The following is a 57499-nucleotide window of genomic DNA, read 5'->3' as shown; positions in this document are numbered from 1 at the left end:
AGCCCCACTGCGGGCCGTTGTCGGCCTTGGCCGCCTGTTTCTGATCCATCGAGACGAGGCCGCCCCCCTCCTCGATATAAGCCAGTTCGGCGGCATTGATGGATGGATGGTCCTTCGGGCTGTGCAGGATCTTCGCCCAGACCAGGGCGACGAGGATGCCCAGCACTCCCATCACATAGAAGACGTATCTCCAGCCGAACTCATGGGTGATCCAGCCCATCAGCGGAGCGAAAATCACCGTGGCGAAATACTGGGCGGAGTTGAAGATCGCCGAAGCGGTGCCGCGCTCCTTGGTCGGAAACCAGGCCGAAACGATCCGGCTGTTGGCCGGAAACGACGGCGATTCGGACAAACCCACCATAAAACGCAGGACGAACAGCGTCGTGATGGCGTAGCCGGCCGCAATGATGCCCACCGAGCCCTGGAGCATGGTGAAGAACGACCAGAGAAGCAGGCTGGCGATATAGACCGGCTTGGAACCGAAGCGGTCGAGCAGCCAGCCGCCCGGCAACTGACCGATCACATAGGACCAGCCGAAGGCGGAAAACACATAGCCCATGGCCACGGCATCCAGCCCCAACTCCTTGGCAGCCTGTGGCCCCGCGATGGATAACGTCGCCCGGTCGGCGTAATTGATGGCGGTCAGGACGAACAACATGAAGACGATGAGATGACGAACTCGGCTTCTTTTCGTGTCCGCCAGGTTCTTTTCTGAACTCATGGACGTGACTCCCCGATGATCGCTGTTTTTTGGATCGCCGGGCATCGCTGCCGGGCGATGAAAGCGCTTTCATTTCCACTGATAGCGCTTTCATAAAATCACTGCAAGCGCTTTCATATGCCTTTAAACCATCGTTGAGCAGGAAGCCCTTGGCATTCCGGGATCGGCCTGATTTGATCGGTATGCGTTTTGTGCGCTTCCATCGCGACGCAAAGACCACCTTCGACCACCTAAAAGGCCTTCTGGTGCCCGGATCATTGCCTCCCGACGACCCGACAGGGTCTTTGAAACAGATCGACCCCACGCCCGGTGAACCGCACCCCGCCCCTTCCGCCTCGGGAGCGATCACCCTGGGCGATGTCGCCCGACTGGCCGGCGTCTCGCCCAGCACCGTCTCCCGCGTGCTCAACCGCCCCGAACTGGTCAATGCCAAAACCACCGAGGCGGTGCGGGCGGCCATTGCCGAAACCGCCTATGTTCCCAATCTGCTGGCCGGGGGACTCGCCTCGAAACGCAGCCGGCTGGTCGCCGCCATCGTGCCGACCATTGCCAATTCCATCTTCACCGAAGCCGTCGAAGCGCTGACCGACCGCCTCGAGGAGGCGGGATATCATGTGCTCCTCGGACTGACCGGTTATCCGGCGACCCGCGAAGCCAAACTGGTCGAGGCGATCCTGAGCCGACGCCCCGAGGGCGTCTTTCTGACCGGGGTCAACCATGCCCCGGAAACCTATCGCCGTTTACGCGCCGCCGGCATCCCGGTGGTGGAGACCTGGGACATCACCGACAATCCCATCGATGTGGTCATCGGTTTTTCGCATGCCGCCGTCGGTCGGGCCGTCGCCACCTACCTGACGGACAAGGGCTACCGCCGTCTGGCCATGGTTTGGGCGGACGACGAGCGCGCCAAGATCCGTCGTCAGGGTTTTCTGGCGGCGCTCTCTGAAAAAGGCATCGGGGATGTTCGCACCAGCATGGTGCCCGCACCGGGCAACTTGCAGCGGGGACGCGAAGGCCTGGCCCGTCTTCTCGATGAGCCAGGCCCCTCGCCACAGGCCGTTTTCTGCAGTTCCGATGCGCTGGCGCAAGGCGTCCTGGCCGAAGCCCAGGCCCGCCATCTGACCATCCCCGGAGACCTGGCCGTCATCGGCTTTGGCGATCTGGATCTCGCCGCATACACTTATCCCGCCCTGACGACGGTGCGGATCGACCGCCACGCCATCGGCCTGAAGGCGGCGGAGGCGATGCTGGCCCGGATCGACGGCCGTCAGGAGGTCGAGAGGACGGTCGATATCGGCTTCCGCCTGATCGAGCGCGCCAGCACGTGATGCCGTTCCGGGCTTAACCCGGGTTAAATCTCCCTACAGGGAGGCGCCGCCACAGACGAATATGCGCTGGCCGGTAATGCTGGCCGCCAGATCGGACAGCAGAAAGGCCGTCAACGCGGCAACCTCCTCCGGTTTGACGAAGCGTCCGATGGGCGGCAGTTTCGGCTGAACGCCGGCCCGGCCTGGATCCTTGAGCATCGGCGTGTCGGTCGCGCCCGGTGCGACGACGTTCACCGTCACTCCACGCGGTGCCAATTCGATGGCCCAGGAGCGCGCCAGTCCGACCATGGCGGCCTTGCTCGCGGCATATTGGCTGCGGCCCGCCGCCCCTTCGGCGGTGCGGCTGCCGATCAGAACGATACGCCCGCCATCGGACATCCGCGCCGCGACATGCTCCACCAGTTGCGTCGCCGCCTCGACATGCAAACGCCACATCAGCCGCGCGGCATCGGGAGGCACCTCGCCGATCTTACCAACGCGCATGACGCCCGCGGCGTGCACCAAGGCCGATACCGGGGGTAATCCGGACAGAGCCTCGCTCACGGCGGCGGCGTCCAGCAAATCAACGGGCGTGACATGAAGATGCGGATGAGCGAAAGGCGGCGCCCTCCGGCTCATTCCCTCCACCCGCCATCCCTCTTGCAACAGATGCCGGGCAATGGCGGCGCCGATACCCGAACTCACCCCCGTAACGAGCGCCCGCCGGAAGATTTCCCCGTCACATGGATCAGACTGGTTGTTTGCCATCGGGGCCGCTCCCGGCAGAAGGTTAATCCGCGCTTCCAAGAATCGTCCGGCACGCCGCCGGCGGCTCCGGACGTTGAACCTTCAAGGGATCATGCGGCTTCGGTCGCGATTTCCAGTCACCGCTGATGATCCAGGACTGCAACTCCCCCCCGCATCCGTCGCCTGGCGGCAACGGGGCCCCCGGGACGCATTCGGCGTCGCCGGGCTGGCAATGCAGGCGCACATGGAAGTGATCGTCGTGTCCCCACCAGGGACGCAGGACGCGAAGCCAGGCGCGGTCATCCCCCGCCCCGTCGCACAACGCTTGCTTGATGGCGGGATTGACGAAGATCCGCTCGACCCGGGGATCCGAGGCGAAGGCGTGCAGGATGGCCGTCTGGGCGGGGCCCCATCTCCCCGGCAGGAAGGTTCCGTCTTCGGCCAGGACGCCGTCCAATGCCGGCGTCGTCCGCTCCTCCTCGGTCAGGGGGCGATCGGACAGGCGGAAGAGAATGTCGACGTCGATCCCCGTCTGATGGCTTCCATGACCCGAGGCCATGTGCCCACCCCTGGGCTGGGCGATGTCACCGACCAGCAGCCGCCAGGGCGAAGGCGTTTCCCCGGCCTTTTCCATGAGGAAGGAGATCATCGACGGATGCCCCCAGAACCGGTTGCGTTCCGGCCTCAGCGTCTCCCAGCCACGGCCCGACAAGGGCAGGGCTTCGGCTCCGCTCAAGCATCCGTTGGCGGGACTGCCGATGGAATGGCCGGAGCCGGGAAACGGGGTCTCGCGAACACGGCTGGTCAGAGCGGATGCCGCAAACCCCTCGCCCGCCGCCGGCGTTTGCACCGCGAAGGCCGCCAACCCCACCAGGAGCAGGCCGAACAGGCGGAAACGGCGGCAGCGGCGATGGATCATTCGGTTTCGGTCTGACCTCCGACACCGCCCTGGATCCGGGCGGCCAGAGACGCCGCCATGAAGGGATCCAGATCGCCGTCCAACACGCCCTGCGTATCCGAGGTCTCGACGCCGGTACGCAGATCCTTCACCATCTGATAAGGCTGCAGCACATAGGAGCGAATCTGGCGCCCCCAGCCGATCTCGGTCTTGGCATCGGCTTCTGCCTGGGCAACCGCCTCGCGCTTCTGCAATTCCGCTTCGTACATGCGGGCACGAAGCATGTCCCAGGCCATCGCGCGGTTGCGGTGCTGTGAGCGGTCGGCCTGACAACTGACCACGATACCGGTCGGGATATGGGTAATGCGGATGGCCGAATCCGTCTTGTTGATGTGCTGGCCGCCAGCGCCCGAGGCGCGGAAGGTATCGATACGGCAATCCGACTCGTTGATCTGGATGTCGATGCTGTCATCGATCACCGGATAGACCCAGACCGAGCTGAAGCTGGTGTGCCGACGCGCCGCCGAATCGAAAGGCGATATGCGCACGAGGCGGTGCACCCCGCTTTCCGTCTTCAGCCAGCCATAGGCGTTATGGCCGGTGATCTGCAGGGTCGCAGACTTGAGGCCGGCCTCCTCGCCGGCGTTTTCTTCCAGCCAGACGACCTTATAGCCATGCTGCTCGGCCCAGCGCATATACATGCGCAGCAAAATCTCCGCCCAATCCTGCGCCTCGGTGCCGCCGGCACCGGCATGAACCTCGATATAGCAGTCGTTGGAATCGGCCTCGTCGGAAAGCAGGCTTTCCAGCTCCATCTTGCCGGCCCGTTCGCGAAGGGCCCGCAAGCCCTCCTCGGCGTCGACGACGACGGTCTGGTCGTCCTCCATCTCGCCCAACTCGATCAAACCCAGGAAATCGTCGCGATCGCGTTCGATGCTCCGCACCGTGCTGACCGACTGTTCCAGGTGAGTCCGCTCGCGCATCAGCTTCTGCGCGGCGGCGGCATCATTCCACAGGTCCGGATTCTCGGAGCGGGCGTTCAACTCGTCGAGACGACGCAGAGCATTGTCCCAATCAAGATGGCGCCGCAACAATTCGAGCGACTGATTGATGTCATTGGCGATCGCCTCGATTTCGGCGCGCATATTGGATCCTATGGTCGCGGGATTTAAGTCGGAGAGGGTCGTTTTAGGCGAAACGGCCCCCCCTCGCAAGTCTCTCTAGAACGTGATGTCTTAAATCCGCATCACGCTCCAGCTAGTTTTCCAAGCCCTCACAGGGCGCGGGCTCAATGGCCGCTTTGGAGTATCCAAGCGTCAAATTTGACGCTCGGATGCTCTAATACAATCCACCGGCCTGCGGGATGGCCGGCTCGGCCGGCGCCGGCCGTACCGGCACGGCGGCGGGCGCCGCCGGAAGAACCGGTTGGGCCGGCGCCGACGCAGGCATGCCGGGCGGCAAAAGGCCCTCGCCGCCGGCCGCGTCCGCAGGAAGGTTTCCCGTCTGCGCCTGCCCGACGGGCTGATCCTCGGCGGCGCCGACGCCGGAGATCGTCCCATAGCCCAGCCCCATCACGCCGGCATCGTTGTCGAGCACCGATTCCTCCACCCCGGAAGGCACGGTATCGGGTTTGAATGCCTCGTAGATGACATTGTTATCGCCAGGCTGCGCCGGCTTGCCGGTGGCGGCGTTCACCCGCACCAGACGGATGCCCGACGGCACGCGGAAGGGGGTCGGCGGCTTGTCCTTCAACGCCTCGGTCATGAAATCGCGGAAGATCGGGGCCGGAATGGTGGCACCGAACTCATGCTGGCCGAGACTGACCGGCTCGTCGAAACCGACGAAAACACCGACCACCAGGTCCGGCGAGAACCCGATGAACCAGGTATCCTTGGAATCGTTGCTGGTCCCCGTCTTGCCGGCGATCGGCTTGCCGACGGAAGCGACGATGCGCCCCGTTCCACGGGCCACCACGCCCTCCAGGATATGAACCATCTGATAGGCGGTCATCGGATCGACCAACTGCTCGGCATTGTCCGGCACGTCGGGCATGTCCTGGTCGGTATAGAAGGTCGTCTGGCAGCTCGTGCAAATCCGGGTGTCGTGACGGTAAATGGTAAGACCGTTGCGATCCTGGATGCGGTCGATCAGGGTGGGCGTCACCTTCCGCCCGCCGTTGACGATCTGGGCATAGGCCGCGGTCAGTCGAAGCGGCGTGGTTTCGCCGGCCCCCAGCGCCATGGCCAGTTCGTGCGGCAATTTGTCGACCACGCCGAACTTCTCGGCGTAATTGGCCACCTTGGAAATACCGATGGTGGCGGCCAGACGGACGGTCATCAGATTGCGCGACTTCTCGACGCCGACCCGAAGCGTGGTCGGACCCAGATAGTCGTTATGGTCGTTCTTCGGCCGCCATTTGGGCAAGCCGGGCCCCTGCTCAAGCTCGATCGGACCGTCGAGGACCAGGGAGGACGGCGTATAGCCGCTGTCGAGCGCCGCCATATAGACGAAGGGCTTGAAGGCCGATCCGGGTTGGCGGAGCGCCTGGGTCGCGCGATTGAACTGGCTGCGCGCGTAGGAAAAACCTCCCTGCATGGCCAGCACGCGCCCGGTGTGCGGATCGATGGCCACCAGGGCCCCCTCCACTTTCGGAGGCTGCCGCAAGGTATAGGTTTCGGCGCCGTATTTCTCTTTTCCGTCCTCGCTCTTCGTCACCGCCTCGACGGCCACCACGTCGCCCGCCTGCAACACATCCGAGGCACGCCGGGGCACCGGCCCCATGTTCTGCAACGACAGCGCCGGCCGCGCCCAGCGCAGTTCGGCCAGGGGAATTCGGCCCTTGCGGCCGTCGGCGAAACCGACTTCGGCGTGATCGTCCGCCGTCGCCAGCACCACCGCCGTCAACCAGGGCGCCAATTCCGGCCGCGCCGGCAGGGCAGCCAGACGACGGTTCCAGCCGGCTCCGGCATCGATCTTGGTCAGCGGTCCCCGCCAGCCGTGGCGGCGATCATAGGATTCGAGGCCGGCCCGCAACACCTTGGTCGCCAGTTCCTGCAAGGCAGGATCAAGGGTCGAACGAACGTTCAGGCCCCCTTTGTAAAGGGAATCCTCGCCATATTGATCGGCCAGCTCGCGACGGATGTCCTCGGCGAAATATTCGCCGCCGGGGACCAGGACGGCCTCTGCCCGGGGACGGGTCGAAATCAGGTCCGCCATGGCGGCGCGGGCCTCGGCGGGACTGATATAGCCATCCTCGGCCATGCGTCCGATGACGTAATCGCGCCTCTCGCGGAACAGCTGCGGGTTGCGGCTCGGCGCCTTGGGCAGCGAGGCCAGAAAGGCCACCTCGGAGATCGACAGCTCGTCCAGGCTCTTGTCGAAATAGTTGAGCGCGGCGGCGGCAACCCCGTAGGACCCCTGGCCGAGGTAGATCTCGTTTAGATAAAGCTCGAGAATATGCTGCTTGGTGAAGGCGCGTTCGATACGGAAGGCAAGAATCGCCTCCTTGATCTTGCGCGCGAGAGAGACCTCGTTGTTGAGCAGGAAATTGCGGGCGACCTGCTGGGTGATGGTCGATGCCCCGACCGGACGCCGGTCGCTTCCCATGCCGCGGTTCTTCAGGTTGGTCACGACGGCACGGGCGATACCCGCCGGATCGATGCCGGAATGCTGGTAGAAATTCTTGTCCTCGGCGGCCAGAAAGGCGTTGATGACCCGCTGCGGCATCGCGTTGATCGGCACGAAGCTGCGCTTTTCCAACGCATATTCGGCAACGAGCCGGCCGTCCCCCGCATAGACCCGGGTCGTGATCGGCGGCTCGTAATGGGCCAACTGATGATAGTCCGGCAGATCGCGCCCATAATGCCAAAACAGCCCCAGAACGCCCCCGACGGCAACGATGGCGAAAAGAAACAGGGTACTGAACAGGAGAACCAGAAACCTCAACATGACGTCACGTCATCCTTAAGAGTGCATTCGGGCGATCGTCCCGATAACGGATGAATCGCACCTGTGGCGATGCCGGGGGTGCTCCAACTTTCGCCTGAAGCCGGCCCCGCCGTTCCCGACCCGGCGAAACCTCAAGAGCGGCGCGCTTTTTGCGTCTGCGCAAAATAGTGTTCTATCGCCCGCGCCATGGCGGTTGCCAATTTGGCGCGGTATTCCGGACGGCGCAACATCTGCTCGTCCTCCGGGTTCGAAAGATAGCCGGTTTCCACCAGCACCGAAGGAACGTCGGGTGCTTTCAACACGGCAAATCCGGCGAATCTGTGGGTGTTTTGCAAAAGCTGTCGGGTTCCGCGCGAGATTTCCTGAATCAGCCCATGGGCGAACACCGCCGAGAGATTCATCGATTCGCGTTGGACCAGATCGATCAGGATATTGGTCACCTCGGGCGATTCGTTCGACAGATCAATGCCGGCCACAATATCGGCCTTGTTTTCCTTGTCCGCAAGGGCCTGGGCTTCCGCATCCGAAGCGTTCTGCGACAAGGTGTAGACGGACAACCCGCGAATGTCCGGATCCGACACGGTATCGGCGTGCAGGGACACGAACAGGTCGGCATTGTCGGCCCGGCCGATGGACACCCGCTCACGCAAGGGTATGAAGACGTCCCGGTCGCGCGTCAGAATGCATTTGACCTTCCCCCCCTTGTCGAGTTGCGCCTTCACGTCGCGCGCCAGGGCGAGAACGATACTTTTCTCGTAGACGCCGCTCAGGCTTATGGCGCCGGGGTCGACACCACCATGGCCGGGATCGATCACGACGATCGGTTTGCCGGAATGGGCGCTTTTGCGGCCAGACGGCCGCGCCGAAAGATCTGGAGCCGGGGCGGGCGCGGCGGCGACCGGCAGGGCGGCGGGAACAGGGGCGGGAGCGCGCGGCGGCGGCGGCGGCACCGCGCCCCGTGCGACGGTGTCGCCCTCGGGGCGCTTCGCTCCCGAGGGCGCCGGCGGCGGAGTGAGGATGGGATTGGCCTGGGATACGCTTTGCGACGTCGCGGCCGGCTTGGCGGGCACCGGCGGCGGAGCGCCGGCGGTCATGTCGAGAACCAGGCGGTAATGCCCCCCGGCAGCCGGGGGGATCAGGAAAGCCTTCTGAACCGTCACCGGTTTACCAGCGTCGAGGACCAGACGGTCCGGTCCGCCGGCGGACGAATCAAAATGGTAGTTGCGCAAAACGCCGACCGGCCGACTCAACCCCTTGGCCTCGGCCGACCAGGCAAGATCGGGAAATTCGATAACAACGCGCGACGGATCGGTCTGCCCGACCACCTGGAAGGGGATCGACAGCGACAAATCCATGACGAAACGGGTCACGCCATCGTGATCCGCGACGCGAACGCCCGTTACCGCCGGCCGATCACCGGCCATGACCCAACCGGGCAACCCGAGCAGCAGAACGCAGACAATCGTCACGATGCGGAGGAGCAAACCGCGGAACCGCCCCATCGATACATTATCCCTCAACTAAAGGCGCCACTCATATAGCCGAAACGATTCTTCCGGTTCAATGCCAAACCCCTTGATTCCGATTGATCTTCTATCCATTTCGGTAAAGAAGATCTGAATTTGCACAGGTTGAACGCCCGACGCGCATCCCGGCCGCTTGGTGCAACCCGCATCGGGAGGCAAAAACCTTTTATCCAAAAGGGTTGTCCTGTCCGGCCAGCCACCTTGGAACGGGAAGAAGATCATTGCCGGAACAAGGTGCTGCGGGTATGGTGTCGGGACGAAACTCGTGGTCGGGTCCCCTCCTACGGGAGAGGTGAGTCCGGAAGCGTGCACCGCTTTACTTGGCGGTCGCCGCCAACCGGGGTCGCCGGACCAAGTCGGAGTTATCTGCCGATCGGGTTCGTTTGTACAGTTTTCAACGCCGGGCGTGCAGCCCGCCAGGATTCCTTCCTCCATGCACTTCGTCACTCACACGACCAAGACGCAGAATCAGGAAACCGCAGGCGCCGCAGGCTTTGTCGGATCCCTTTGCTGCGTGATGGCGCCCACTGCGCCCGCGACAGCGTCTTGGAGCTTTGAGTTTAATGGTCAAACGTATGTTAATCGACGCGACACACGCGGAAGAAACCCGCGTGGTCGTGGTGAATGGAACGCGTCTCGAAGAATTTGACGTCGAAACCTCCACCAAAAAGCAGCTTAAAGGTAATATCTACCTGGCAAAGATCGTCCGCGTCGAACCGTCGCTGCAGGCGGCGTTCGTCGAGTACGGCGGCAACCGCCACGGCTTTCTGGCCTTCAGTGAAATCCATCCCGACTATTATCAGATCCCGGTTGCCGACCGGCAGGCCCTGCTGGCCGAGCAGCGCGAGGTGATGAAGCAAAGCTCCACCGCCGCGTCGGCGGATTTCGGCGACGGCGACGAGGAACAGTCGAAATCCTCTTTCCATGACGCCTCGGCGGACTCGGCCGACGGCGAGGAGGCTGCCGAAGCGCAAAACGGCAATGGCGAGACCGATTCCGTCGGCGGCGAGGAGGTCGAGGAAGAGGAACGCCGGCGCCCCCGCTCCTTGCGCAATTACAAGATCCAGGAAGTCATCAAGCGACGCCAGATCGTCCTGGTCCAGGTGGTGAAGGAGGAGCGCGGCAACAAGGGCGCGGCTCTGACGACCTATCTGTCCCTGGCCGGCCGTTACTGCGTTCTGATGCCCAACACGGCCCGTGGTGGCGGGGTGTCGCGCAAGATCACCAATGTCCAGGACCGCAAGCGCCTGAAGGCGATTACCAACGACATGGATATTCCGGACGGAATGGCGGTGATCGTCCGGACCGCCGGATCCGAACGGACCAAGCCCGAGATCAAACGCGACTACGAATATCTCTTAAGGCTATGGGACAGCGTACGCGATCTGACCTTGAAGTCGACGGCCCCGGCCCTGGTCTATGAAGAAGCCAATCTGATCAAGCGCTCGATTCGCGATCTTTATTCCCGCGACATCGACGAAATCCAGGTCGACGGCGAGGAAGGCTATCGCCTGGCCAAGGACTTCATGCGGATGCTGACGCCGAGCCACGCCCGCCGCGTGCAGCTTTTCAAAGATCCGGTCATGCCGCTGTTCCAGCGCTACCAGATCGAAGCCCAGCTCGACTCCATGCATAGCCCGGTGGTTCAGTTGAAATCCGGTGGCTATCTGGTGATCAACCAGACCGAAGCCCTGGTCGCCATCGACGTCAACTCGGGCCGCTCCACCAAGGAGCGCCATATCGAGGAAACCGCCCTCAAGACCAATTGCGAGGCCGCCGATGAGGTGGCTCGCCAGTTGCGGCTGCGCGATCTGGCCGGTCTCATCGTGATCGATTTCATCGACATGGAGGAGAGCCGCAACAATCATACGGTGGAGCGCCGCGTGAAGGAGGCCATGCGCTTCGATCGGGCCCGCATCCAGCTGGGCAAGATCAGCGCTTTCGGCCTGTTGGAATTGTCTCGCCAGCGCCTGCGCCCCAGCCTGATGGAAACCAGCTTCCTGCCCTGCCCGCATTGCGGCGGCACCGGGTCGGTCCGTTCGGTGGAATCGGCTTCGATGCATATCCTGCGCGCCATCGAGGAAGAAGGCATTCGCCGCCGGTCCAGCGAAGTCACCGTTACCGTCCATAGTTCGATAGCCCTCTATATTCTCAACCAGAAACGGCACGATCTCGCGGACATCGAAGCCCGTTACGGGTTCCAGGTGTTCCTGACCGGCGATGACTCGCTGGTGCCCCCGGCGCACCGCATGGACAAAGTGCGGTCCGAGACCCCGATCGAACTTCCCCGTCCCATCACCACCGATCAGCCGATCATCGAAGAGCCGGACCCCGAGCCCGAGGTGGAGGAGGTCGACGAGGAGGTCGAGACCGTCGAGGAAGTCAAGACGCAGCCCGCCGAAGTCGCCACGAGCGACGCTGCCGCCGCGGCGGGAGAGGACGGGGAAGGCCGCCGCCGCCGCCGCCGCCGCCGCCGCCGTGGCCGCCGCGACGAGGGAGCCCCGGTCAATGGCGAAGCCCCGGTCGCCGAGAATGACGCCGGTGTCGGAGAGGTCGTCGATGTTGCCGCCGCCCCGGAAACCGCCGCCGATGAGAACGCCGAGGACGACGAAGAGGATGCCGAGGCTGCCGAGGCCATCGCCGTTGCCGACGGCGATCCCGCCCCGCGCCGCCGCCGCCGTGGCAAGCGCGGCGGCCGCCGCCGTCATCGCCGCGCCGATGGCCAGGAGGTCGATGCCGACGGCAATGTCGTGCCGGAAGACGCGTCCGCCGACGAGAACGCCGAAGCTTCTTCGGTCGAAGCGAAGCCGTCCCAGACCGAAACGGTCGCAGCGGAATTGACTTCGGAAGCGCCCGAAGCGGCCGCTCCGGAAACGCCGGCCAAGCCGAAGCGTACCCGCAGGAAAGCGAAAGCCGCCGACGCGGAAACCCCGGCGGAGGCCGCTCCGGCCGAAGCCGCGGTCGCAACGGAACCGGCGCCGGCCAAACCGAAGCGCACCCGCGCGCCACGCAAGAAGGCGGCGGCCCCGGCGGAGACTCCGGTCGAAACGCCTGCGGTAACGGCGGAGATTCCCGCCGCTTCGGAGGATGTTCTCGCTCCGTCTTCGGTCCCGCAGATCGTCGAACCGGTGCAGGTGACGCCGGAACCGGCGCCGGAACCGGAAGCTCCAAAGGCGGAACCGAAGCCGGCGGAACCCGCCGCCCCTCCCCGCAAGGGCTGGTGGAACCGCTTCCTTTGATCCGCATGGAACAGGCGGAAACGCCTTTTTAACGACAACACCCCCGGGTCATCCCCGGGGGTGTTTGTTTATGGGTGGAAGCCGGAAGAGCGGGAGAGGCTACACCACGGGCATGGCCTGAGCCAACCGGCCGCCGAGGCGGACCGGCTCCACCCTCTTAGCCAGACCGGTCGCATCATCGGTTTCAACGAAGACCGCGCAAAGCGTACCGGGCCCCTCGGCCGGGCTCAACCGCTCGCCCGGCAGTTTGCGGACCAGACGGAAGGTCGCAGCCTCTTTCTTCATGCCGATCACGGAATCGTAGTCTCCGCACATCCCGGCATCCGTCTGATAGGCCGTTCCCTTGGGAAAGATCTGCGCGTCCGCCGTCGGAATGTGGCTGTGACTTCCGACGACCAGCGAGGCCCGGCCATCGAGATAATGGCCCAGGGCCATCTTTTCGCTGGAGGCCTCGCCATGAACGTCGACGATGACCGCATGCACGGTGACACCCAGACGCTGACGGGCCATCTCCGCCTCGACGGCGGCGAAGGGATCGTCGAGCGCATCCATGAACAGCCGGCCCATCACCTGGACAACCATCACCTTCCTGCCGCGAGGCGCCGGATAGATGCCGGCCCCCTTCCCAGGCGTTCCGGCCGGATAGTTGCGGGGGCGCAGAACCCGCGGCTCGCTGTCCAGATAGGGCATGATCTCGCGCTGATCCCAACTGTGGTTGCCCAGGGTGATACAGTCGACCCCGACGTCGAAGAACTCTTCGCAGATTTTCGGGGTAATACCAAATCCATGCGCGGCGTTCTCGCCGTTGACGACGACGAAGTCGAGCCCCAGCCGTTGACGCAACAGGGGAACATGCTCTGCGATGGCGTCGCGGCCCGAACGGCCCAACACATCGCCGCAGAACAAAAGTTTCATGACAGCGCCTCCAGCGCAGCGGTTTCAGTAACCACCCAGTCGAGCCGCTGGTCGTGCGGTTCGTCGGGCAGAACGGGCATTTCCTGGGCCGCGTAGGCGATACCGACGGCGGTGACCGTCCGCTTTCCGCGAAGCAAGGCGAGGGTGCGGTCGTAATAGCCGCCACCATACCCCAGGCGGCGGCCCCTGCGATCGAAGGCCAGCATCGGCACCAGCAGCAGATCGGGTTCCATGACGGGCACGTCCGTCGGCGGATGGGCGGTGCCATGTGGGCCGGCCTCCAACGCCATGCCGGGCTGCCAAAGACGAAAGGCCAGTGGGCGCCCCTTGCTCTCCACCACCGGCAAGCCGACACGGCAACCGCGCGCGGCTAACGCCTCCAGCAGCGGACGGACGTCCGCCTCCCCGGCCATCGGCCAATAACCAGCGACCGCGCATTCCGGATTCCAGGGGACGCCGGCCAGGAAAACCGCGGCAATACCGGTTCCGGCCGTCGCGGCGAGACGATCATGGGCCTCGCGGCGGATTGCAGCCGCCCGGCGGCGCAAATCTGCTTTGCCGCCCGAGGCGGACGGAGGCGAAAGGGTCATCAGCGAAGGATGGAACAATCCGGAGAAATGGAAAGGTGGAGCGGAGCCGCCACGGCCGTCCGGCGTATGAAGTCCCTCCGTGGCCTGCGTTTGCAGGTGGGGACCATGTATCGAGACCACGATCTCGACAGAGACAGCCCCCTAGAGTGAAGACATTGGCCCCGGGGAAAAATGCTACCGATCGCACCAAGCAGCGCCCGCTCCGACACAAACTTAGGCTTTCTCCAGACGATCCGCAATGGCGTTGATTTGCCGGGCCAAAACGTCGAGCTTGGTCGACAGCGCGGCATCGTCCTCATCCTGGGTGGCGGCGAGCATCGGGGCGGGGGTGCCACCGCCGTCGCGGCGGCGCAACTCGGCGATTTCGTCGGCCATCATCAGCCCGACCATGACCAGCAAACGGGCGTCGCCCACCTGTCCCACGGCACGCAGCAGTTCGGTGGCGCGGCGATCGACTTCGGCCGCGAGGGCGCGGACATCTTCCTCCTGGCCTTCGTCGCAACTGATTTCATAGGTACGGCCGACCACCATGATGTTGACTGTCGCAACCATGGATCAATCCTCGAGAATGGTCTTGAGGCGGTCAATCACCGCATCGAGGCGAGATTCGACGACACGGGTCGTCTCGTCGGCGTAATCACCGGCGCTGGTCGACAGATCGGCATGTCCGAACAAATCGCCCCGCGGCCTGCCCATCACCCCTTCCAGACGGTGAACCGCCTGTTCGAGCCTGTCTATCGCCGCGCGGCTGCGCGGCAGGGAAATAGTCTCTTGATTCAAGGAACGTAGCCCTCCGTCGGCGAGTGTAGGGATCGCATTTCCTTCCGTCAACGACGGAGGGAGCGGCTCCCGCCGCTCCCTCCGGGCTTCATCACATCCTCAGACGGCTCAACCGCGCGGCGCGCCTTGCAGGATCTTGATGTAATTGGCGCGATCGAAGGCGGTCGGATCGGCGACGGCGTGACGGCTCATCTTGCCGCGAATGCGCGAGACCGACTCGATTTCCCGCTGCTCCAGTTCGAGCTTCAGCCCGTCGAGCAGGGTCTTCATATAGCCGACGCCATGACGGATCAGGGCGGAAGCCGTCATCACCGCATCGGCACCGACGAACAGATACTTAACCACCTCCTTGGCGGTCTGCACGCCGGAACTGGCGGCCAGCGAACCCTTGACATGGCCGTGCAGGGCACCCAGCCACAGAAGCGGAAGGCGGATCTCGCCGCGATGGCTGAGATTAAGATCGCGCTGCAGGGTCAGCTCCTCCAGATCGATGTCGGGCTGATAGAAGCGGTTGAACAGCACGAAACCGTCGGCGCCCGCCGCGTCGAGTTGGCGCACCATATGGCCGAGCGAACTGAAATAGGGGCTCAGCTTCATGGAAACCGGGATCTTCACGGCCTTCTTGACCGCCTTCAGGATTTCCACATAACGCTGCTCGACCTGCTGACCGGTCAGGGACAGATCGGTCGGCAGGAAATAGACGTTGAGTTCGATGGCGTTGGCGCCGGCCTCTTCCAGTTGCGCCGCATAGTCGGTCCAGCCGGTGAGGCTGGTGCCGTTCAGGCTGGCGATCACCGGAATATCAACGGCGGCCCGGGCTTTCCTGATCAGATCCAGATAATTCTGGGGACCCGACGAATCGGCGATGGAAGGCGGCAGATAGGTCGTCGCCTCGGCACCGCTTTCCGCCAGGATGCTTTCGATGTCCTCGATATGCCCCTCGATTTCCTCCTGGAAAATCGACGGCAGGACGACGGCGGCGGCACCGTTGTCTTCGAGCTTGCGGATGTTGTCGACACTGTGCCCAAGGGTACAGGCCGATACGATCAGGGGATTGTTCAGTTCAAGGCCGAGATACTTCGTTTTCAAGTCCATAGAGCGATCCCTCTTGCTTACTGCCTGAGCCCAATTGGCCTCCAGGCTATCTCTTAACCCCGGCAGCGGGCAAGACATCCCACCATAAAAACCATGGGCCCCCTTACTCCGCCTCACGCCGCAAAAGGAATTCACGGCCGATTTTCACCCTGGGCACGCCATCATAGGCGACGATATCGGCGGTGGCGTAAGTTTCCCCCCAACTGTCGGGCAGGAACGATCCGGTGCCGATGACGTCGATCGGCGCATGGGAAAAAGCCATCACCTTGCATTTGGCCGGAGTGAAGCCGGATGACGCGAGGATCCTGACCTTGTCGAAACCGTTCTGGTTCAACTGTTCGCGCATATGCCAGACGGCGGCGGCGGATACCCCGGTGCCGACCAGATGGCGCAGTTCGGCGTCGGTCCGATAACCGCGGATCGATTTCGGCGAGTGGCGTTCGAGAACGGCATAGGAAATCTGCGGATCGAGCCCTTCGAGGAACCGCCCGCCATGGGTATCGAGACGCAGGCCGATGCGCCCGGCCCGCGCCAGTTCGGAAAACCGGCGGCAAACTTCGAGGGAATCCGTGACTTCCTGACCGAAATAATCGACGAGGACGACCAGATCATCATTGGGAAAGGTCTCGTAGAACATTTCCGCGGCGCGCAGCGTCGAACCGGCATAGCCGACCAGGGCATGCGGCATGGTTCCCCGTCCGTCCGGCTGCCCGAAATAATGGGCGGTGGCCGCCGTGGCGTTGCCGACGAAGCCTTTGGCATTGTTGGCCCGACGCGCCGCGTCCGAGCCGACCGACGCGGCATAGGCCATCAACTCGGCCATCTCGGCTCCGGCGCAGTGCCGGGCATCCATGGCCAGGAAAGCCACATGCGGCAGATCGATGCACATGGTGTAGGCGTTGTAGGCGGCGACGCAGGCGGCCCCGAGCTTTTGAAGATAAAGCGTCTCGAGATCGACCAGATGATAGAAGGAGCCTGTGATGAACATCAAAGGTTCGCCGGCACCGACCCAATCGCCTTCCCGGTAGTTGAGCTCGATCTTGAAACGGGTGCCGCGTTCCTCCGCCACCCGCTCCAGCCATTCGACGGCCAGACGCGGCGTCGACAGCACCGGACGGCGCAGGAACACCGCATAGGTGACCTCGCAGTCCCCGTAACGCCCGACGATTTCCTTCGTGCACAGGAAATAGTGGTCGGTCTGGCCCGGAATGTCGCCTATTCGCGACGAGGACCGCGTTTTGACATCCTGGGCCATGGCTTCACTCATGATGCTTGCGCGAGCTTTCGGGCCTCGGCCCTGGCGTCCTTCAACGACTCGGCGATGAGGAATGCCAGTTCCAGGGCTTGGGTGGCGTTAAGCCGCGGATCACAATGGGTATGGTAACGATCGCCCAGGCGCGCCTCGGTGATCGCCTGGGTGCCGCCCACGCATTCGGTCACGTCCTGGCCGGTCATTTCGAAATGCACACCGCCGGAATAGGTTCCCTCGGCCCGATGCGCCGCGAAGAAGGCCTTCACTTCGGCCAGGATGCGGTCGAAGGAGCGGGTCTTGTAATCGCCCATCTTGACCGTGTTGGCATGCATCGGATCGCATAGCCAGACCACCTTGCGGCCTTCCCGCTTCACCGCGCGCAGAAGGGGCGGCAGCTTGCCCTCAACCTGATCCGCGCCCATCCGGGTGATGACCGTCAAACGGCCGGGCTCGTTGTTCGGGTTGAGGATGTCGATCAGGCGCAGCAGATCGTCGGGCGCCGTCGTCGGCCCGGCCTTGCAGCCGATGGGATTGCCGACACCGCGCATGAAATCGACATGGGCGCCGTCGGGCTGGCGGGTCCGATCGCCGATCCACAGCATATGGGCGGAACAGTCGTACCAGTCGCCGGTCGTCGAATCGACGCGGGTCAAGGCCTGCTCATAGGGAAGAATCAACGCCTCGTGCGAGGTGAAGAAATCGGTCTCGCGGATCTGCGGCGTCGCTTCCGAGGTCAGCCCGCAGGCCTCCATGAAGGCGAGGGTTTCGTCGAGGCGGGCGCACAAATCGGCGTAGCGGGCGCCGGACGCGCCGGCGACGAAGCCCAGATTCCACTGATGCACCTTGTGCAGATCGGCATAGCCGCCCTGGGCGAAGGCCCTGAGCAGGTTCAAGGTGGAGGCCGACTGGTTATAGACATGCACCAGCCGGTCGGGATCGGCCTCGCGGGCTTCCGCGGTGAAATCCATGCCGTTGATCATGTCGCCGCGATAGGACGGCAAGGTCACGCCGTCGATCGTCTCGGTGGAGGCCGAGCGCGGTTTGGCGAACTGACCGGCCAAGCGGCCGATCTTGACCACCGGAGAGGCGGCGCCGAAGGTCAGAACCACGGCCATCTGCAGCAACACCCGGAAGGTGTCGCGGATGTTGTTCGGATGGAATTCGGCGAAGCTCTCGGCGCAATCGCCACCCTGCAGCACGAAGGCCTTGCCCTCGGCGGCCTTGGCCAGATGATCCTTGAGCCGGCGCGCTTCCCCGGCAAAAACCAGCGGCGGAAAATTGCGCAACTGCCCTTCAACCGCGGTCAGTTTCGCAGCATCGGGGTAGTCGGGAGCCTGCTGGATCGGCTTCGTCCGCCAACTGTCGGGGGTCCATTTCTCGGCCATCGCTCTTCCTCGGGTGGCAATCGATGAGGGAAAGTCCTCGATATACGCCGAAGAGCGGTCGATTGCCAGTCCGAGCAAAGTGTCCATCGCCGTTTCGGCGAAGTTTCTCGTTCCGACGGTGACTGAAAGGTGATGCCCATGTCGGCTCTTCCCTTGTGTTTCGGAGCGAAATAGTCGCTCCGAAACACAAGGCTTCAGATAACGCCCCCGCTCCACTTCCGGCGGTCTCGGGCCAGGAGGGATCGGGGTGGTTATTCCGCCCCAAGTTCTTATCTTTATGGTAGATTTATCTCTGAGCCGACGCGCGCCGACATTGTGTCGCGCGAGTTTGGGATCCGTACCGGGGATGGATCAATGGCCGCGCAGACACTGAATACGCGCACGGTGCTCAAATCGACAGCCATCGTCGCCAGCGTCATCTGGATTTCCGTGACTTTCTACCAGGAATTCCTTGACGTCGACCCTGAGGACTATGGCTTTCATGCCACCGAGGTGGAGGCGCGGATGAAGGGCTGTGGCGGCTCCTTCCAGCAGCGCTACGATTGCAAGGAGGCGATCATCATCGCCAAAGGGCGCGAGAGCTTCCTTGTCTGGGTGAAAAAGACGACGCTGATCCTGGCCCCTCCCCTGCTTCTGGCTTTCCTGCTCAATCGCACCGGCCGAGGCCGTCCGCACCGCTCGGTGCGCTCTCACCTGGTCCGCCGCCCGACGGTTCCACTCGACAAGCGGCGGGTCCGGTGATGGTCCCGGCGCGTTAAAACGACGGCGGGGCGAGACCGGCGATTTTCGCCAAGTCGACGGTGAATTTGAAGCCCACGACAAAGGCATCCGGAATGTTCTTGGTCCGGAAGGGCTCGGCCGTCTGATCCGGATTGATGATATATTGCAGGTTGGGCGAAAACCTGATGGCGGAGGTTACTTGCGCGCCATAGGCCAACTCCATCATCACCTCATGCTTGGGAATTGAACCGCTGCCACCGGCGGATTGCCGGGCGGCCCTGATTCCGGCCAGGGTCGAATCGCTGAATTGCTGGTCATTGACCATGAAGCCCAAAGTATCCTCGTCGCGGCCGGCGAAGGTCCCCGTCTGGAGCAGGCCCAGTTCATAGAAACGCTCCTCCGACACGCGCCCGGAAACCCGCGTCATCACGATGCCGAACAGCGTCAACCCGCGCTTCGACGCCGAATCGGGGCGCCAGATCATCTGATCGAAACGGAAGAAGCCCCCCGACCGTCCATGATTCGTCGCATAGGGTTTTCCGCTGAGAAGCGCGGTATTGCCGGCGGCGTCGAGCAGCGGATCCGCATAATCGGAATCGTCATACCAACCGCCGATCTGATAGTGGCGCGGCAGAGAATCATTGGCGAAACTCGTCTCATAGCCGAGTTCGAACGGTATCGTCGTTCCCGTCGCATTGTCGGTCCCGAAATCGAAACCATGGGTGGCCGAGGTCTTGTCGTGCGGATTGACCTCATAAGCCCCGGCGTGCAGGTAGATCTTATCGGTCAGGAGAGCCTTCGCGTCGCCGCCCCAACTGCTTGCCGGAAAATAGGTGAAGTTGCTGTCCTTGAAGATGAAGGTCGGATTGCCGCAGGTGGAGTTCGATTGGAAATTGCAATAGATCGGCGAATTCAGAAAGGCGACGTTCGCCACCGTACGGCCGGCCGTGACGTCGAGCCGCCCGTCGAAAAGCTTCTGCTCGACGGTAAGTTCGGCCAGATGAAGATTCTGGGTGCCGTAGATTTCCTGGACCGAGGTGTTGTTACCGATGGCATCGGAGGCGAGATTGCGGCCGTGGCGCTGCGTCATCGCGACATGGGCCGAGGTGCCGTCGAGGCCGGCGATCTTGGCGAAATCGAAATCCGCGCCGAAATAGATCTGTCCGGCGTAATCCGTGCTCTGCCGGATGCCGCCGCTCGGGTTGGTGGCCGCCTCGCCAGTGTAATTGACGCTGAGACTGACGCCATTGTCGAAGAGGACCTGCCCCGGGCTACGATTGGCGTCCGTCGTTTGAGCGAAAGCATTGGCGCCGAAAATCAGGCTGCCGGCGGCGAGCGCGGCGGGGATAAGCGGATATTTGGACATTTCTTTTCTCCTTGCGCCATGCGGAAGGTCATTTGAAGACTGCGGACAGATGTGTGGCATCTGCCGCGCCTTGCGCACAGTTTTGTAACTTCCGGCGAGGCCGGATAAAATTATGACGGTCAAACGACATGACTATAAAAGTCATACCGTTCATATAAAGCTGTTACTCTTTGGCGATCGACTGGTTTATCAGTTTGTTTTTTGACCTGATGTGATGGCAGTTATTTCAGAGTCGATACCCTTCACTTCTTCCGAAGTGGTCAGAATGCGATATTCCAGATCGAATGACTGTCGGCCGTCGGCCGCCAGCGTCTTAACACGGCCCTGTTTGCGTTCGATCTGACGCGGATAGGCATAGCTGGTACCGGGCTCGATGCCGGAGACGTACCCCTGTTTCAGGGTGTCGGTGTTTTTCCACAACGTCAGAACCGGCAATTGCCTGGTATCGAAACCTACGGCGATGCCGCGATCGGCCGCCTTGTTATGGATCATGGCGATGGTCCGGCCGTCTTTGTCCGCATAGGGAACCAGGTTGAAGACCATCTCGTCATAGCCTTTGGTCGGCCCAAGATAGGTCTGCCAGTCTTTCAGACCCTTCTTCGCATAATCATTGAACGGCGAGATCTCTTTGACGGGCGCCACGAACTTCGCCCCCTCTTCCAGGATCGGGGTCCCGAAATTGCTGTGGTAGATGATCTGGTAGTTGCGGTCGTAGTCACTGTTATTGGTCAATTCATCATGGATTTTCACGGCCTTCACGCCCGGGGTGACCGACAGTTCCGTCCATGTTTCGAGAGCGCTGAGTTTAAAGGTGTTTTCTTTCAGCAATCCCCTGACATGGATGGTATGGGGCGCCGCATCGTCAATGCTGACGACAACCTTGGAGGCGGGGGTATTTCCAGCCCGGCCGTGCAAACTCGTCAGTCTGTCGTTTTCCCGTCCCGGATGACCGGTCCATTCGTATCCGCAACGAACCATCATTTCGTTGAAGCCGTCCAGCCAGCCGACGCCGTTGCGCATCTCCAGATTGATGAAGGCGGGATTGACGATTTCATCGACCGGCGAGGTCCAGCCAAAGCGCACATCGCCGCTTTTGATTTCAAGAATGTTCATGCCGCGGGTTGGAATCAGCGAGACCTGCAGATCTTTTGTCTCAATGGTGATCAGCGTGCTGCCTTCCTGCTTGCCGCCATGCAGCGTTTTCTTGGTGACGCTGAAAGGCTGTGCATCCGTCAGCCCCAGTTCTCCGCTGGTGGTTTGCCAATTGGCCTCTTCGATATTACCGGCGACGTCGGTCAGGACGAAATCCTTGGCAAAGGCGGACGCCGAGAACAGCAAGGCCGATATACTCACCGACAACATGACCTTCTTCATAACGTTCACTCCGTTGGCCGTTTTATTTTATTATTTGCGATAATCGTAAGTTGCCGTTCCTGTTGATCGCAGGACGTCTTTTCCTCAAACGACGCCGTCTTGAATTGGTTTTTTCAGAAGTCCAAGCGCCAAGGCGCTGACCGCCGTTCCAGCCGCCAGGGCGACGACATAGAGGCCGAGATGGGTGACGGCATTGGGAATCGGCAGAACGAAGACGCCGCCATGCGGCACCTTCAATTCTACCCCCACCACCATGGAAATCGCGCCGGCGACGGCGGAGCCCGCCATGTTCGCCGGAATGACCCGGAAGGGATCGCGCGCGGCGAAGGGAATGGCGCCTTCGGTGATGAAGGCGAGGCCGAGGATGCCGGCGGCGCCGCTGGCTTCGCGCTCATCATGGGTGAAGCGTCCCGGGAACAGCCGGGTGGCGAGCGCCAGCGCCAGGGGCGGCGTCATGCCGGCGGCCATTGCGGCGGCCATCGGCGTATAGATCTGACTTGCCAGAAGCCCCGTGGAAAAGGCGTAGGCGGCCTTGTTGACGGGCCCGCCCATGTCGAAGGCCATCATCCCACCGATCAGCAGGCCCAGCAGAACGGCGCTCGTTCCCTGCATGCCCTTGAGCCATTCGGTGAGGAAGGCGAGCAGGTTGGCAACCGGCGTTCCAACCAGAAAGATCATCAGCAACCCGGTCAGCAGCGAGCCCAGCAGCGGCAGGATCAGAACGGGCTTCAGGCCTTCGAGATTGCGATGAAGCTTGATATGGCGGTTGAACCAGGCGGTTCCGTAGCCGGCGATGAAGCCGGCGGCGATTCCGCCCAGGAATCCCGCACCGAGATTGGAGGCCAGCATGCCGCCGATCATGCCCGGCGCGATGCCCGGACGATCGGCGATCGAGAATGCGATATAGCCGGCCAATGCCGGCACGATCAGCACGAAGGCCGATTTTCCACCGATCTGGAACAGCGCATAGGCCAGCGGACTGCTCTGCGCGGGATCGTAGGCGTAGATGCCGCCAAGCGCGAAGGCCAGCGCGATCAGCAGGCCGCCCGCGGTGATGAAGGGCAGCATGAAGGAAACGCCGGTCATCAGATGCTTATAAGGCCCGACCTTGCCGGCGGCGCTGCCGCCTGCCGCCTTCTTCGCTGTCGAACCTTCCTGCAAAGCCGCCTCGGCAAGCGCGCGATTGATCAGTGCCTTGCCATCGTTGATCGCGGCCTTGGTCCCGCTTTGGAATACCCGCTTGCCGGCGAACCGGCTCAATTCGACCTGTTTGTCGGCGGCGATCAGGACGACATCCGCCTCGGCGATTTCGGCATCCGTCAGGGTGTTCTGCGCGCCGACCGAGCCTTGCGTCTCGACGCGCACGACGAAGCCCAAGGCCGCCGCGGCCTGGGTGATTCCCTCGGCCGCCATGAAGGTGTGGGCGATACCCGTCGGGCAGGAGGTGATGGCGACGATTTTCCGGGCGGGCGCATCGGTCCCGCCGGCTCCTTCGCCGACACGATCCAGCACCGCCCCCGCATCGGCCAAAACATCGCCGACCGTCGCAGTCACCTGGGGAATTCCGGAAAAACGAGGATCGTCGGCCTTGCCGGGACCAATCAGCAACAGGGCCTTGGCCCCGCTGATCTGTGTCTGTCCGAGCGGGTTCAGCACCCCCTCGGCGGTGCGCACCTCGATTTCGATCGAACGCCTCCGCGACGCCGCTGCGCTTTTGAGCGCTTCGGCGGCAAGAACGCCCGCCACGGTCACATCTCCGGCCGTTATCGACGCTACCAGGTCCGTCATTGTTTCCTCCTCGGCAGATCTGCGCCTGCCGCTTGCCCGCGGCTAAAGGTCGTTCAATGGAATGATGGTCACATCCGCCGCGCGGGCCTCGACCTCCCAGCGGGGCGGTAAATTGGGACCGGCCTGACCCAGTTTGCTGACGGCGAAGGCGGTCGCGAGGCGTGCGATGTCCTCCAGAGCCGCCTCGTCGCGCGATGCTGCGACGATTCCGGCGACCATGGCGTCTCCGGCGCCCACGGTGCTGGCGCAGGCGACGGCGGACAGGGACGCTTGCAGAGTGGCGGCGTCCGACACGAACAGAGCCCCCTCCTCGCCCAGCGAGACGACCACAAGCCGGACCCCGCGCGCCAACAGCACCCGGGCCGCCCCGACGAGGCTGGCCATGTCGGGCAGAGGATGTCCGATCCAGCCCTCCAGTTCGGCACGATTGGGTTTTACGCAGTAGGGAAGAAGACGGACCCCATCGGCGAGCGCCGCCTTCATCGGCGCGCCGCTGGTATCGAGCAGGACGCGCGCGCCGCGACCGGAGAGCGCCGCCGTCAGCTCCCTGTAGATGCCGACGTCGGTCCCGGCCGGCAGACTGCCGGCAAGCACCGCCAAAGAGCCTTTCCTCACCAGCGAGAGAACGGAAGTGGTCACCGCGGCAAAAACATCCGGCGTGATCTCGAGACCGGGCAAATTGATGTCGGTGGTATCGCCGTCATGCACGAGCTTGATGTTCACGCGGGTATCGCCGGCCGTCCTGACGAAACGATCGTCGATGTTCTTGGCGGCGAACAGCGCCTTGAACAGGCCGTCGTTGTCTTTGCCCAGAATACCGGCCGCGCTCACCGGCACGCCCCAGTCGGCCAGACAACTGGCGACATTCACCCCCTTGCCGCCGGCATCGAAACGCACGGCGCGGGCGCGATGCACCGATCCCGGCCGCAGCCTGTCCAGCGTGATGGTCTGATCGATCGCCGGATTGAGCGTAACCGTAACGACGGGGGGCTTCATGACAGGGAATCCAGGGCGCGGACCTGCTGGGCGGTTTCGACGGCCAACGCCCGTTCGGCGAGCGCGCGCAGCGCCGACAATTCACAGCCGCGAAGCCGCGCCTTCACCGCGGGAATATCGCGGGGCGTCATGGAAAGCTCATTGACGCCCAGGCCGGCCAGCAAGGCGGCGCCGAACGGATCCCCGGCGATGCCGCCGCAGACGCCCACCCAGCGCTTGTGCCGCGCGGCACCTTCGACGGTCTGCCGGATCAGGCGCAACACCGCGGGATGCAGGCTATCCGCCTCGGCCGCGAGGTCGGGATTCTGACGATCAATGGCCAGCGTGTATTGGGTCAGGTCGTTGGTGCCGATGGAAAAGAAGTCGACATGGGCCGCCAGGCTGTCGGCCTGAATGGCCGCCGCCGGAACCTCGATCATGATGCCAAGAGGAACGCAAGGCGCCCCGAGTTCGCTCCGGATCCGCTCGCAAGCCGCCCGCAACGCCGAGACTTCGCCCACCGAGGTCACCATCGGAAACATGATCGACAGATCGCCGCCGCCCGCCGCCGCGCGATAGAGCGCGCGCAACTGCGGATCGAGCAGATCGGGCCGGCGCAACAGGAGCCGCGCGCCGCGGACCCCGAGAAACGGATTTTCCTCGTGCGGAAGATGCAGATGCGCCACCTGCTTGTCGCCGCCGATATCAAGGGCGCGAACGATCAGCGGCCGGCCGTCCAGCGCGTCGATCATGCCCCGGTAGGTTTCGAACTGCTCGTCTTCCGAGGGAGGGGTATCGCGTTCGAGAAACAGGAATTCGGTGCGCATCAGGCCGACGCCCTCGCCACCTTCGCGCAAGGCAAGGGGAACCTGGTCGGGACGATTGACGTTGGCGCCGATGGCCACGACATGGCCGTCGCTCGTGCGCGCCGGCAGGCCGCGCTCGGCCTCCTCGGTGGCGCGGCGGCGGGCGCGCTCGGCGATCCAGGACTTGGCCGAGACGAGATCCGCCTCCGACGGCGAGAGATAGAGGCGGCCGGTCTGTCCATCGATGATCGCCGGCGTGCCGTTGGCGACGTCCAGCAGACCCGCCCCGCCGGCAACGATCGCGGGAAGGCCCAGCGTGCGGGCGAGAATGGCCGTATGGGAGGTGGGACCGCCCAGGGCGGTGGCGAGGCCGATCACGCGGTCCTTATCGAGGCCGGCGGTATCGGACGGAGAGAGATCGTTCGCCACGATGATGCAGGGATGGTCGGGCACATCGGTCAATGACCCGGTTTTCAAGACTGGATGAAGCCGGCTGAGAACCCGGCGCCCGACATCACGCAGATCGGCGGCGCGCGCCGCCAGCACGGGATTTCCCAAGGCGGTCAGGCGCGATGCCATCCGTTCGACGGCCTGGTTCCATGACCAGGCGACACCGTGCCCCTCGACCATCAGCTGGCATGTCAGCGTGATCAGGTCGCTGTCGTTCAGCAGTTCGCCCTGTGCCTTGAAAATCGCGGCGTCGGCGGCCCCCAGGCGGCGCGTCGTATCGTCGACCAAGGCGACCATTTGCTGGCGGGTGACGATCAGCGCCTCATGCAGCAGATTGCCGCCTTCGGAGAGTTGCACGGGCACATCGGGGATGTCGTCCTGGGCCGCGGTCAACAGATGCACGACGCCGATCGCGATGCCGGGGCTCGCCCCGATACCCACGATCGCCCGCGGCGCGCCGGATGGAACCCAGCCGTTCACCGGAACCTCGGCCCGTTCGGCGGCTTTCGCCGCATCGGCCTTTTCCTGCGCCGTCAGGCCGGTAATGACCGACCGAAACCGCGCGAGCGCCGTCGCGGCCTGCTCGCCGTCCGCCGAAATGGTGACGCTGTCGCCAGCGCGCAATCCAAGCTGGAGCAGGGCGACGAGATTGCGCGCGTCGGCGATTTCTCCGCCATGGCGAACCTGGATGCGCACGCCCGAACCGCGGGCGGCCTCCACCCAGACCGCCGCCGGCCGCGCATGTAGTCCGACGGGATATTCGACTGCCCAGGTGAAATGTTCCGGAAGATCGACGGCCGGCGCGGTCGCCGCCACGGTGGCCTCATCCTGGGTCAGCGCCTCGACCAGTTCGCCGGCGTCGGTGGCGACGAACAGCCTTTCGAGGCGGGCATCATCCTGGATCAGCCGGGTCAGCCGGCGAAGGATGGTGATATGGCTGTCGGAACGGGCGGCGATGGCGACGACCAGCTTCGCCGTCTGGCCGGGGTTCCATTCGATGCCGCCGGGAATCTGCAACACCGCGAGGCCATCGCGGCGAACGAGACCGCGATCCTCGCCAAGCCCGTGGGGAATGGACACGCCATGACCGAGGAAGGTATTCGCCACCGCTTCGCGGCTGATCATGCTGGCTTCATAGCCCGGCTCGACACAGCCGGCGGCGATCAAGAGCTGACAGGCTTCGCGGATGGCCGCTTCCTTGCTGACCGGGGTAGCCGCCAGACGGATGAGCTCGTTCGCCACGAAGGCGTCGGCCACGGTTGGGGACATGCGAACCTCCCATAATGATTTTTGTTTATCAATGAAAACGATTTCACAAACATCGTCAAGAGGATTCTCTTTGTTTTAGTTAAGTTATGGTTGCCAAAAACTCTCTCTTGGCCATAATGAGGTCACTATATGATTGATATCCTGAGAACGTTTTCATAAACATGCTCGAAAGCCGATGACCGTCAGCATCAAGGATGTGGCCCGTGTGGCGGGCGTTTCCCCCGCCACCGTCTCGCGCGTACTGGGCAACGGGACTGTTGTCAGCGACGCCTTGCGCGCCCAGGTCGAGGCGGCGGTCCGCAAGACCGGATACCGTCCCAATCTTTCAGCCCGCCGATTGCGCTCGCGCCATTCGCAGACGATCGGGCTGATCGTCGCCGACATTCGCAACCCGTTCTTCACCGCCGTGGGACGCGCCGTCGAGGACATCGCCTATCAGGCCGGCCTGCGCGTGATTCTTTGCAACACGGACGAAAATCCCGAGAAGGAGGCGCTTTATCTCCGGCTGATGGAAGAGGAGCGCGTCACCGGGGTGATCTTCGCGCCGACGCGCCAGACGGTGGATCGGATGACGGAAACGCCGCAAAGCTTTCCGACCGTGCTGATCGATCGCGCCTGCCACCGCAGCCAGGAGGACGCGGTGGTGCTCGACAACCATGCCTCGGCGGGCATGCTGGTCGAGCATCTGCATGCCCAGGGCTACCGTCGAATGATCGGTCTGTTCGGCAATGCCAGCACCACCGGCATCGAAAGGCACGATGGTTACATCGCGGCGATGACCCGGTTCGGCCTGACGCCTGATGCGGTCTTCATCCCCCCCACGTCAGAAGCCGCCGAGGCCGAGGTCAGGCGCCGGATCGCCGAGGGCGTGGCGGCGCGGCCCGATGCGGTCATCGCCAGCAACGGCTTGTTGTTGATGGGCGTGGTCCGGGCGGTCCGCGAGGCCGGCCTCGTCATACCGGGGGATCTTGCCGTGGCGGGCTTCGATAACGAACGCTGGACCGAACTCGTCGGCCCCGGCATCACCGTGATCGAACAGCCGGTCGAAGCGATCGGACGCACGGCGATGGCCATGCTGCTCGAACGGCTCGATACGCCGGACGCCCCGATCCGCAAGGTGGTGCTGAACGGGCGCTGCGTCGTCCGCGGTTCGACGGCGGCACGGAGGACGTCTCGGGCCGTTTAAAAACCGCCTCTACAACCCGCGCATCCAATCCGGCCGCAGCCGTTGCAGATCGGACAAGGCGCCGTCGATCTCGGCCAGCAACCGCCCCCGGTCGCGGGGAAGCGTGCCGGCCAGAGCCAGACAATTGGACGCATGGTTGGAGCGGAAGATGACGGGCGCCGGCGGAGACAGGCCAGCGATCAGCAAGCGCTGTTCGGTGAGGATACCCCGGTCGTCCTGGGGTTCGAAATCATCCTCCCAGCGTGACCGGAAACTTTTATCGACTTCGGGCGGCAGGATCAGTTGCAGGGTCGACAGATAATGGGGCGGGGCGAGATTGATCAGATCCGCCGTGGCCGCCGCGTGATCCCCGGCCCACCGGCGCCCGCCCAGTCCCAAAATCACCGTCGCCGAAATCTTCAATCCAGCAGCACGCGCCTTGCCCAGGGCTTCGGCCAGGCGCGAGACTCCGATCCCCTTGCTCACCCGCCGCAAAACCTCGGCCGAGCCGGATTCGATCCCGACATAGACCAGACTCACTCGTTTTGCCCGCAGAGCCGCCAATTCGTCCGGGGTCTTGCGCAGCAGATTCGAGGGTGTCGCATAGGCTGAAATGCGCCGCAGATCGGGAAACGAGGCTGCCAATTTGTCGGCAATGGCCAGCAAGGCGGCGGTGGACAGACCGAAGGCGTCGCCATCGGCCAGGAAGACCCGATGCGCATCCGGCCGCAACCGCGCCAAATGATCGATCTCGGCAAACAGTTGGTCATGCGGCTTCTCATGGAACTGCTTGCCCTTGTACATGGCGCAGAAACTGCATTGATTGAAACTGCAGCCAAGCGTCGCCTGGACGATCAGATTGTCGCCCTCGGAGGGCGGCCGATAAAGGGGCTGGTCGTAGACCATGCGAATCCTCACCGATCACAGAGAGGTTTCAGGACGCTTTTCGCGCAATGTCACCCATTCCTCGGCCACCGTGGGATGAATGCCGATGGTGGCGTCGAAATCCTTCTTCGTCGCCCCGGCGGTCAACGCCACCGCCAACCCCTGCACGATTTCGGGCGCCTCCGCGCCGACCATGTGACAGCCAACCACCCGCTGGTCGTCGCGCTTGACCACCAGCTTCATCATCACCTGCTCGTCGCGGCCGGTGAGCGTATGGCGCAGAGAACGGAACCAGGTGACATAGATATCGACCTCGCCCCAACGCTGGCGCGCGGCAGCCTCTCCGAGACCCACCGTGGCAACCGCCGGCTGGCTGAATACCGCCGAGGGGACCAGGCTGTAATCCATCGCCCGCGGCCTGCCATGATAAAGACCTTCGATCAGGCAACGCGCCTCGGCCAGCGCAACCGGCGTCAGGGCCATCCGGTTGGTCACATCGCCCAAGGCAAAAATTCCCGGCACCGAGGTTTGCGAGAACTCATCGACGCGGATCGCCCCCAATTCGTCGACGGCAACCCCCGTTTCCTCAAGACCGATCCCCCGGCTGTTGGGATGCCGCCCGGTGGCGTAGAGCACGCAATCGGCTTCGAACGCCCGGCCGGCCGAACCGTCCTGATCGACCAGATCCAGACGCAGCGTGCCGTCGCCGCCCCTTTCGATGGCCGACACACGGGTTCGGCTGCGAATGGCGATCCCCTTCTTGGCCATCTCCTCGGCCAGGGTGAGTCGGACATCCTCATCGAAACCGCGCAAAGGCAGATCGCCGCGCGTGAACAACGTCACCTCGACACCCAGCGCATTGAAGAGACCGGCGAATTCCACCGCGATATAGCCGCCGCCGACGATTGCCAACCGTTTCGGCAAGGCCGGCAGATCGAGCGCCTCGTTGGAGGTGATGGCATGGCCGATACCGGGAATGTCGGGCAACACCGGCCAGCCGCCGGTGGCGACAATGATCCGCTCGGCGGAAATGGTCCGGGAGCCAAGGCCGATCCGCCCCGGTCCGGCCAGCTTGGCGCGCCCCTCCAGCACGGTCACGCCGGCATCGGACAGAAGACGCCGGTAGATACCGTGCAGCCGGTCGAGTTCCCGATTTTTGGCGGCGATCAGGCGCGGCCAGTCGAAAGATGGCGTCGGCACCGTCCAGCCGTAGGCCGGGGCATCGGCGAAGTCCTCGGCGAAATGGCTGCCGATCACCAGCAGTTTCTTCGGCACGCAGCCGCGCAGCACGCAGGTACCGCCGACGCGCCTTTCCTCGGCGATCGCCACCCGAGCCCCGCTGGTCGCCGCAAGACGCCCGGCCCGCACCCCGGCCGACCCGGCTCCAACGATGAAAAGGTCGTAATCGAATTCGGACATGGCAGCACTCCTCCACCCTTAAAGCTGGTAGTGGCGCGTGTCATTTTAAATGAAACGGCGCCACGAGAGCCCAAGCTGCGCCCGCAGCCTACCGAAGCCGGGGGAGAAGGCGAGGAAAAATCACATGGAGACTTGGCTGGCCCGTTGAGGGCCCGCGCCATCGTTGGCGCAAAGCCAAGGGATACGGACGTATCCCGCCCGGCGACTGAGGGCTCGGTGATCGGTTACGATCACCGAGAGTTGGTATAAGCCGGCGTCAGGAATTGAGAACCAGGGGGCAGGTCACCTGTTCGCAACGGTCCCAGCCCTGAGCGACCAGGGTTCCTGCGAGAGGATCGGCCACCATGGCCACGCGCGTGTCCTTGTTCAGTACCGGTGGAGCCAGCCAGGTCAGGCGAGCCGGAGGATAATTGAGCAGACGCTCCATGGCGCGTTGCCGGCCGGCGCTGTCCTTGCCGATCGCATGGCCCGCAAGAGGCATCTGACACCAATGGTTGGCCGCCGCCGCCGGGCCCGGACGCACCGCCGCCTCGGTCCTGGTCCGCTCGATGACGCAGCCTTCTCCGGGCTTGACGCCGACCAGGGTGAAAATGGCCGACGCGGCCAGCGGGGTATCGCACAACATCTGGCGGGCCGTGACGAAATCCGGCGCCGTCTCGAATACCTGACGCAGCAGATGGTCTGCCGGCAGACCGCCATGTCGGCTCAATTCGACACGATTGATCAGCCAGTCACCCCTTTTCCCCAAGCGGTGGATTGCCTGGGGCGGTTGATTGAGAGCCGCAGCGAAGCGTCCTTTGGCCATGGCGGAAATGACCCCGACCATTCCCGGCCAGGTCAGCGCGAGGAAGGCGCCCGCCGCGCCGCGCTGACGGGCCAGCACCAGATTACGCCCCGCCCCCTCCACGCGCCAATCGACAACCCGAACCAGGCGGAAATACCCCTGATGATCCGTCACGGCGGCGCTGGTGCTGGAAAAATCCGACATCGCATTCAAGATGTAGACGCCGGCCCCATTCCACAGTTCGGCCAAGCTCTCGAACTCGGCCAGGAAGGGATTTTCGCTACGGCGAAGCCAGGATCGCGTCGCCACATCCCCCAGCCGCAAGCCCAGGGCACCGAAACGCCGCCGCATCGCCAGGCGCAGTTCGGTCACTTGTTCCGGGCAGCTCTTCGCCAGGGCGGAAGCACCCCCGGTTCCGATATCGATCACGGGAATTTCCGGCATCATGAATGATGCCTAGCGGGCGAAACCGTCGAGAATAAATCCCATGATTCCCCTCTTGGGCTGTTTTTATAATCGCAACATTATTTGAAACTTTTCCGAGATAAACTCAAGTCAAAAAGATAATATACGGCTTCTTTGACTGAAAAAAATTCGTGGATATTCGCATATTCTGGTACACACCTTGCCATAATCACCACGACAAATTGCATTACATACTATAATTAATTCAACCCTCGATATAGATTTCAAAATTATTTACAATTTTATCTTCTTATATTGCGAATACAGATCGCGGTCGATTGTTGCGGATTGCCCCCGGGTGGCTTAGCCGGACTATCGGTTTCACGCGCTTGCCCCGCCTAGCCGGCCGGCGGATTGACTTTTTCATATATCTGATATATCAGTCATCCAGTCGATATCGTAAAATGCAAATCAGCTCCGTCCTCATGTTGCCTCTTGGTGAGGCGGACGCTTTGGACCATGATCGCCCCCGCCGAAGGGAAGCCGTCGCCATGGCGGGCGTGTCCATGGCATAACCGCACGTAGATGACACTTCGAAAGTGTTTAAGGAGAGTATTGAATGGACACGCGCCAGAGCATTCACAGTGATCACGCCAAAACACTGGACACGCTGGGTTTGCGCCGCGAATTCCTGGTCGAACGGGTCTTCGTCCCCGGTGAGCTGACGATGACTTACAGCCACATCGATCGCATCGTCTTCGGCGGCATCATGCCCACCGGCGGCACCCTCGGCTTCGCGGACGATCTGGGCAAGGCCTTCGGGGTCGACTTCTTCCTGCAACGCCGGGAATTGGGCTTGATCAATATCGGCGGCGCGGGCTGGGCCGACGTTGACGGCACCCGTTACGACATCGCGCCGGAAGAGGCGCTCTACGTCGGGCAAGGCGCTCGCAAGGTCAGCTTCGGCAGCATCGACAAAGCGAAGCCGGCAAAGTTCTATTACAATTCCGCGCCCGCCCATACCTCCTATCCGACACGGCGGATCACCCTGGCGGAAGCCTCCCCGGCCACGCTGGGCGACGCCAAGACCGCCAACCGGCGCACCATTTACAAATACATCGTCCCTTCCGTGCTGCCCACCTGTCAGCTCTCCATGGGCATGACCAAACTGGAAGAGGGCAGCCTGTGGAACACCATGCCCTGCCACACCCACGAACGGCGGATGGAGGTCTACTTCTATTTCAACATGGATGCCGACACCGCGGTCTTTCACATGATGGGCAAACCGGATGAAACCCGGCACATCGTCATCCAGAACGAGCAGGCGGTGATCTCGCCCAGTTGGTCGATCCACTCCGGCGTCGGCACCAAGGCCTATACCTTCATTTGGGGCATGGTCGGCGAGAACCAGGTGTTCGACGATATGGACCACCTGAAAATCAGCGAATTGCGCTGAGCTGCAGGCCCCATGGCGACGATATCGGATCCCCCGGACGAGACCGGCGAGACGAAAGAAAGACGAGGCCGCGCCCGCAACGCCCGCCCCGCCCTCGTGCGGGCCGGGCCGGGGTCCAATGGAAACAGCGCGGCGGCGTTGATCTATCAGACGCTGCGCCGCGACATCGTCTCCCTTCATCGCAAACCGGGGGATCCGATCATCGAGAAGGATCTGGCCGCGACATTCGGCGTGAGCCGGACGCCGATCCGCGAAGCCCTTCTGCGGCTGGCCACCGAACAACTGGTGGAAATAGCGCCGCAGTCGGGCACCTTCGTGGCCCGGATTCCGTTGAACGCTCTTCCCGAAGCCATCGTCATCCGTCGTGCTTTGGAGGAGTTTTCGGTCAAAAGCGCCGCGGAAAATGCATCCCGCAGCCAGATCGCCTTGCTGGAAGCCAATCTGGAACGCCAGCGCGAAACGGTGGCTGCCGAGGATCAGGACGCGTTCCACGAAGCCGACGAGGACTTTCACGCGACAATCGCCGAATCCGCCGGCTATCCGGGCATCTGGACGGTCGTGCAGCAGGTGAAGCTGCAGGTCGACCGTTACCGCCATTTGACATTGCCGCAACCGGGACGCATGGCCCGACTGGTCGAGGAACATGCGGACATCGTCCACGCCATCCGCGACCACGACCCCAGCCGTGCCGTAGTCAAGCTGGGTATTCACCTCGACGGACTGGTCGACGGGTTGGATGAGTTTCCCGGCAAGAACCCCAGTTATTTCTACGGCGACGTCACCGCCACCCGGAAAAAAGGCGGCAGCTAATCCGCGCCGTGGTCCGGCAGGCGGTGGCGTTTGATCAGCCCCATCTGGGTAAGGATGAAAAGGAAGGTCAGGATCATGCTGCCCGGCACCTTCCATAGCACCCACATCTCGGTGGTCACAACACGGCGGATCACCTCGTTGGCCAGCGCCATGGCCACAAAGAATAAAGTGAAACGGAGTGTCAAGCGGCGCCAGCCGAGTTCATCGAGCGGCAGAGCCTCTCCCATGACCGCCTTCAGGAATGTCCGGCCGAAAAACAGCCCCCCGCCCAGAATGGCGGCGAACAGGCCATAGATGATGGTCGGCTTGATCTTGATGAAGGTCTCGTCGTTGAACCAGAGGGTCAAGCCGCCGAAGACGCCGACGATTACTGCGGTCAACAGCGGCACCAGGGGCACCCGCCGTGCGACCGCCAGGGACAGGATCAGGGCAACCAGGGTCGTTGCCATCAGGGCGACGGTGGCCACCATCAGCCCCTTGAATTCAAAAGCCGCCAAAAAAACGACCAGCGGGAGGTAATCGACCAGGGGCTTCAACCAGGCGGGCGGAGGGGCTTTGCTCATCACTCCACCGTCACGCTTTTGGCCAGATTGCGCGGCTGGTCGACGTCGGTGCCTTTGGCCACGGCGACGTGATAGGCGAGAAGCTGGACGGGAATGGCGTAAAGGATCGGCGCCACGAAGGGATCGACATTCGGCAGCACCAAGCTGACCGCGCGGGCTCCGAGGCGGGCCACCCCCTTTTCGTCGGAGAGGAAGATGACCCGGCCGCCGCGCGCCACCACCTCCTGCACGTTGGAGGCGGTCTTGTCATAAAGCTCGTCCGACGGCGCGATGACGATCACCGGCACCGTCTCGTCGATCAGCGCGATGGGACCGTGCTTCATCTCGCCGGCGGCATAGCCCTCGGCATGGATATAGCTGATCTCCTTCAGCTTCAAGGCACCTTCCAGCGCGATGGGATAGCTGGTGCCACGGCCCAGATAGAGCACATCGCGCGCATCCATGATGTCTTCGGCGATCTCGCGCAGTCGTTCGTCATGGGCCAGCACCTCGGCGACGCGGGCCGGCACCTCGATCAGCACTTTCGACAACCGTTCCTCGGTGGCGTGGTCGATAGCCCCCCTGGCTCGCGCCAGAACCAGGGACAGGCAGGCCAAGGCGGTCAATTGCGTGGTGAAGGCCTTGGTCGAGGCGACGCCGATCTCCGGCCCGGCCACCGTCTGCAACGCCACCTCGGATTCGCGGGCCATGGTGGATTCGGGCACATTGACCAGCGAGATGATATGCTGCCCCTGAGCTTGGCAATAGCGAAGCGCCGCCAGCGTGTCGGCCGTCTCGCCCGATTGCGAAATGAACAGAGCCAGCCCGCCTTTCGGCATGGCCGGCGCGCGGTAACGGAATTCCGAGGCGATATCCACCTCGACCGACACGCGGGCCAATTGCTCGATCCAGTATTTGGCCACCATGCCGGCGTAATAGGAGGTCCCGCAGGCGATGATGGTCACCCGATCGATCCCCGACAGCGCAAACGGCAGATCAGGCAGGGAAAAGGTTCGGCTGACCGGATTGAACATGGTGTTCAAGGTGTCGCCGATCACCTGCGGCTGCTCGTAGATCTCCTTATGCATGAAATGGCGATGCTCACCCTTGCCGATCATCGCCCCCGAGAATGCCGTTTGCTTGACCTCGCGCACCACCGGATTGCCATGGGCATCGCGGATCGACACGCTGTCGCAGGTCAGCACGGCCCAATCGCCATCGGCCAGGTAGGAGATCTTCTGGGTGAGCGGCGCCAACGCCAAGGCGTCGGAGCCCAGATACATCTCGCCGTCGCCGTAGCCGATGGCCAGCGGACTGCCCCGCCGGGCGGCGATCATCAGATCGGAGCGTCCGGCGAAAATGATGCCGAGCGCGAAAGCGCCCTCCACCCTTTTCAGCATCTTGGCCGTGGCCTCTTCCGGACTGGCGCCCTCGGCGAGGTAATGGCTGATCAGCTGAACCACCGCCTCGGTGTCGGTCTCGGATTCGAAAACGTGCCCGGCGGCGGTCAGTTCGGCCCGCAGATCAAGGTAGTTCTCGATGATGCCGTTATGGACGACGGCGGCATATTTCGTCGCATGGGGATGAGCGTTGGTTTCATTGGGAATCCCGTGCGTGGCCCAGCGGGTATGCCCCAGGCCGATGACGCCCTCCATCGGCTGCTCGACCAGCAATTTCTCCAGATTGATCAGTTTGCCGCGCGCCCGGCGGCGGTCGATGTGGCCATTGACCAGCGTGGCGAGTCCGGCCGAATCGTAGCCGCGATATTCAAGCCGCCGCAGCCCCTCGACCAGCAGAGGGGCGACCTTGGATTTTCCGATGATACCGACAATACCGCACATTTTTCGGCCTATTCCTTCTGCTTGTCCGCCGCCTTGCGGGTTCGGAAACGATCAGCCCAACCGGACATCTCCACTTGCGTCCCGCGCGCCACGGCCAACGCGCCCGCAGCCACCTCGCGGGTGATTACCGAACCGGCACCGACGACGGCGCCGTCACCGATCTTGACCGGCGCCACCAGGGAACTGTTGGAACCGATGAAGGCTCCCGCGCCGATGTCGGTGAAGGACTTGTCGAAACCGTCATAATTGCAGGTGATGGTACCCGCCCCGATATTAGCGCCGGCACCGATGCGGGCATCGCCCACATAGGTCAGGTGATTGACCTTGGCGCCGGGCTCGACGGCGGCATTCTTGATCTCGACGAAATTGCCGATATGGGCTTTCTCGTCGATTCTGGCCCCCGGCCGCAAGCGGGCGAAGGGACCGATGACGCAATCGGCGGCGACGCGGGCCCCTTCCAAATGGCAGAAGGCGCGAATCTCCACCCGATCCCCAACCGAGACGCCCGGACCGAACACCACGTTCGGACCGATGACGACGTCCTGTCCGAGCCGGGTGTCCCAGGCGAAATGCACGCTTGCCGGATCGGTCAGCGTCGCTCCGCCTTCCATGGCGGCATGCCGGAGACGGGTCTGCGCGATGGCCTCCGCCGCCGCCAGCTCGACCCGGGAATTGACCCCCAGGAGTTCCTCTTCGTCACCCTCGACGAAGCCGCAAGGCAGTCCGTCGGCCCGCGCCAAGCCGACGATGTCGGTCAAATAATATTCACCCTTGGCATTGTCGTTGGACAGCCGGTCGATCCAACCGAACAGACGCGTCCCCTCGACCGCCATGACGCCCGAGTTGCACAAATCCACCGTCCGTTGTTCCGGCGTGGCGTCCTTATATTCGACGATCGCCTCCAGCCCGGCGGGACCGACCAGCAGACGGCCGTAATGCCCGGGATCCCGGGGACGGAAGCCCAGCACCACCACCGCCGGCGGCACCGTCCCGCTCCGGCGCAGATCCAGCATGGCCGACAGACTGGCCGCGCCGAGAAGCGGGGTGTCCCCGTAAACGATCAGCACGGTGCCGGTGAAATTCGCCAGGGCCGCGCGGGCCTGCGCCACCGCATGACCGGTTCCCAACCGGTCGACCTGCACCACCGTGGGATGGGGCGCCACGGCGGCGGCCACCCGTTCCATGCCGGGGCCGATCACCGTCACCACCCGCTCGGGCGCAAGAGCCTGCACGGTATCCAGCAGATGATTGATCATGGGTCGATCCGCCAACCGGTGCATCACCTTCGGCAGAGAGGATTTCATGCGCGTGCCCATGCCGGCGGCAAGCACGATGACGGCGATATTTTCTTGGGGCATATGGTTCCGCAGACACCAAATGAACTATATGTTGCGTTGTGGCCGGACGGTGCCACAGAAGCGGGGCGAAGGCCAAGTCAATCTTTATTGCACAACATTACACCACCCTTCGCATCTAAGGGGGATCCGTCATCCGTTCGATGATAGGATAGCCCTCTTCCATCCTGCCGAGATGATCGTGAGCGCCTTGGATTCACCCGCTATCGCCGACTTACCCTCGATATCCGTTCGCACGCTGCTGGTCGGTTTGCGCATCGACACCAAAAATCTCGAGCAGGGACCGGTCCTGGCGACCTCGCCCCTGACCATCCGCGCCGGCATTCGCGGCCGGGCCGTGCTGTTCCGCTACGGGGTGGTGGTCCTCTTCGATCTCGACCCGCTGGAAGAGGTTGGTTTTCTCGCCTCGCTGCAACGGCTGGTGACCGAGCCGGTGGACCCGCCGGAAGCCGAGGGGACGCGCCTTTACCTTCATGCCGGAGGCGAGGACCGGGTCGAACATTCCGGCGCCATCGTGATGGCCGAACCGACGCCCGAACGCCTGCAACTGCTGTCCGACATCCTGGGAAAGAACGCCGTCCTCGACCATTACGAAAAGCGCGTCGCCCAGGTTTTCGACCGTATCGACCCGCTGGCCGCGACATTGCAAAGGAAGGGCGATTTCAGTTCGCAGGGCAAGGAGCTGCTTCAGCAGATCGGCGGCGTGCTGATGACCCAGCAACGCATGGTCGGCCGCGTCGAGGTTCTGGACAAGCCGGAGGTGCTCTGGGACAGGCCGGGGCTGGAACGGATTTATCTGCGCCTGGAGGACGAATACGAACTGCGCGAGCGCGGCCGCGTTCTGGACCGCAAGTTGGAACTGATCGCCCGGACCAGCGAAACACTGCTCGAACTCATGCAGAACCGGCGCAGCATGCGGGTGGAATGGTATATCGTCATTCTGATCGTGATCGAAATCATGCTGTCTGCCGGCGACATGATCCTACGCAGTCACTCCTGAGACCAACAGGCACGCTTGGCCCCCATTCCGGGACGTTTTCCAAAACTTGACAGAGCCCGCGCCGCCTCGTATAAACCGGCCTCTTCTTGGAATGGGCGCTTAGCTCAGCGGGAGAGCACATCCTTCACACGGATGGGGTCACAGGTTCAATCCCTGTAGCGCCCACCATTCCAATCCTCCGCCCCGCCCAATACGTCCTGCGACCGGCTCTGTGAGTTTTTTCCTTGGGGTCCCTTGCGGCCCCGCCTGCTTCGCTCCTATGGAAAAAACACTGCCCAAATTGGACAGCTCCATGTGATGGCAACCGACCTCGATAAACTGAAGACCCGCCTCCAGGCGCTCAGGGCGAAAACCATCGCCAATGGCTGCACCGAGGAAGAAGCCCTCTCGGCTGCCGCCAAAGTGGCGGAACTGCTGGATCGCTACGACCTTTCAATCAGCGATTTGGAAATTCGGGAAGAGCAGTGCGCTAAGGTCGCTATCGAAACCAACAGGAAGCAACGGCAGCCCATCTCCTCCTGCGTGCCGGCCATCGCAGACTTTTGCGACTGCAAGGTTTGGCGGGAGAAAGATGAAAGCGGCAAAGTTCTCTTCGTGTTCTTCGGCCTTAGACCCAGCATCGAGATGGCCCATTATGTCTACGACGTGATCGCCGCCGCGATGCAGAGAGCCTGGGAGCAATATTCCCGTTCGCAACGCTTCATCCGCCATTCGCACGATGAAAAAGGGTCGTTTCTATTTGGCATGGCCGTTTCCATTGCCGACAAGCTGACCTCCATGAAGGCCGGCCGCGATGCCGCCATTCTGGCCGACACCGGGCGCAATCTCGTTGTTGTTCGTCATGCCGTCGTTGAATCTGAGTTTGAAAAACTGAACCTCAACCTTCGGCAGGGCCGCGCATCGGGAAAGAAGGTGGAGGCCGGAGCATTCGAGGCGGGACAGTCAGCCGGACAGTCGCTGGAGATCCATCCCGGAATTGGCAAGGCTCGCTGACCGGTTCGCGACTTCGCCAAATGACCGATCATCTTCTCCGACGCTGGGAAAGCTGATCTGCGTGATGATTACAATGGCGAAGCGACATTGCTCATTGAAGCGGCCTGTTTAAAGTCCGTCGCCCTGACGCGCTGTTTCTTTTGCGCGGGATTACGTAACAGCCATCAGGGTAACAACGTAGCCAGGGATTCTGGAGACCGTCGCCCAGACGATAAAATCGGCTTCCCCGGATATCGAATTTCGAACGGCGGCGGCACAGATGTCCACATCGAACAAGGTTCCGCTCTTCGGTATCTCCACCTCCAAGGCGACGCCACGAGTGGCAGGACCGACTCCGGCGGAGCGCATCGCCAGAAGCCCCGCTTTCGTCAGTCCGCCGGGCAGGTCGCAATGGCCGACGCCGACGCGAATCCCCTGACCTCTTCGGAGGACGGCGTTCAGATCGGCAATGTCGATACCGACGAGGCTTGGCTTGAAAAGGAATGATCCCAGGAGTCCCAGGAAGACAGGCAATTGATCAGGGTCTTCGACCGAATGGGTCAGAACCCCGTCGCATGTCCTGTCCCGCCCGACTCCAATGACGAGACGGTCGGCTTCTCGGACCATGTCCAGTTCCACGCACCAGATTTTCCCGGTCCCATTGCCGACAGAGATCACGACAGTTAAAAAATTCATCTCCGCCTCATTGGCAGTTCAGACAGAACTTATGTTGAATGAAATATCAATTTTCATTTGTGAATTAAATACATATGCCATTATTCATCGCGCATTAATAATATACATGGAAACAGACTAAATAAATCACACACTATGACGATGGTTCAAAAAAATACAATAACGATCAAAGACAAAATTTTATCTTTTCTCAGAAATGCTCTTATTTCCATTCCTACAACGTCTACGCGTCACATTCGGACACATCGACACGACTTCACCAACATCGGCCAACACGACCGTTTTTGACGTGGGCGTCGATTATAAACGCCCCCTGACCTTTCTTGAGGGAGCGACCATGACGGACGACATCGCGGCTAAGATCGAAGCTTTGCTTGATGAAGCGGAGAACGCCGCGACGCTGGCCGCCCGCCCTTGGCTTCAGGCGCGTGCGTTTGCAAATCTGGCCTCACACGCCGCTGCGCTCGGAGACGGCCCGCGCTTTTCCCGGTACCTGGACTATGCGGAACGCGGCATCAGACGGCTCAGTCCTTTTGACCGGAGCACGATCATCCTTACCCTTATCCGCGCATGCACGAAGGCAAACATGCCCGAAAAAGCCACGTCATTGGCTGAATCGGCCGATATTGATGCCCGTCGTATCCGTACGCCCTGGAAACGGCGTATTTCGCTTGAGACCTGTTTTCGTAGTTACCTGATCATCGGCGACCTCGACCGAGCACGCGATATTCTCGAATTTCAGGAGAAATACGTGGATGGGGATTATCAGATGTCCGACTTGGCAATCGCCATGGTGAAAATAGGTCGAATCGCCGAAGCGGAAAAACTGGGCCGGTCCATCGGCGATTCCGGTTGCCGCAGCCTTGCTTTGCGAAAGGTGGCGATCGCCCATATTTGCGATGGTAACGCCGAAGCCTGCCACGCGGCGATTGAAGCCATAACAGAACTCGGCTGGAAAGCCATTGCACTTGGAGAGTTGGCCGAACACATGGGGACGTTATTCACCGCAACGGCATCCAAAGCGTGATTATTCCGATGCTGGGCGCTACCGTATTGGAATGGGGAGTATAGGAATTTTGTCATGACCAAAAGTGCGCGCCATGAAAAGGCTGAGAACCTGATGCGCCTTGCTCGAGACATGCAGGGATCGGTCACCGGCCTGACTCTTGGCGAAATCGAGGAGCGCTTCGATGTCAGCCGCCGCACCGCCGAACGCATGAGGGATGCGGTACTCCGCCTATATCCCGATTACCTGGAGGAATGGGCACCGGATGGCTTGAAGCGGTGGCGGATACCGGCCGGGCTCAACCGTACTCCCGATCCTATCCAGGCGGGAGAAATGACGGCACTGGCCGCCGGCGCGGAATCGCTCAGACATGAAGGACGCGAAGAGCAGGCCGCTTTGCTGGACAAACTCGGAGCAAAGCTGAGGACCTATCTGCCGCGTGAGACGCTGACCCGGATCGAACCGGATTACGAGTTGCTCGTTCAGTCCGAGGGTTTGGCTTTCCGCCCCGGTCCCCAGGCAACGATCGAAGGCGACACCCGGGACTTATTGCGGCTCGCCATTCTATGTTCCCAGCAGGTCGCATTCGACTATCGGTCCCGGGGCACCGGATCAATCAGCCATCAAACAGTGGAGCCGTACGGATTTCTTTATGGTCTGCGGCCCTATCTGGTGGCGCGGAGCGCAAATCCGCAAGCTGAAGGTCTGCGCCTTTTCAGCCTCGCCAACATCGACAAGGCCTGGCAACTGAAGACGACCTTTGTACGCGACCCGACGTTCTCACTTGCGGACTATGCCGCCCGTTCGTTCGGAACCTTTCAGGAATCTCCGGTCGAGGTCGCATGGCGGGTCCGCCCCACATCGGCCGAGGACGCCCGCACCTGGATTTTTCATCCATCGCAAACAATGGAAGACCAGCCCGACGGCTCCCTGATCGTAAAATTCCGTGCCGGAGGACTGGTGGAGATGTGCTGGCATCTGTTTACCTGGGGCGGTGAGATCGAAGTGCTGGAACCGCCGGAACTGAAACGGATGATGGCCGAGCAGATATCCTGTTTTACCGGGAATGAGATCGCATGACGCCCTGATGCATGAAAGCTCTCCCAATATTCTGCAAAGCCTCTACTCAGAGGCCATCAGAAGTTCTCCCACCCGATCCAACGAGTCTTTATAGTTCAGACGGATCAATCGTAGGCCGTGAGCACGACACCGTAAGTCGCGCACCGAATCGCGAAACGCACGGCGCCAGTCACGTGACGGTGGTGTCGGATCGTAAATTACCGACGAACACTCGGATCGCCAACGGCTCACCGAAAATGGGAAATCGTCGTCCGGATAGGCATCAAGAGACACTCTCCGTTCTTCAGAAAAATGTTGCCTCTCATCGAACTCAATTGCCAAGCCGAGATCAGCCAGCCAGATGTCGAGCGACAAAACGGTCGACATCGGCTGCAGAAGCTTAGCCAGATCACAATCCGCCTTGCGGTGCCGACCTCTCTTGGGCGCCCCCAGTTCAAGGTCTCGGCGCAATCGAGAGACGGTACTCGCCGCATGATCGGTCAACGCCTCCGCAACTCGGAGTTCATCGGGAGAGCCCTCGCCGATTACATTCGGCAAAGTTAACCAGGGGAAGCGCGCCTCATAACGCGGAGCAAGCCCAAGTTCTTCCAATATTTTACAAAGTGGCCGTATCGTACGCCCAGGGGACCTCAGGGAACAATAGGAAGGGATGGCGCTCAACTGGAAGCCCCTTCAAAAGACCATTCGCGATACGACATCAGTTCTGAATTCTCGCAAAAGGTTGGTGACAGAACTGTGCCGTTCCGCATTACCGTGTGAAGCGAATTCCAATCTTTTGGGGCGCGGTCAATTTCCCAATTTGACGACGATATATATAGGCGTCTGTCAGAAAAAAAACGACGCTTCAGCTTTTGAATACCAGCAAAAGGCAATATCGTATGGGTTGGGTGCAATATAATACGTGAATTACGAATAATTTCTTTCATATTTTTATCAACGTTTTTGTGATAGCCGACCTTATCTCTGCGTTCTCCTTTTTGTGCGGGAACACAACTCAAAATTGCATTCTCCCCACACATAAATAGCGCAGCAGATCCACCTGCAACTTCGAAAATACGCTTTCCGCTTACCAAGAGGTCCAAGAGATCACGCACTTTTCCGATGGACCTATCGCTGCTTTTGTAAAAACACTGGCCTCCCATGGCGTGGCAGCCTTTTTTATCGATTCTATAAATCTCTTTTTCTTCTGTATCTGTCGTCTCTGCAATAACGGTTGTCGCCAGATTTCCAATTGCCTTCCGTATCTGGTCGATGCCTCCTTGGTTGGCGACAGACCATCCCGCACACAACAACAACGCCGAAGGGCGTTTCTGCACGATTTGAGAAATCAGCGGCGCGTTGTCGAACTTTGGCCCCTCATCTCTGCTGAGAACAGGAAAAGAAATCGTAGCAAATGTACCAGGCCTATAAGGTGCTTCCGACATTGAGGCGACAGCGCGTGCAACGTCCCGCTCCGCCTGGAGCATACGAAAATGCCGGCTATTCTGTTTCATTATTTCTCCGCTCGAAATTATTTAGGCTGCTTCCTCATCATCACTGACCACCACTATTATCGACGACTTTATCGCCCACTAGCCACAAATCGGAAGTTGCTCTGGATTTCGTAAAATGAAAGGCTTCACCGTCCTATTGCAGGGATCATTCGCGATACACTTATCGTGCAAAGGATTGAAAGCCCACCCGTGCGCGGTGGCAAGGCCTAATGCAAAGAACTCAAAATGCTAACGTCCATATTTGACGTATCTCCTCTCGAGAATGACGAGGATGGAACCTCAATCAAAGCTAACCCTGACAGCGAGGATGAAACGATGCGCCAGCCGTTGAGGCTTTCTGACATTGTATTTCTCGATCTTGAGGCTTCGGGACTTGGCGATCGCTGTTTCCCGATTGAGATCGGGTTTATCCGGGCCCACGACCTGAGCGGATGGTCAGCCTTGATCCGACCTGCTGACCGCTGGCGGAAAAGAGGGACGTGGGACCACCGAGCCGAAGCTCTGCATGGACTCGACAGAGAAACGCTCGAAAGCGACGGACAGGATGTCAGGGACGTCGCCCGTACTCTTAATGACAACCTTGCCGGCAAGGCCGTTTTCAGCGATGCCGTCGAATTCGATTCGCATTGGCTGGGCATGCTGTTTGAAGAAACCATGGAACGCCCGGCTTTCGACCTTCAGTCGGTAGATCCGTTGTTCAGGAGCCCTGACCTTTTTGCCGATCTTCCAATAATGTCGCAACATCCAGCCGACACACCATTGCAAAAACATAGAGCCAAAGACGACGCCATGGCCCTGGCGCTGCAATTCCGGCAGCAAATTAAATGAATGCGCGGATGCGATAAAAACAGCAGATCGCACCATGGGCCATCTAACGCATTTCCGTGGTCGTGACATCATCTCCGAGCGACAAGAGGGGTGAATGCCTGTTCATCCCATGGCGGCGACGGTCTGGTGGTGACGGCACGGGGGGCCAAATCGAAACGATAGGATCGCCTACGCTTTCCTTCGGCCTTCCGCATCCAGGGTCCGAAAATCCGCATCCGACAAGACGATACCCGCGGCACGAACATTGTCCTCAAGATGGGCGAGCTTTCCGGTGCCGGGAATCGGCAGCATCACCGGACTGCACTTCAGAACCCAGGCCAGGGCGATCTGGCTTGGCGTGGCGCCGGTCTTGCGAACGATCCCGTCCAGGGCCGTACCGGGCTTGGCCAGAGTGCCGGCAGCCAGCGGATACCAGGGAATGAAACCGATGCCTTTGGCCGTGCAATAGTCGAGAACATCCTCGCTGGTGCGGTCGACCAGATTAAAGCGGTTCTGCACGGTGGCCACCGGAAAGACCTTGGCGGCGGCTTCGATGTCGGCGACGCCGACCTCGCTCAAGCCGGCGTGACGGATCAGTCCCTCCTTGATCATGTCGGCGATGACGCCGAACTGCTCGTCGCGCGGCACCTTGGGATCGATGCGGTGCAACTGCCAGAGGGCGATCTGCTCGACCTTCAGCCGCCGGAGGCTCATCAGGACGCATTGACGCAGATATTCCGGCCGCCCGACCGGCGCCCAGATGTTCGGCCCGTGCCGGGTCAGCCCGCCTTTCGTCGCCACCAGGAGCCCGCCGTAGGGAGCCAGAGCCTCGGCAATCAGATCCTCGCTGACGAAGGGGCCGTAGCTGTCCGCCGTATCGATGAAATTGACGCCCAGTTCGGGCAACCGGCGCAAGGTCCGGATAGCCTCGGCCCGGTCGTCCGGCCCATTCCAGATGCCCTTGCCGGTGATGCGCATAGCGCCGAAGCCCAACCGATTGACGGCGATCTCACCGCCGATGAGAAACGGCCCGGATGCCGCCGCAGAAAAGGTGGGGGACATGTCGCTCTCCATGAAAAACGGGGGGGAAACCCGAAAGACACCCGGCAAGTCTAAGCGTTTGCCCAGAAATCACCATGTCATTTCGGGCCAAACGCCCGAAGCGCCGTGTGAGGCGTGGCCGACACGGAGGATCCATCCCAGCCCGACCGTCCGGTGGCGCGGCATGGAGAGTGCAGACGCGGTTATTCAGCACTCGTCTATTATGCTCACCATGAGCCGAAGCACGCGCCCCCCTGAAAAGACGCCACCCCTCCATTCCGCCCAACCAAAGAAATAGAATCCGAATAGTAAAATCAGCTATACCTACTTAGATGTACGCCAAACCCGAAAATATTTTCGTGCTGCCATATTTTCGGCACATTGGCATTGAAGACTGTTCTTTGGCGTTGTAATACCGCATGTGGTAAACTGTCCAAATGTTCTCGTCGAGGTAACCCCCAATGATAAAAGAAACCGCTAAAATTGTATCCGCCTACTTATCCGGTAATCACTTGGCTGAAAATGAAATTTCCGATTTCATTCGCAGCACTTATGCTGCGCTGGTCGCAACAACCTCGCCGGATCCGGTAACGGAAGCTGCCAATGCGCAACCGGCCGTGCCGATCAAGAAGTCGGTTACACCTTCGGCGGTGATCTGCCTTGAATGCGGCAAGAAGTTCAGCATGCTGAAACGGCATCTGCGGACGGATCACGACACCTCGGCCAACGAATACCGCACCAAGTGGGGCCTGCCGTCGACCTATCCGATGGTGGCTCCGGATTACGCGGCGCGGCGCTCGGCTCTGGCGGTGAAGATCGGCCTCGGCCATTCACGGCAGAGCGCGCCGGCCTCGGCCAGCAAGCCGAAACGCGCCTCGAAATCCAGCGCCGAGTGAGGGTCCGGGCGCGAAAGCGCCCGGCTCGTGGCCCGATCCAGACGCTTGGGGACCAAGCGTCTGGATAAGTTGGCCCACCAAATGATTGAATTGTGCTAAGAATCCGACGGGTAGCGCGAGCGCTACCCGTCGGATTCTTAGCACTAGGACATTAAAACGTGACTGACGAAATGAAGCCGGCCGCTGACGTGGTCGGCTTATTCCAGAACGGGGCAAAGGACCAAAGGCGATGAGCCCCGAAATCGATAAGGCCCGCCTCTTACGGGCATTGGCGTTCGAAATCCGACGCAAGATTCCGGCCGGCGACGCCTTGAGCACATGCATCGAACGGGAAGGCCGCGGCGGCCGGCATCGGCTCTACCGGCAAGCCAGCGCCGTTCTCGAAAGCGAAGGGTTCGTGCCCGCCCTGCTGGCTGCCGGCGTCGTTGGCGAAGAAGCCGCGGTCATACTGGATATCGTGATGGCGACCCACGATCATCGCACGCTCGCCGACGCCATCGGCGGCTTAGCCGATTTCCAGGACCGTCAAACCTAAACCCGAGCGACGCTTGCGCCCGCCGAAGCCGAAAAGCGAGGCGGGGCAAAAGCCCCGCCTCGCGATCCCGATTAGATCAACCCCGCTTCAATTTTCATCCACCACCGGCAATTCCAACAAAGCCCGGTCCAGCGCGGCACGATCGAACGGCACATCCTTGAGCTTGCCGGCGAAATAGTCGGTGTAGGCCTGCATGTCGAAATGACCATGCCCGGATAGGCAGAACAGAATGGTTTCGCTTTTGCCTTCCGCCTTGCAGCGCAAGGCCTCGTCGATGGCGGCGCGAACGGCGTGGCTGGATTCCGGGGCGGGCACGATCCCCTCGGTACGGGCCAACTGCACGGCGGCCTCGAAGCAGGCGGTCTGGGCGTAAGCCCGCGGCTCGATCAGCCCCAACTCCAGCACATGGCTGACCAGGGGCGCCATGCCGTGATAGCGCAGACCGCCGGCATGGAAGCCCGGCGGCACGAAGGACGCTCCCAGGGTGTGCATCTTGACCAGGGGCGTCAAATGCCCGGTATCGCCATAATCATAAGCGTAACGGCCCTGGGTCATGGTCGGACAGGATGTCGGCTCGACGGCGACGATACGGGCATGGCTGCGACCGGCCAGCTTTTCACGGATGTAGGGGAAGGCGATGCCTGCGAAATTGCTCCCCCCGCCGGCGCATCCGATGACCACGTCCGGATCGACCCCGGCATCGGCCATTTGCAACATGGCCTCCTCGCCGATCACCGTCTGATGCAACAGCACATGGTTGAGCACCGAGCCCAGCGCGTATTTGGTGTCGTCACGGCCCGCCGCCACCTCGACCGCCTCGGAAATGGCGATGCCGAGAGAGCCGCTGCTGTCGGGGGATTTTTCCAGGATGGCGCGGCCCGCCGCGGTCAGCGGCGAAGGACTGGCGATACAGCGGGCGCCATAGGTTTCCATCAGGGCCCGCCGGTAAGGTTTCTGCCCGTAGCTCACCTTGACCATATAGACCTCGACCTCGAGGCCGAACAGCGAACCGGCGAAGGCCAACGAGGAACCCCATTGCCCGGCACCGGTTTCGGTCGCCAGGCGCTTGACCCCCTCCTCCTTGTTGTAGAAAGCCTGCGCCACCGAGGTGTTCGGCTTGTGGCTGCCGGCGGGGCTGACACCTTCATACTTGAAGAAGATCTTGGCGGGCGTATCCAACGCCTTTTCCAGACCCCGTGCCCGGATCAGCGGCGAGGGACGCCACAGCTTGTAGATCTCGCGAACCGGCTCGGGAATTTCGATCCAGCGCTCGGTCGAAACCTCCTGGGCGATAACCGCCTGGGGAAAGATCGGCGCCAGATCGTCGGGGCCGATCGGCTTACCGGTGGCGGGATGCAGTGGCGGCGGCGGCGGCTTCGGCAGATCGGCAACCAAATTGTACCAAGCCTTGGGAATCCGATCCTCACCCAACAGATACTTCACCCGCTCGCTCATGCTATCCGCCCTTTCTGGCTTTTCTTGACCATGACGGAGCGTTCTACCGCGATCCCGCCGGCAAGGCCAGGGGCTCGTCTGCCACGCCCAGGGTAACCGGTGAACGCGCGCGCGCTGCTCGTCCGAGAATGATTCTCGTCGCGTTGGCGCGTTGAGCGGTGCCCCGAAGCTTTAGCGAAGGAAGCCCGAGGCGGACGGATGTCCGCCGCCCGGCGCCTGAGGGACTAAGAATTTAAACCAGGGTAATCGGGTGAACCCGATTACCCTGCCGCCACGATCCCTCGTCTATTTTTCGCTTGTCCCCATTTAGCCATTGCTCCCCCATTCCCCGGCCCTCATAGTTTTTTTATGACAGAGCAAGACGATATCAAAACCTCGGCGGACGGCTGGCTGTCCTTTCTCGGCAAGCTGGCTCTGCTGCAAAGGGAAGCGGAACGTCGCGGCTTGACGGAGATCGTGCAGTCGACCAAGGAAACGGCCGTCGCCGTCAGCGAACGCTTGAAGAGCAGCGCCCATTGATCGCACGGCCGGAGCCATCCGGGGCAGCCCTCGAAATCGAGGAGCTGGGTCCCCAGAAATTTGCCCTGGCCGTCACCTTCGACGGGCAGCGCTTCGATTGCGGAACCTATATCAGCCGGGGGGCCGCCATGCAGGCCGGACGCCTGTTCATCGACAGGAAAGAGGGCGAACGGGCGAGCATGCGCAAACGACCGCGCAAGAAGGGCGCGTAACGACGCGGCGGGTCATATTTCCGCCAGAATGGCTTTCAAAAGACGCCAGGACCGGTCGACCGAGGCGATCTCCACCCTTTCCCCTGGGGCATGCGCGCCACGAATGGTCGGCCCGAAGGACACCGTATCGATTTCAGGATATTTGGCGCCGATGATGCCGCACTCCAGTCCGGCGTGGATCACCTGGACGTTCGCATCCGCCCCAAACTCCCGCGCATAAACGTCCTGGCAAAGCGCCAGCAAGGCGGAATGGGGATTGGGGGTCCATCCCGGATATTCACCGCTGACGGTGATCCGGCAACCGGCCAGGGTGAAAAGGCTGACGATTTCGTCGGCGAGCATCTCCGTTCCCGACGAGCGTAACGAGCGGACCATCAGACTGGCCGAAAAATCCCCGTCGCTCAGGGAAAGAAGCCCAAGATTGTCCGACGTCTCAACCACATTTTGGAAATCCGCACTCATCCGGCGCACGCCATGCGGCGCGGCATGCAGCGCGGCGAGCAGAGCGGACTGATCGCCCAGGCTGATCGCGGCAGATACCGTGGCCGGCACCGCCTCGACGGCGACGGCTTCGTCGACACCGGCCAGCTCGGCGCGAAACAGCGCCTGCAGATCGGCCAGCAGGGACGCGAGTCCGGCCGCGTCCCGACCCGGCAGCGCGATGTCGGCCCAGGCCTCGCGCGGCAAGGCGTTGCGGGCGGTTCCGCCAGACATGGCGGCCAATCGCAGATTCGTGTTTTTTTCGAGCCGCCGCAGGACTCTGATCAGCAACTTGTTGGCATTACCCCGGCCCAAATGAATATCGACGCCGGAATGACCGCCCCGCAATCCGTGAACGCGCAGACGATATCCATCATAGCCCTCGGGCACGGCCTCGGTACGGCAATGACGGATGACGGCGACGTCGCAGCCCCCCGCGCAGCCCAGATAGAATTCCCCCCATTCCTCGGTATCGAGATTGAGCATCTTCCGCCCGGTCAGCAAGCCCGGAGGCAAGCCACGCGCGCCTCCCATCCCGGCCTCCTCGTCGACGGTCAACAGAACCTCCAAGGGTGGATGCTCCAGCGTCTCGTCTTCCAAAGCGGCCAAAGCCAGAGCGACGCCGATGCCGTTGTCCGCTCCCAGGGTGGTGTCCGGGGCCGTCAGCCAACCGTCGCGTTCGACCGGACGGATTGGATCCCGGGTGAAATCGTGAACGGTGCCGCTGTTGGCTTGGCAAACCATATCGAGGTGGGCCTGCAAAACGACTCCGAGGCGATCCCCTCGCCCCCTGGAGGCCGCCTTGCGGATCAGCAGATTGCCGGCGGAATCGATGGTGGCAGCCAGGCCGCGGGCTTCCGCCCAATCGGCCATATGGCGGCGTAATGCCGTCTCCTGCTTCGACGGACGGGGAATCTCGCACAAAGTGGCGAAATGCTTCCAGACTAGAGCGGGATGAAGATGGGCGATGGCGGTCACGGGAATGGGTACCTGTAGCGGAGGAAAAGGGCGCCGCGATCCGAATGGCGCGGTGTGATGGTTAATATGGGGTGGAATTCCGGCTCCCGCCAATAAAAAGGGTTGTCTGTCCCGGCAAGGGTGGATGAAATGCCGTTTTGAAAAGAGTCCGCGATCTTAATCGTAAAATCGTTTTATGGACCAGTCGCCGCACTGTTTCCGTCCGACACGTATCGACTGGATCGACCAACCATGAACAGGAGCTCCCATGCATAGCGTGTCCCTGCCCGACGGCGAACAAGTTGCGGCTCTCGGCCAAGGCAGCTGGGGATTGGGAGAGAACCGCAACCGCCGCGCCGAGGAGCTCGCCGCCATTCGCGAAGGCGTGGCGCTTGGCATGACGCTGATCGACACCGCGGAAATGTACGGTGAAGGGGGCACGGAAAGCTTTCTCGCCGAGGCCCTCGCCGGATTGCGCGACCAAGTGTTCCTGGTCAGCAAGGCCTATCCCCAAAATGCCGGACGGGCCCGGCTCGCCCAGGCTTGCGAACAAAGCCTGCGCCGGCTTAATACCGACCGGCTCGATCTTTATCTCTTGCACTGGCGCGGCAACGTGCCCCTGGGCGAGACTGCGGAAGCCATGCAGGCCCTGCAGCGGAAAGGCAAGATTCGGCATTGGGGCGTCAGCAATCTCGATACCGAAGACATGCGGGAACTGGAAAGTCTCGGCGGGCAGACCTGCGCGACCAACCAAATTCTCTATAATTTGACGCGACGAGGGCCGGAATACGATCTTCTGCCCTGGATGCAGGCCCGCAGGATGCCTTTGATGGCCTACAGTCCGATCGAGCAGGGGCGGCTGCCGGCGAAAAATGCGCTCAAGGCCATCGCCCAGCGCCATGAAGCGACACCTTTGCAGATCGCCCTGGCCTGGGTTCTGCATCGCACCGACGCCATTGTCATTCCCAAGGCGGCGCGTCTCGACCATGTACGGCAGAACCACGCCGCCGCCGAGATCGTCTTGGCCGACGACGATCTCAAGGCTTTGGACGAAGCCTTCCCTCCCCCGAGCCACAAAGTTCCCTTGGCCATGTTGTGAAGGCTGCCGTCATGCCGCTGATTCGCGTCGCATCGAACAGACAACTGGAGACCACGGCGGAAACGCCCTTCGCCAAGGACCTTTCGACGTTTGCCGCCCGCCTTCTGGGCAAGCCGGAACGCTATGTGATGGTGCATCTGCAGATGGGGCAGACCATGGTTCTGGGAGGAACCGACGAGCCCCTGGCCAATGTCGAAGTGCAAAGCATCGGTCTGCCGACGGCGCGAACCGGAGACTTCTCCAAAGCGCTTTGCGACTTTCTCGAAAAGCGCCTCGAGATCGCGCCGTCACGCGTCTATATCCAGTTCACCGCCGTTCCCGGCGAGTTGTGGGGATGGAACGGCGCCACTTTCTAGGGCCTGTCGTCAGTTACCGGGATATCGTGCTGGTGCCCCCAAAACCGTCATGGCCGTGCTCGACACACGGCTGTCCGGCACAGTTTGTGCGTCGCTCGCATTTGAGTGATGGCAGCAACCAAAAACCGCCATTGCCGGACTTGATCCGGCAATCCATGATTGCATTGGTCTGCCGACGTCATTGGAGGCAGCCAGGTGGATGCCCGGATCAAGTCCGGGCATGACGACTTATAATTGAGCGGCCTCGTATGAATCTTCCTGAATATTGAGGGCAAAATCCGTGCCGGACAGCCGTGGCACAAGGCCGGGCATGACGTCTTTATGATTGAATCGCGAAACCAAAATACCGGAAGAGCGGTAACTGACGACAGGCCCTTGGGCATTGAATCTTTCAATGCCCTGAGCGATGCGATGCTTAAGCCCCGCCAATGGATATCGGCGCCAAGGCCTAAGGAACTCATCCCGACGAACCTCGTCAGGGACTCGCCGGTATTATTCGGCCTGACCCAGGATGCGCAGGAATTCCGGCAGGCTCAATCCGCCCACGGGCGAGCGAACCCACTGCTCCGGCTGACAGGAAGCCTTCAACTCGGAATAAAGAGAATCACTCAGGCCCCCAACCGGGCTATGCCTGACCACGTCGTCCACCAGCGAAGAACTGTCCTTCGGCATTTTCTCATTCCCATAGACGGCCGATCCGCGAAGATCGGCCCCACCGCAACATAAGCGGATGTTTTATATCGCAGTGCAACATAAACGGTGCCATGCTGCAGTGCGAACAGAATGCTGACATGGCAGCCCATCCTGAATCGCATAGGTAGGGAAATACAACTACTGCTATAGGTCTAGGCAGGTACCGCCTGATGCGTATGATGTTTCATCGGTGGGTACCGCACTTCCATGTCTCTCTTTTCAGCCAGAGCCGCTCCATTGTCAGGTGACCGCGGGTAAAGAGGACGGTTCCGTTCCCTATCAAACAGAACCCGGCAGGGCTTGATCCGACAACTCGAAGATCAGGAGGACTGGTGATCGATCCGGATAAAGCGCTTCGGCGGGCAGGACAGCTCCGCATACCCGGATACACCATGTTACCGCGAATTGAAAAACACCGACCCGAATGACGCAGATTACGTAAACAGCATTAACATATAATATACAAAATTCGTTATAGTTGTAACCATAGCTTTATTTCTTTTTTTACTGGATTTGACTTGAAAATTCAGCCCCTTTCGCTAATATACCCGCAATCGTTACAGCATGGCTCGCCTTGCTTAGACATATGGCCATTTTGATCTGGCCCGCGCCCATGCTTTGGGGTGCTCGCCTGGAGAGTGTGATGGACAGTTGGGACGACAATGATTGGCCGATGAACATCCGGAAGAAGGATGAGGAACAGAAACTGTTCCACAAATCCGTCACCTCCGCCTTTCTTCTGCTGTTGGACTGTAACGAACAGCCGCTACCGCTCGACACGGTCCGCGAGTTGTGCCACCAGCCCGAAACCGGCGTTGCGCAATCGGAGCGGCCCAAGCAGGACCATCTCGTACGCGACGTCATGGACGAAGACTACGGGCAGATGCTCGACGTCATCGAAGGATTGAAGATCGGGCTCGCCTTGGGCAGGGATTTCGAAGATGAAATCCTCTCGGCCGATACCATGATGGCGGATCTCACCGAATCGCAGGTTTCCCAAGACGATTTCGATGTCCCCCTGTTCCGTTTGACCGAACGGCGCAGCACCAAACCATCCTGACTGCCCAGGGGGGAATGGGGAGAGGGAGAGCCGGAAGGCGAACAAGTCTCTCCTGGCAATAGTGGAAAAATATTGATTTCCCGGATCTTCTGAATGTGCGACTTTTCTTCATCAACCGTGAAGACGAGAAGCGTCTCATGCTGAATTTCAGCGTTCCCGCCGGAGATCTTCTTTTCAGAGAAGATGACCCGGCGGATTGCGCTTATCTCGTGGAAGAAGGCTGGGTCGAAATCTACACCGAACGCACGGGGTGGCGTCAGTCCCTGTCGCTGATCGGCCCGGGGGAAATCTTTGGCGAAATGGGGGTCATCGACGGATCCCCTCGAACCGCCACGGCTGTCGCCGCGGAAGATTGCAAACTGCTTCGCATCACCGTCGATCAGTTCCAGGCACTCCTTGGCCGTAGTGAACCCTTTCATGCCGAATTGCTGGTCAAACTGGTCGCCCGTTTTCGCGAAGCCCAGCGGGCATGGATGGACGGCAGCCTGTTGCCGCGCCAGGAAAGCTCGGCGATGGGACCGGGCTACAGCATGCTGGCACGTCATCGCGATCTGGCCTGCGCCCTGGATCGCGGGGAAATCGTTCCCTATCTGCAGCCGATCGTCGATCTGACCACGGGACGCTGGCGCGGCTTCGAAGCATTGGCGCGCTGGCAATCCCCCGTCTCCGGCCTGCGCTCTCCGTGCGATTTTCTTCCGCTGGCCGAACGGACTGGCCTGATCCGTCGTATCGACCTGCACATCGCGGAGCGCGTCATGCGAGCGATCGGGTCCATCGGCGGGACGGCTCCGCCCTATATCAACATCAATTTCTCGGCCTGGCACTTCAAGGACGACCGCCTGCTTCCCAATATCCGCGATCTTTTGGAAAAAACCGGGCTGGACGCCCACCGCATGCGGGTCGAACTCACCGAGACCCTGATGCTCGACGATCCGAACCGCGCCCTCAGGATCATGAGCGATCTCGAAGCGATCGGGATCAAACTGGCCCTCGACGATTTCGGAACCGGCTATTCCTCTCTCAGCGTCCTGCACCGCATGCCCATCCACGTCCTCAAGATCGATCGGACCCTGGTTACCGGCGTATTGGCGGAGGGACGCCCGCGCAGCGTGATGCGCAGCCTCATCTCGCTGTCTCGCGAACTCGGCATGGAAATCGTTATCGAAGGCGTCGAAGACACCGAAACCGCGACGATCCTGGAGCAGTTGGGATGCAACGTCGGCCAGGGATTTCTGTTCGCCAAACCGATGCCGATGGATCAGGCGATTGCGGCGTGGAAGGCTATGACGCCACTCTTGTCGAACGGCTGATGAGCCAGGCCGCCGAGTAATCCGGCTTCACCCGATTACTCTGGATCAGGCCGGCCATCATCTCGCCAAGATTGCATGTTCTATTAATAACCATACGGAATTTCGAACGGGCCGTTTCCTAAAAAAAGCCGGAAACGGACCATTCATTCGGAGGACACCATGCGTGTCGTCAGCGCCCAGATCAAAACGATCCTGCTGTTGTGCTGCGTCGCTTTCGGACTATCGGCCTGTGCGGTTTACGAACCCGCGCCCTATTACTATTCGACCCCCGCCTATGGCTATTACGGGCCGGGATACACCTACTCCCCAGGCTATTATTACCCCGGTTACGTCTATTCTCCGTCCGTCGTCATCGGCGGAGGCTGGTGGCATGGCGGCGGAGGACATCATTGGCGATGACCCTCCTCCATCGGTCGGGACCCGCGTTAAACCTGCTGAATGGCGCTCAATTGCCAGGGGCCGTTCAAATGCCTGACCAGAGTCCAGACTTCCGCCGATTCGGACGGATGGGTGGCGTCGCCTGACACCAGATCGGTGCCCCCCATCCGCACCGTATAATCGACGGCGCTCCATTTCAGGCTGACCGTGGCGTAGTCCACGGTTCCTTCCCGCCAGGTTTCAAGGACGTCGCCCTTCAGCAGACGAACCTGTTCGACGCGATTTTGCACGCCTTTCCGGGTGTTCTCGCGCAGTTGCTCTTCCATATAGCCGGCCAGTTCGGGCGTCGCCAGCCGATGGAGACCGGCAATATCGCCAACGCTCCAGGCGGTCTGGATGCCGTTCAGAAGGCCTTCGAACGTCGACAGGTCGGAAGAAGACAACTCCACCCCGGGCGTTACCGCCGGTCCGCTCGCCGGGGCCGAGGCGGCCACGGGGGCGTTGGGCCGGAAATCACTCATCGGCACGGTTCCCGGTTGGGCTTGGCGACGAAAGAACCCAATCGCCCAGCGCACCAGAAACACCGCCAGCGCGACCTGCAGGAGAAGGCTGAGAATCCCCCCCATGCCGCCGCCGAACATATGGCCGCCGCCGAACAGCAAGGCACCGATGCCGGCCCCGATGAAGCCGCCCATGACCCCGCCGAGGAAGGGATGACGCTCAAAGAACCCCTGCCGCATCGCCGGAGCGGCCAAGGGCGCCGCTTGTGGCTGCGGCGCGGGCGTATAAACGGGGGCCGGCGCGGCCGCCGGCGGAGGGGTGATGCTGCGTTCGATCGGCTTGGCCGTATTCGGCGTATAAGTCTTCGATCCCCGGCTGCCCATGCTCGAGCCGCTTCCCGCCTTCGCTTCGGCCAAAGCCGGAGCGAAAGCCAGGACGATCGCCACGAGCACGGCTAGAAGCCTGATCCCACCCTGTTGCACCGCATGACCTCGAAATTGTTGAGCGACACTCGTCGCATAGTGCTGCAGATGTACAGGAGGCAGCCCTCCGGGTCAAAGAGACAGATCAGTGATAACGGAGCAATTCGGTGAACGCGCGCGAGTCGTTCTTCCAAAAGTGATTTTCGTCGCGTTGGCGCGTTGAGCGGTGCGTCAGGAAAGCTGGCGCGATCCGGCCGGTGGAAGTCCGGCCCAGGTAAGGGGTAGCGCCCGCCTGGTAACGAGTGTTGCGGGGTCGTCGGTGACGGCGGCCGCGAAGCGTACACAGTGATTGTGCGGGGTGTGGGATTGAGCCACGAAATGCGTACATTGCGGAGGCCGAGCCGGTCGCTCATGGCGAAGGCAATATGTGCGATGCCGTCAGGCGAGGCATCGACGCTCCGTCGGGGTCGTAGGCCACATCACGTACAAAAGGATTGCGACCGGAACCTGAGAGGTCTCGTGTCTGACCGGATGACCACAGTCATGCCGGCCCGCGTTGGGAAGGTGAGGAGCCGTAGCCGACGATGAACGAGCACGAGAAGTCAGACCCCAACATAGTAGCGATGAAGCCGACGAACAAAGCCGGAAGACTGGTGGCGGAGTCGGTGGAGCCAAGGGCGGGGACCGAGGGGAACGCGGACCAGCAACGCACACTCCG

At 61.7% G+C, this 57499-nt stretch carries 51 protein-coding genes, 1 tRNA gene and 1 other RNA gene (1 of these 53 cut by a window edge); 21 read left to right on the top strand and 32 right to left on the bottom strand.

Translation table 11 applies throughout. The features are described 5' to 3' along the window. Positions 1-721, bottom strand: the 5' portion of a protein-coding gene (locus tag CWS72_RS07705; RefSeq protein ID WP_101250135.1) for an MFS transporter. 641 nt of this gene lie to the left of the window's left edge; 721 of the gene's 1362 nt are visible here — the first part of the coding sequence; it begins with the start codon at positions 719-721; its stop codon lies beyond the left edge, outside the window. A 182-nt stretch (positions 722-903) separates the two neighbouring features. On the opposite strand from CWS72_RS07705, the gene CWS72_RS07700 reads away from it, so the two are divergent. After that, on the top strand, positions 904-2049 hold the full coding sequence (locus CWS72_RS07700; protein WP_101250011.1) for a LacI family DNA-binding transcriptional regulator: 1146 nt from the start codon (positions 904-906) through the stop codon (positions 2047-2049). A gap of 33 nt (positions 2050-2082) precedes the next feature. Here the strand turns inward: CWS72_RS07700 and CWS72_RS07695 are convergent, their stop codons facing one another. From CWS72_RS07695 to CWS72_RS07675, 5 genes are all read right to left on the bottom strand, one after another. Continuing rightward, positions 2083-2796 (bottom strand): SDR family NAD(P)-dependent oxidoreductase, encoded by a 714-nt coding sequence (locus CWS72_RS07695; RefSeq protein WP_101250010.1) that lies wholly within the window; start codon positions 2794-2796, stop codon positions 2083-2085. Between the two features lie 22 nt (positions 2797-2818). Beyond that, the gene (gene mepA, locus CWS72_RS07690; RefSeq protein WP_101250009.1) at positions 2819-3694 is read right to left on the bottom strand and encodes a penicillin-insensitive murein endopeptidase; all 876 of its coding nucleotides are present in this window, start codon (positions 3692-3694) and stop codon (positions 2819-2821) included. Beyond that, complete coding sequence (prfB, locus tag CWS72_RS07685) at positions 3691-4818, bottom strand: peptide chain release factor 2 (RefSeq protein WP_101250008.1); 1128 nt, start codon at positions 4816-4818, stop codon at positions 3691-3693. The genes mepA and prfB overlap by 4 nt, the downstream gene beginning before the upstream one ends. 193 nt (positions 4819-5011) lie before the next feature. Further along, entirely contained in the window at positions 5012-7621 is a 2610-nt protein-coding gene (locus tag CWS72_RS07680) for a penicillin-binding protein 1A (protein WP_101250007.1), read from the bottom strand. Between the two features lie 131 nt (positions 7622-7752). Beyond that, a complete protein-coding gene (locus CWS72_RS07675; RefSeq protein WP_101250006.1) occupies positions 7753-9123 on the bottom strand; it encodes an N-acetylmuramoyl-L-alanine amidase family protein in 1371 nt (456 codons plus the stop codon). Positions 9124-9710: 587 nt separating this feature from the next. Here CWS72_RS07675 and CWS72_RS07670 point away from each other — a divergent pair. Further along, positions 9711-12386 (top strand): Rne/Rng family ribonuclease, encoded by a 2676-nt coding sequence (locus tag CWS72_RS07670; protein WP_101250005.1) that lies wholly within the window; start codon positions 9711-9713, stop codon positions 12384-12386. A 99-nt stretch (positions 12387-12485) separates the two neighbouring features. On the opposite strand, the gene CWS72_RS07665 is transcribed toward CWS72_RS07670, so the two are convergent. The 8 genes from CWS72_RS07665 to CWS72_RS07630 all read right to left on the bottom strand — a co-directional run bounded on the left by CWS72_RS07665 (position 12486) and on the right by CWS72_RS07630 (position 18403). Then, positions 12486-13301, bottom strand: a complete 816-nt coding sequence (locus tag CWS72_RS07665) for a TIGR00282 family metallophosphoesterase (protein WP_101250004.1) — start codon at positions 13299-13301, stop codon at positions 12486-12488. Next, complete coding sequence (locus tag CWS72_RS07660; protein ID WP_101250134.1) at positions 13298-13891, bottom strand: 5-formyltetrahydrofolate cyclo-ligase; 594 nt, start codon at positions 13889-13891, stop codon at positions 13298-13300. The genes CWS72_RS07665 and CWS72_RS07660 overlap by 4 nt, the downstream gene beginning before the upstream one ends. 39 nt (positions 13892-13930) lie before the next feature. Continuing rightward, a non-coding RNA gene (ssrS, locus tag CWS72_RS07655) (6S RNA) lies at positions 13931-14091 on the bottom strand. 13 nt (positions 14092-14104) lie between these two features. Continuing rightward, a complete protein-coding gene (locus tag CWS72_RS07650) occupies positions 14105-14443 on the bottom strand; it encodes a cell division protein ZapA (RefSeq protein ID WP_101250003.1) in 339 nt (112 codons plus the stop codon). Between the two features lie 3 nt (positions 14444-14446). Further along, entirely contained in the window at positions 14447-14671 is a 225-nt protein-coding gene (locus tag CWS72_RS07645; protein ID WP_241911629.1) for a hypothetical protein, read from the bottom strand. 108 nt (positions 14672-14779) lie between these two features. Continuing rightward, positions 14780-15766 (bottom strand): dihydroorotate dehydrogenase-like protein, encoded by a 987-nt coding sequence (locus CWS72_RS07640; RefSeq protein ID WP_101250002.1) that lies wholly within the window; start codon positions 15764-15766, stop codon positions 14780-14782. Between the two features lie 103 nt (positions 15767-15869). Next, positions 15870-17021 (bottom strand): beta/alpha barrel domain-containing protein, encoded by a 1152-nt coding sequence (locus tag CWS72_RS07635; protein ID WP_101250001.1) that lies wholly within the window; start codon positions 17019-17021, stop codon positions 15870-15872. An 8-nt stretch (positions 17022-17029) separates the two neighbouring features. Next, the gene (locus CWS72_RS07630; protein ID WP_101250000.1) at positions 17030-18403 is read right to left on the bottom strand and encodes a class II 3-deoxy-7-phosphoheptulonate synthase; all 1374 of its coding nucleotides are present in this window, start codon (positions 18401-18403) and stop codon (positions 17030-17032) included. A 354-nt stretch (positions 18404-18757) separates the two neighbouring features. Here CWS72_RS07630 and CWS72_RS07625 point away from each other — a divergent pair, with 354 nt between their 5' ends. Then, positions 18758-19144, top strand: coding sequence for a hypothetical protein (locus CWS72_RS07625; protein ID WP_101249999.1), 387 nt, complete (start codon positions 18758-18760; stop codon positions 19142-19144). A 13-nt stretch (positions 19145-19157) separates the two neighbouring features. On the opposite strand, the gene CWS72_RS07620 is transcribed toward CWS72_RS07625, so the two are convergent. The 5 genes from CWS72_RS07620 to ptsP form a co-directional block, all read right to left on the bottom strand. Further along, a complete protein-coding gene (locus CWS72_RS07620) occupies positions 19158-20489 on the bottom strand; it encodes a carbohydrate porin (protein ID WP_101249998.1) in 1332 nt (443 codons plus the stop codon). A gap of 189 nt (positions 20490-20678) precedes the next feature. Then, entirely contained in the window at positions 20679-21863 is a 1185-nt protein-coding gene (locus CWS72_RS07615; RefSeq protein ID WP_101250132.1) for an aldose 1-epimerase family protein, read from the bottom strand. 84 nt (positions 21864-21947) lie between these two features. Further along, a complete protein-coding gene (locus CWS72_RS07610; RefSeq protein ID WP_101249997.1) occupies positions 21948-23651 on the bottom strand; it encodes a PTS fructose transporter subunit IIC in 1704 nt (567 codons plus the stop codon). Between the two features lie 42 nt (positions 23652-23693). Next, entirely contained in the window at positions 23694-24647 is a 954-nt protein-coding gene (gene pfkB / locus CWS72_RS07605; protein WP_101249996.1) for a 1-phosphofructokinase, read from the bottom strand. Then, positions 24644-27151 carry a phosphoenolpyruvate--protein phosphotransferase gene (gene ptsP / locus CWS72_RS07600; RefSeq protein ID WP_101249995.1) on the bottom strand — a complete coding sequence of 836 codons (2508 nt, stop codon included), beginning with the start codon at positions 27149-27151 and terminating at the stop codon, positions 24644-24646. Before ptsP ends, pfkB begins: the two co-directional genes overlap by 4 nt. A 175-nt stretch (positions 27152-27326) precedes the next feature. Here ptsP and CWS72_RS07595 point away from each other — a divergent pair, with 175 nt between their 5' ends. Next, positions 27327-28337 (top strand): LacI family DNA-binding transcriptional regulator, encoded by a 1011-nt coding sequence (locus CWS72_RS07595; RefSeq protein WP_101249994.1) that lies wholly within the window; start codon positions 27327-27329, stop codon positions 28335-28337. A gap of 9 nt (positions 28338-28346) precedes the next feature. Here the strand turns inward: CWS72_RS07595 and CWS72_RS07590 are convergent, their stop codons facing one another. The 3 genes from CWS72_RS07590 to CWS72_RS07580 all read right to left on the bottom strand — a co-directional run bounded on the left by CWS72_RS07590 (position 28347) and on the right by CWS72_RS07580 (position 31851). Next, positions 28347-29222 (bottom strand): radical SAM protein, encoded by an 876-nt coding sequence (locus CWS72_RS07590; RefSeq protein WP_101249993.1) that lies wholly within the window; start codon positions 29220-29222, stop codon positions 28347-28349. 15 nt (positions 29223-29237) lie between these two features. Continuing rightward, complete coding sequence (gene gorA / locus CWS72_RS07585; protein WP_101249992.1) at positions 29238-30620, bottom strand: glutathione-disulfide reductase; 1383 nt, start codon at positions 30618-30620, stop codon at positions 29238-29240. A 256-nt stretch (positions 30621-30876) separates the two neighbouring features. Next, positions 30877-31851 carry a C45 family peptidase gene (locus tag CWS72_RS07580; RefSeq protein WP_101249991.1) on the bottom strand — a complete coding sequence of 325 codons (975 nt, stop codon included), beginning with the start codon at positions 31849-31851 and terminating at the stop codon, positions 30877-30879. A gap of 577 nt (positions 31852-32428) precedes the next feature. On the opposite strand from CWS72_RS07580, the gene kduI reads away from it, so the two are divergent. Both kduI and CWS72_RS07570 read left to right on the top strand, forming a co-directional pair. Then, positions 32429-33265 (top strand): 5-dehydro-4-deoxy-D-glucuronate isomerase, encoded by an 837-nt coding sequence (gene kduI, locus CWS72_RS07575; protein ID WP_101249990.1) that lies wholly within the window; start codon positions 32429-32431, stop codon positions 33263-33265. Between the two features lie 12 nt (positions 33266-33277). After that, entirely contained in the window at positions 33278-34075 is a 798-nt protein-coding gene (locus CWS72_RS07570; protein WP_101249989.1) for a GntR family transcriptional regulator, read from the top strand. Here the strand turns inward: CWS72_RS07570 and ispZ are convergent. The 3 genes from ispZ to glmU are packed head-to-tail and all read right to left on the bottom strand — an operon-like array spanning position 34072 to position 37816. Further along, on the bottom strand, positions 34072-34638 hold the full coding sequence (gene ispZ, locus CWS72_RS07565; protein ID WP_101249988.1) for a septation protein IspZ: 567 nt from the start codon (positions 34636-34638) through the stop codon (positions 34072-34074). The two genes, CWS72_RS07570 and ispZ, sit on opposite strands and share 4 nt — an antisense overlap. Continuing rightward, complete coding sequence (gene glmS, locus CWS72_RS07560; RefSeq protein ID WP_101249987.1) at positions 34638-36458, bottom strand: glutamine--fructose-6-phosphate transaminase (isomerizing); 1821 nt, start codon at positions 36456-36458, stop codon at positions 34638-34640. Before glmS ends, ispZ begins: the two co-directional genes overlap by 1 nt. 8 nt (positions 36459-36466) lie before the next feature. After that, positions 36467-37816, bottom strand: coding sequence for a bifunctional UDP-N-acetylglucosamine diphosphorylase/glucosamine-1-phosphate N-acetyltransferase GlmU (gene glmU, locus CWS72_RS07555; RefSeq protein ID WP_101249986.1), 1350 nt, complete (start codon positions 37814-37816; stop codon positions 36467-36469). A gap of 178 nt (positions 37817-37994) precedes the next feature. On the opposite strand from glmU, the gene CWS72_RS07550 reads away from it, so the two are divergent. The 3 genes from CWS72_RS07550 (at position 37995) to CWS72_RS07540 (ending at position 39806) form a co-directional block, all read left to right on the top strand. Then, positions 37995-38813: an RMD1 family protein gene (locus CWS72_RS07550; protein ID WP_241911628.1), complete on the top strand. Its 819-nt coding sequence runs from the start codon at positions 37995-37997 to the stop codon at positions 38811-38813. A 93-nt stretch (positions 38814-38906) separates the two neighbouring features. Continuing rightward, positions 38907-38981: transfer RNA gene (locus tag CWS72_RS07545), tRNA-Val, on the top strand. Between the two features lie 129 nt (positions 38982-39110). Continuing rightward, positions 39111-39806 carry a DUF2786 domain-containing protein gene (locus CWS72_RS07540; protein WP_101249984.1) on the top strand — a complete coding sequence of 232 codons (696 nt, stop codon included), beginning with the start codon at positions 39111-39113 and terminating at the stop codon, positions 39804-39806. A 150-nt stretch (positions 39807-39956) separates the two neighbouring features. Here CWS72_RS07540 and CWS72_RS07535 read toward each other — a convergent pair whose 3' ends face one another. After that, on the bottom strand, positions 39957-40481 hold the full coding sequence (locus CWS72_RS07535; protein ID WP_101249983.1) for a hypothetical protein: 525 nt from the start codon (positions 40479-40481) through the stop codon (positions 39957-39959). Between the two features lie 337 nt (positions 40482-40818). Here CWS72_RS07535 and CWS72_RS07530 point away from each other — a divergent pair, with 337 nt between their 5' ends. Next, positions 40819-41508, top strand: coding sequence for a hypothetical protein (locus tag CWS72_RS07530; RefSeq protein ID WP_146002672.1), 690 nt, complete (start codon positions 40819-40821; stop codon positions 41506-41508). 54 nt (positions 41509-41562) lie between these two features. Continuing rightward, entirely contained in the window at positions 41563-42567 is a 1005-nt protein-coding gene (locus CWS72_RS07525; protein WP_101249981.1) for a helix-turn-helix transcriptional regulator, read from the top strand. 656 nt (positions 42568-43223) lie between these two features. Here the strand turns inward: CWS72_RS07525 and CWS72_RS27395 are convergent. Then, the gene (locus tag CWS72_RS27395; RefSeq protein WP_146002671.1) at positions 43224-44060 is read right to left on the bottom strand and encodes a hypothetical protein; all 837 of its coding nucleotides are present in this window, start codon (positions 44058-44060) and stop codon (positions 43224-43226) included. A 315-nt stretch (positions 44061-44375) separates the two neighbouring features. Between CWS72_RS27395 and CWS72_RS07515 the strand changes: the two genes are divergently transcribed. After that, complete coding sequence (locus CWS72_RS07515) at positions 44376-44888, top strand: 3'-5' exonuclease family protein (RefSeq protein ID WP_146002670.1); 513 nt, start codon at positions 44376-44378, stop codon at positions 44886-44888. 168 nt (positions 44889-45056) lie between these two features. On the opposite strand, the gene CWS72_RS07510 is transcribed toward CWS72_RS07515, so the two are convergent. Beyond that, a complete protein-coding gene (locus tag CWS72_RS07510; RefSeq protein WP_101250131.1) occupies positions 45057-45929 on the bottom strand; it encodes an aldo/keto reductase in 873 nt (290 codons plus the stop codon). 491 nt (positions 45930-46420) lie between these two features. Here CWS72_RS07510 and CWS72_RS07505 point away from each other — a divergent pair, with 491 nt between their 5' ends. Continuing rightward, entirely contained in the window at positions 46421-46804 is a 384-nt protein-coding gene (locus tag CWS72_RS07505; RefSeq protein ID WP_241911627.1) for a Ros/MucR family transcriptional regulator, read from the top strand. Between the two features lie 229 nt (positions 46805-47033). Beyond that, positions 47034-47339 carry a hypothetical protein gene (locus CWS72_RS07500; protein WP_101249977.1) on the top strand — a complete coding sequence of 102 codons (306 nt, stop codon included), beginning with the start codon at positions 47034-47036 and terminating at the stop codon, positions 47337-47339. Positions 47340-47426: 87 nt separating this feature from the next. On the opposite strand, the gene CWS72_RS07495 is transcribed toward CWS72_RS07500, so the two are convergent. Continuing rightward, a complete protein-coding gene (locus CWS72_RS07495; RefSeq protein WP_101249976.1) occupies positions 47427-48794 on the bottom strand; it encodes a TrpB-like pyridoxal phosphate-dependent enzyme in 1368 nt (455 codons plus the stop codon). A gap of 348 nt (positions 48795-49142) precedes the next feature. Between CWS72_RS07495 and CWS72_RS27725 the strand changes: the two genes are divergently transcribed. Beyond that, positions 49143-49313: a hypothetical protein gene (locus CWS72_RS27725; protein ID WP_158240547.1), complete on the top strand. Its 171-nt coding sequence runs from the start codon at positions 49143-49145 to the stop codon at positions 49311-49313. After that, entirely contained in the window at positions 49310-49525 is a 216-nt protein-coding gene (locus CWS72_RS07490; RefSeq protein WP_101249975.1) for a hypothetical protein, read from the top strand. The genes CWS72_RS27725 and CWS72_RS07490 overlap by 4 nt, the downstream gene beginning before the upstream one ends. A 12-nt stretch (positions 49526-49537) precedes the next feature. Here CWS72_RS07490 and CWS72_RS07485 read toward each other — a convergent pair whose 3' ends face one another. Next, positions 49538-50983: an aminoacyl-histidine dipeptidase gene (locus CWS72_RS07485; protein ID WP_101249974.1), complete on the bottom strand. Its 1446-nt coding sequence runs from the start codon at positions 50981-50983 to the stop codon at positions 49538-49540. Between the two features lie 247 nt (positions 50984-51230). Between CWS72_RS07485 and CWS72_RS07480 the strand changes: the two genes are divergently transcribed. Next, a complete protein-coding gene (locus tag CWS72_RS07480) occupies positions 51231-52061 on the top strand; it encodes an aldo/keto reductase (protein ID WP_101249973.1) in 831 nt (276 codons plus the stop codon). A gap of 11 nt (positions 52062-52072) precedes the next feature. Beyond that, the gene (locus tag CWS72_RS07475) at positions 52073-52417 is read left to right on the top strand and encodes a phenylpyruvate tautomerase MIF-related protein (RefSeq protein WP_101250130.1); all 345 of its coding nucleotides are present in this window, start codon (positions 52073-52075) and stop codon (positions 52415-52417) included. Positions 52418-52909: 492 nt separating this feature from the next. Here the strand turns inward: CWS72_RS07475 and CWS72_RS07470 are convergent, their stop codons facing one another. After that, positions 52910-53089 (bottom strand): hypothetical protein, encoded by a 180-nt coding sequence (locus tag CWS72_RS07470; RefSeq protein ID WP_101249972.1) that lies wholly within the window; start codon positions 53087-53089, stop codon positions 52910-52912. Between the two features lie 664 nt (positions 53090-53753). On the opposite strand from CWS72_RS07470, the gene CWS72_RS07465 reads away from it, so the two are divergent. The 3 genes from CWS72_RS07465 to CWS72_RS07455 all read left to right on the top strand — a co-directional run bounded on the left by CWS72_RS07465 (position 53754) and on the right by CWS72_RS07455 (position 55879). After that, positions 53754-54170 (top strand): hypothetical protein, encoded by a 417-nt coding sequence (locus CWS72_RS07465; protein ID WP_146002669.1) that lies wholly within the window; start codon positions 53754-53756, stop codon positions 54168-54170. Between the two features lie 137 nt (positions 54171-54307). Continuing rightward, the gene (locus CWS72_RS07460) at positions 54308-55480 is read left to right on the top strand and encodes an EAL domain-containing protein (RefSeq protein WP_146002668.1); all 1173 of its coding nucleotides are present in this window, start codon (positions 54308-54310) and stop codon (positions 55478-55480) included. A 159-nt stretch (positions 55481-55639) separates the two neighbouring features. Next, a complete protein-coding gene (locus tag CWS72_RS07455) occupies positions 55640-55879 on the top strand; it encodes a hypothetical protein (RefSeq protein WP_101249969.1) in 240 nt (79 codons plus the stop codon). 26 nt (positions 55880-55905) lie between these two features. Here the strand turns inward: CWS72_RS07455 and CWS72_RS07450 are convergent, their stop codons facing one another. Next, positions 55906-56811, bottom strand: a complete 906-nt coding sequence (locus tag CWS72_RS07450; RefSeq protein ID WP_101249968.1) for a TIM44-like domain-containing protein — start codon at positions 56809-56811, stop codon at positions 55906-55908. Between the last annotated feature and the right edge of the window lie 688 nt (positions 56812-57499).

Origin of the sequence: Telmatospirillum siberiense, assembly GCF_002845745.1 — a bacterium.
GTDB lineage: Bacteria > Pseudomonadota > Alphaproteobacteria > Rhodospirillales > Magnetospirillaceae > Telmatospirillum > Telmatospirillum siberiense.
The sequence above is the reverse complement of the archived record's forward strand: the minus strand, read 5'-3'. Positions and strand labels throughout refer to the sequence as shown.

Coding starts and splice junctions, on each gene's coding strand:
- CWS72_RS07625 (WP_101249999.1), top strand. CDS start 18,758: ATGGCCGCGCAGACACTGAATACGCGCACGGTGCTCAAATCGACAGCC.
- mepA (WP_101250009.1), bottom strand. CDS start 3,694: ATGATCCATCGCCGCTGCCGCCGTTTCCGCCTGTTCGGCCTGCTCCTG.
- ptsP (WP_101249995.1), bottom strand. CDS start 27,151: ATGTCCCCAACCGTGGCCGACGCCTTCGTGGCGAACGAGCTCATCCGT.
- ispZ (WP_101249988.1), bottom strand. CDS start 34,638: ATGAGCAAAGCCCCTCCGCCCGCCTGGTTGAAGCCCCTGGTCGATTAC.
- CWS72_RS27725 (WP_158240547.1), top strand. CDS start 49,143: ATGACAGAGCAAGACGATATCAAAACCTCGGCGGACGGCTGGCTGTCC.
- CWS72_RS07610 (WP_101249997.1), bottom strand. CDS start 23,651: ATGACGGACCTGGTAGCGTCGATAACGGCCGGAGATGTGACCGTGGCG.
- CWS72_RS07615 (WP_101250132.1), bottom strand. CDS start 21,863: ATGAAGAAGGTCATGTTGTCGGTGAGTATATCGGCCTTGCTGTTCTCG.
- CWS72_RS07700 (WP_101250011.1), top strand. CDS start 904: ATGCGTTTTGTGCGCTTCCATCGCGACGCAAAGACCACCTTCGACCAC.
- CWS72_RS07665 (WP_101250004.1), bottom strand. CDS start 13,301: ATGAAACTTTTGTTCTGCGGCGATGTGTTGGGCCGTTCGGGCCGCGAC.
- CWS72_RS07460 (WP_146002668.1), top strand. CDS start 54,308: ATGCTGAATTTCAGCGTTCCCGCCGGAGATCTTCTTTTCAGAGAAGAT.
- kduI (WP_101249990.1), top strand. CDS start 32,429: ATGGACACGCGCCAGAGCATTCACAGTGATCACGCCAAAACACTGGAC.
- glmS (WP_101249987.1), bottom strand. CDS start 36,458: ATGTGCGGTATTGTCGGTATCATCGGAAAATCCAAGGTCGCCCCTCTG.
- CWS72_RS07660 (WP_101250134.1), bottom strand. CDS start 13,891: ATGACCCTTTCGCCTCCGTCCGCCTCGGGCGGCAAAGCAGATTTGCGC.
- CWS72_RS07540 (WP_101249984.1), top strand. CDS start 39,111: ATGGCAACCGACCTCGATAAACTGAAGACCCGCCTCCAGGCGCTCAGG.
- CWS72_RS07650 (WP_101250003.1), bottom strand. CDS start 14,443: ATGGTTGCGACAGTCAACATCATGGTGGTCGGCCGTACCTATGAAATC.
- CWS72_RS07640 (WP_101250002.1), bottom strand. CDS start 15,766: ATGGACTTGAAAACGAAGTATCTCGGCCTTGAACTGAACAATCCCCTG.
- CWS72_RS07570 (WP_101249989.1), top strand. CDS start 33,278: ATGGCGACGATATCGGATCCCCCGGACGAGACCGGCGAGACGAAAGAA.
- CWS72_RS07670 (WP_101250005.1), top strand. CDS start 9,711: ATGGTCAAACGTATGTTAATCGACGCGACACACGCGGAAGAAACCCGC.
- CWS72_RS07510 (WP_101250131.1), bottom strand. CDS start 45,929: ATGTCCCCCACCTTTTCTGCGGCGGCATCCGGGCCGTTTCTCATCGGC.
- CWS72_RS07675 (WP_101250006.1), bottom strand. CDS start 9,123: ATGGGGCGGTTCCGCGGTTTGCTCCTCCGCATCGTGACGATTGTCTGC.
- pfkB (WP_101249996.1), bottom strand. CDS start 24,647: ATGAAGCCCCCCGTCGTTACGGTTACGCTCAATCCGGCGATCGATCAG.
- CWS72_RS07495 (WP_101249976.1), bottom strand. CDS start 48,794: ATGAGCGAGCGGGTGAAGTATCTGTTGGGTGAGGATCGGATTCCCAAG.
- CWS72_RS07475 (WP_101250130.1), top strand. CDS start 52,073: ATGCCGCTGATTCGCGTCGCATCGAACAGACAACTGGAGACCACGGCG.
- CWS72_RS07525 (WP_101249981.1), top strand. CDS start 41,563: ATGACCAAAAGTGCGCGCCATGAAAAGGCTGAGAACCTGATGCGCCTT.
- CWS72_RS07590 (WP_101249993.1), bottom strand. CDS start 29,222: ATGGTCTACGACCAGCCCCTTTATCGGCCGCCCTCCGAGGGCGACAAT.
- CWS72_RS07500 (WP_101249977.1), top strand. CDS start 47,034: ATGAGCCCCGAAATCGATAAGGCCCGCCTCTTACGGGCATTGGCGTTC.
- CWS72_RS07680 (WP_101250007.1), bottom strand. CDS start 7,621: ATGTTGAGGTTTCTGGTTCTCCTGTTCAGTACCCTGTTTCTTTTCGCC.
- CWS72_RS07480 (WP_101249973.1), top strand. CDS start 51,231: ATGCATAGCGTGTCCCTGCCCGACGGCGAACAAGTTGCGGCTCTCGGC.
- CWS72_RS07620 (WP_101249998.1), bottom strand. CDS start 20,489: ATGTCCAAATATCCGCTTATCCCCGCCGCGCTCGCCGCCGGCAGCCTG.
- CWS72_RS07535 (WP_101249983.1), bottom strand. CDS start 40,481: ATGAATTTTTTAACTGTCGTGATCTCTGTCGGCAATGGGACCGGGAAA.
- CWS72_RS27395 (WP_146002671.1), bottom strand. CDS start 44,060: ATGAAACAGAATAGCCGGCATTTTCGTATGCTCCAGGCGGAGCGGGAC.
- CWS72_RS07470 (WP_101249972.1), bottom strand. CDS start 53,089: ATGCCGAAGGACAGTTCTTCGCTGGTGGACGACGTGGTCAGGCATAGC.
- CWS72_RS07530 (WP_146002672.1), top strand. CDS start 40,819: ATGACGGACGACATCGCGGCTAAGATCGAAGCTTTGCTTGATGAAGCG.
- CWS72_RS07595 (WP_101249994.1), top strand. CDS start 27,327: ATGACCGTCAGCATCAAGGATGTGGCCCGTGTGGCGGGCGTTTCCCCC.
- glmU (WP_101249986.1), bottom strand. CDS start 37,816: ATGCCCCAAGAAAATATCGCCGTCATCGTGCTTGCCGCCGGCATGGGC.
- CWS72_RS07455 (WP_101249969.1), top strand. CDS start 55,640: ATGCGTGTCGTCAGCGCCCAGATCAAAACGATCCTGCTGTTGTGCTGC.
- CWS72_RS07515 (WP_146002670.1), top strand. CDS start 44,376: ATGCGCCAGCCGTTGAGGCTTTCTGACATTGTATTTCTCGATCTTGAG.
- CWS72_RS07630 (WP_101250000.1), bottom strand. CDS start 18,403: ATGGCCGAGAAATGGACCCCCGACAGTTGGCGGACGAAGCCGATCCAG.
- CWS72_RS07580 (WP_101249991.1), bottom strand. CDS start 31,851: ATGATGCCGGAAATTCCCGTGATCGATATCGGAACCGGGGGTGCTTCC.
- CWS72_RS07465 (WP_146002669.1), top strand. CDS start 53,754: ATGGACAGTTGGGACGACAATGATTGGCCGATGAACATCCGGAAGAAG.
- prfB (WP_101250008.1), bottom strand. CDS start 4,818: ATGCGCGCCGAAATCGAGGCGATCGCCAATGACATCAATCAGTCGCTC.
- CWS72_RS07695 (WP_101250010.1), bottom strand. CDS start 2,796: ATGGCAAACAACCAGTCTGATCCATGTGACGGGGAAATCTTCCGGCGG.
- CWS72_RS07635 (WP_101250001.1), bottom strand. CDS start 17,021: ATGGCCCAGGATGTCAAAACGCGGTCCTCGTCGCGAATAGGCGACATT.
- gorA (WP_101249992.1), bottom strand. CDS start 30,620: ATGTCCGAATTCGATTACGACCTTTTCATCGTTGGAGCCGGGTCGGCC.